The following is a 52,906-nucleotide window of genomic DNA, read 5'->3' as shown; positions in this document are numbered from 1 at the left end:
GATCCTGCAGCGATTGCCCCTTGGACATTGCTAACTCCTGATTATTGTTCTTATTGGGTTGCCGGCGGTTGCCACGGCCCCCGAGCCGCCCGCCGGCCCATGATGGTACACGGCCAGCGGCGGTTCAGCGTGCGACGAAGGTCGACACCGCGCTTGCCAGGCGCTCCTGGTCCATATGGGGATCGAACCAGCGGGCATCAAGCTCGCCACGCAGCCAGGTCAGCTGGCGCTTGGCCAGCTGCCGGGTGGCGAAGATGGCCTTGTCGCGGAAGCGGGCGGCGTCGCCCTGCCCGTCCAGGAATTCCCAGGCCTGGCGATAGCCGACCGCACGCACCGCCGGCAGGTCCAGCGGCGCGGCCACGGCCGCCATCTGCGGCAGGGCCCGCAGGGCACGCACCTCGTCAAGGAAGCCCTGGCCCAGCATCGCGTCGAAGCGGGCCTCGATGCGCTGGTGCAGCACCGCGCGCTCGCGCGGGGCCAGGATCAGCTTCAGGGTGCGCACCGGCAGGGGCGCCACGCCGGGGCGGCGCTGCCATTCACTGATCGGCGTGCCGGTCAGGCGGTAGACCTCCAGCGCACGCTGGATGCGCTGGGGATCGGTGGCGTGGATGCGCGCGGCGGCGGCCGGATCGACCTGCGCCAGTTCAGCATGCAGGGCGGCCCAGCCGCGCTCAGCAGCCTCGGCGCTCAGCACCTCGCGCATCGCCGGGTCGGCCTCGGGCATGGGCGACAGCCCCTGCAGCAGGGCGCGGAAATACAGGCCTGTGCCACCGGCCAGGATCGGGGTCTTGCCGCGGGCGACGATGTCGGCCACCACACGGCCGGCGTCAGCGGCGAACTCGGCCGCCGAATAGGTCTGCCACGGGTCGCGCAGGTCCAGCAGGTGGTGCGGTGCCTGCGCCCGCTCGGCGGCATCGGGCTTGGCCGAACCAATGTCCAGGCCGCGGTAGACCAGCGCCGAATCGACACTGACGATCTCACCGTCCAGCTGACGGGCCAGGGCGATCGCCGTGGCGGTCTTGCCACTGGCGGTCGGGCCCATCACCGCGATCGCCAGCGGACGCTGGTCGACGGCCATCACTCTTCGTCCGGCCAGCGGATCGACGGGGCGGCATCGGCGCGGGGCGTCGGAACCGCATCCACGGCCTCCCAGATCTTCAATGCATCGACTGTGGCGGCCACGTCGTGCACGCGCACGATGCGCGCGCCGCGCTGGACCGCGATCAGGTGTGCGGCCACGGATGACGCCACGCGCTCGGTCGCCACCGCACGGCCGGTCAGCTCGCCCAGGCTGCGCTTGCGCGACAGGCCGGCCAGCATCGGCACGCCCAGTTCCAGGAAACGCTCGGACCGGGCCAGCAGGGTCATGTTGTGGGCCGTGGTCTTGCCGAAACCAAAGCCCAGGTCGATCAGCAGATTCTTCCTGGCAATGCCGGCCATTTCGGCGGCGAACAGGCGCTGCACGAGGAAGCCATGGACCTCGGCCACCACGTCGTCGTAATGCGGGTCGGCCTGCATGTGGCCGGGTTCGCCCTGCATGTGCATCAGCACCACCGGCACGCCGGTGTCGGCAGCCGCGTCGAGCGCGCCGTCCTGGCGCAGGCCGAAGATGTCGTTGATCATGCCGGCACCGGCCGCCACGGCCGCGCGCATCACCTCCGGCTTGAAGGTGTCGATGCTGATCGGCACGGTGGTGCGGGCAGCGAGCTGTTCGATCACCGGCAGCACGCGCTGCAGCTCTTCCTCCACCGACACCGGCGCTGCGCCCGGGCGGGTGGACTCACCACCGATGTCGAGCAGGTCGGCGCCCTCCTCCACCAGCTTCAGGCCATGGGCCACGGCCGCGTCGGTGCTGTCATGGGCGCCACCATCGGAGAACGAATCCGGGGTGACATTGACGATGCCCATGACCCGGGCACGGTCCAGGCGCAGGATGCGGCCGGCGCAGTCGAGCTGGGGGGAGATATCGAACATGGGTGATCCTGCGGGCAACGGTGTCTAGTTTAAGTCCGCAGGGCCGCACGCTGCATCCTGGGGTGGTGCCGGCCGCGGGCCGGCACCGAAACCGGATACGGCAGTTCCGCCCCGATCAGAAGTCGCCCAGGCGCGCGTTGTCCGCCGGTGCAGCCAGCCAGGCCGCCAGATCTTCGCCGATCGCATTGACAGTGCGGTCGAGCACCGTGCAGGAGCCCTTGAAACCAGCAAAGGCACCCCCGCGGGAGATCCGCCTTGCGGTGACCGTCGCGACCTGGTGGCCATCCTCGAACAGGACACCACGCACCGCGGCAGACTTGAAATGCCCGACAAAGGCGTTGCCTGCGCTCTGCGCTTCGACCAGCTCCAGCCTCAACGAGCGCCCATTGCCACTGTCGGCACCCACCGGCCCGGACACCAGGGTGTTGCCGTGGCGGGTGGCATTGCTGGCGAGCGACTGCGCCAATGTGGCACCGATGGTGCACTCGCTCTTGATGGCGTCGGCGATGATCGCTGATTCAGCGAACGGCACCGGTTGCACGACGCGTATCTCAGCGGCCGCAGCGGGCAGGACAACAGTCGCCAGCCCTGCGAGGGCAAGCGGAAGCAGCAGTTTCATGGTGATCCCCTGTAAACCCGGCCTCCCCCTATGGCGGCCGTGGTGGCGCATCCTGACGCGCAGCAGAGGTACCGCGCAAGGCCTCATCCACGCATGGCGTGGATCTACCGTGCCGACCAACGGTCGGCACCCACCAACAGTCGTGCCGACCAACGGTCGGCACCCACCAGCAGTTGCAGGAATCTGTCAGAGGCAGGGCGCAGCCCTGCCGGGAAAACCCTCAACGCTGCCGGCGGCGCTTCCGGTCCACGTACAGGGTCTTGATGATGCTCAGCAGGATGCCGACGGCGATGCCGACGCCGCAGCCCAGCAGCAGGTTGTCCACGGTCAGGCCCACGGCAACGCCGACGATGGTGGCGATGACCATTTCGACGGTATGGGAAATCGGTTGCGGCGGGGGAACGGACATGCGGGCTCCAGCGAAAGGCGGTGAATTCAGTCGGGCGGCGGGCCCGGAAACAACGAGGCCGGGTTTCCCCGGCCTCGTCTGCAATCAGCAATGGCGGGCCGTCAGTGCGACTCGGCCGGGCCGGCGATCGGCGTCAGCGGACGGGCGTCGCCGCCCTTGTCGTTGCCACCACCGTCCTTGTTGGACTTGTTCCAGCCCGCCGGCGGCGGCGGATCGCGGCCTTCCATGATGGCGTCGATCTGCGGCGCGTCGATGGTCTCGTACTGCAGCAGCAGCTGCGACATCGCATGCAGCTTGTCGATGTTGGCCGTCATCAGCTCGGTGGTGCGTGCATAAGCCTCGTCGAGGATGTTGCGCACTTCCTCGTCGATGCGGCGCGCGGTGTCGTTGGACACGCTCTTGTGCTGGGTGACCGAACGGCCCAGGAACACCTCGTCGTCCTCTTCGCCATAGGCGATCGGGCCGAGCTGGTCGGACAGGCCCCATTTGGTGACCATGTTGCGGGCCATCTTGGTGGCACGCTCGATGTCGTTGGAGGCACCGGTGGTGACCTTGTCGGCACCGAAGATCAGCTCCTCGGCCACGCGGCCACCGTACAGCGAGCACAGCTGCGACTTGATCGCCACGCGGTTCATCGAGTACTTGTCGCCTTCCGGCAGGTACATGGTCACGCCCAGCGCACGGCCGCGCGGGATGATGGTGACCTTGTAGACCGGATCATGCTCGGGCACGAGGCGGCCGACGATGGCGTGGCCGGCTTCGTGGTAAGCGGTGAGGGTCTTCTCGTCCTCGCTCATGGCCATCGAGCGGCGCTCGGCACCCATCAGGATCTTGTCGCGGGCACGGTCGAAGTGGTCCATGCGGACCTCCTTCTCGTTGCCACGCGCGGCGAACAGGGCCGCCTCGTTGCAGAGGTTGGCCAGGTCGGCACCGGAGAAGCCCGGGGTACCACGCGCGATCACCATGGGCTCGACATCGTCGGCCAGCGGCAGCTTGCGCATGTGCACCTTCAGGATGTGCTCGCGGCCCTTCACGTCCGGCAGGCCGACCACGACCTGGCGGTCGAAGCGGCCCGGGCGCAGCAGCGCCGGGTCCAGCACGTCCGGACGGTTGGTCGCGGCGATGACGATCACGCCTTCGCCACCCTCGAAGCCGTCCATTTCGACCAGCAGCTGGTTCAGGGTCTGCTCGCGCTCGTCGTGACCGCCGCCCAGGCCGGCACCACGATGGCGGCCGACGGCGTCGATTTCGTCGATGAAGATGATGCACGGCGCGTGCTTCTTGGCCTGCTCGAACATGTCGCGCACGCGGCTGGCGCCGACGCCGACGAACATTTCGACGAAGTCGGAACCGGAGATCGAGAAGAACGGCACCTTGGCTTCGCCGGCGATGGCCTTGGCCAGCAGCGTCTTGCCGGTACCCGGCGGGCCCACCATCAGCACGCCGCGCGGAATCTTGCCGCCCAGCTTGGTGAACTTGGACGGGTCGCGCAGGAAGTCGACCAGTTCGCCCACTTCTTCCTTGGCCTCGTCGCAGCCGGCGACGTCGGCGAAGGTGACCTTGATCTGGTCTTCGCCCTGCAGCTTGGCGCGCGACTTGCCGAAGGACATCGCGCCCTTGGCACCGCCGCCACCGCCCTGCATCTGGCGCATGATGAACAGCCAGAAGCCGATGATCAGGATGACCGGCAGGAAGTTCATCAGGATGGCCGCGAAGGAAATGCCGCTGGACGGCTCTTCCTGCACGATGTCCACGTTCTTGGTGCGCAGCACGTTGATCAGGTCGCGATCAGCCGGCGCGGCGATGGTGGCCGTCTGGCCGCCACGGGTGGTGTAGGTGATCTGGTTGGTCAGGCCGCGCGAATCGCCACCGAAGGTGACCTTCTGCACGTTGCCGCTGTCCACCTGGTCCAGGAACTGCGAATACGTCGCGCCCTGCGCCCCGGCCCCGGAGGACTTGGGCGAGAAGCTCTGGAAGACCACCATCAGCACGACGGCGACGACCACCCATAGCAGGAGGTTCTTGGTCAAGTCGTTCATCCTCATTGGCTCCGGCGTTCCTCTTAGTGCGGGTCTTGCGTTGGGGTCGAGCGTACTCGGCGAGCTTACTTCATGTGGGCGCGTTTTCCCTGTCCCAAGGCATACACCTCGGGCGAGCGCTTGCGCGAGGCTTCCGGCTTGCGGATGGAGACCTTGTCGTACCGGCGGCGCATCTCGCGCACATAGTCGTCAAAGCCCTCGCCCTGGAACAGCTTGATAAGGAACGCCCCACCGGTCTTGAGATGGTTGTCGGCGAAGTCCAGCGCAAGCTCGGCCAGGTGCATCATCCGCGGCTGGTCGACCGCGCCCACACCACTCTTATTGGGGGCCATGTCCGACAGCACAAGGTCTACCGGCTGATCCCCGAGCATGGCTTCAAACTGCGATAGGACGGTTTCTTCCCTGAAGTCACCGTGAAGGAACTCCACACCGGCCAGCGGCGGCATGTCCAGGATGTCCAGCGCCAGCACGCGGCCGGTATCGCCGATCTGTCTCCGGACCTGCTGAGACCAGCCGCCCGGGGCCGCGCCGAGGTCGACCACCACCATGTGCGGCTTCAGCAACCGGTCACGTTCGAGCAGCTCCTCGAGCTTGTAGGCTGCGCGCGAGCGCATGCCTTCGGCCTGCGCCTTCTTCACGAAGGGGTCGGAGAAGTGTTCCTTGAGCCAGCGCTGGCTGCTTTTGCTACGGGTGGCCATTGGAAATAGGGGCTGATGGGGTCGTCATGATACCCTGATCGTCCCATTCAACCCCCTTTTCCTGCATGTCCATCGCACTGACCGCCTCCCAGACCCGTTTCCTGCGCGGCCACGCCCACGACCTCAAGGCCCTGCTGCAGACCGGCGGCAAAGGCATCACCCCGGCCTTCATCGCCGAGCTGAACGAAGTCCTGGAACGCCACGAACTGGTCAAGGTGAAGGTTGCCGCCGAGGACCGTGACGCCCGTGACGCGATGATCGCTGAGATCGTCGAAGCCACCGAGGCGGCGCTGGTGCAGCGCATCGGCCACGTCGCCGTGCTGTACCGCCCGAGCAAGGAACAGCGCCAGATCGTGCTGCCGCGCGGCTGATCGCCCTGCCCCCATGCAGCTGAACCACGAACCGCCCGATTACGCCTACAGCCTGCGCGCCGCCGACGGCCGCTCGGCCAGGGTCAACGACCTGGTGCTGGGGCAAAGCTTCTTCCTGACCCCCGACCAGCTGGTCGCGGAGTGGCCGGTGCGCCAGGCGTCCGACCTGCAGCTGGCCGATATCGAAGCGATTCTTGCGCTGAACCCTGCGCTGATCGTGCTGGGCACCGGCGACCGCCAGGTATTTCCGCCGGCGGCCGTGATGGCGGCCTGCCTGTCGCGCGGCATCGGTCTGGAAGTGATGAACAATCCGGCCGCCGCGCGCACGTTCAACATCCTTGCCGGCGAAGGCCGCAAGGTGGCCGCCGCCTTCATTCTCGAAGGCTGAAGTGGCGCCGCCGGGCTTGGCCCGGCCCTAGCCGTGCGTGGCGGTACAACGGAAGGCCGAGAAGTCCCGCAGCCGCCCGATCAGGGTGCCGCCCTGGCCCCAGCGGATATCCATGACTTTCCAGTCCTGGCCCTGCCTGTGCAGCAGGACCCGGTCGGTCCAGCGATAGTCGCTTATCGCCATCTCGACGGGCACCCAGCTGGCTTCACCGCTTGTCGCAGGCAGTCCCGCCTTTACCGTTTCCGGCCGATCCGGCGCCCACAGATAGAGACTCTGGTCGAGCATGTGTGGCTTTTCATCATGCGCAGCCAACGCAGAGCATGCCCTTTCGTAGGTCCGCTGGGCCTCCACAGCTGCACGGAGGGCGTCGCCGAGCAGTGGATCGATGCTCGCCTCACTCGGCGTTGACGCCTGGAGGGCGGCATACAGACGACTCACCACGCTGTGGGGATCGTCGGAAGCGGCGGCCATGGGTGCGATGGCGAACAGTGCAAGCAGGCAGGCAACGCGATTCATGTGGCACCTGACACGAGGGATTCCGGCACAGCATGCCGCACTCCCCCGCCTGCCAGGAAGATGAATACGCGACAGATGATGACGCAAACAGCCCAACCCGGGATTGCAGGCTGTCTGTAGCGCCCGAGCCGATGCTCGGACGGCGCCGCATCGCGGCGCAAAGCCCGCCGGGCACGGCCCGGCGCTACCCGTATCTGCCTGCGCTAGCGCGCCGGCATGGCCCGGCATCACGCTGGATTGCAGGCTGCCTGTAGCGCCCGAGCCGATGCTCGGGCGGCGCCGCATCGCGGCGCAAAGCCCGCCGGGCACGGCCCGGCGCTACCCGTATCTGCCTGCGCTAGCGCGCAGGCAGATACTGCTGCGGGTCGACCGGCTTGCCGTTGTAGCGGGTGAGCCGTCGGCGCTTGCGGCCCATGGGCCGCGCCGTCGGCGAACGCCCGGCGTGCTACGCCGGGCCGGGGATCCGCCCAGAAAGCGAATCGACGATCAACGTGCCGGAAGATATTGCTGCGGGTCGACCGGCTTGCCGTTGTAACGGATCTCGAAGTGCAGCATGTCGCGGTTGGCCCCGGTGCGGCCCATCTCGGCGATCTGTTCACCCGCCTTGACGCTCTGCCCTTCGTTGACCAGGCGCTTTCGGTTGTGGCCATAGGCCGACAGCCACTGGTCGCTGTGCTTGATGATGATCAGCTCGCCGTAGCCGACCAGACCGGCACCGGAATACACCACCACGCCATTGGCGGTGGCGCGGACGGCAGCGCCGCTGGAGCCGGCGATGTCCACGCCCTGCTTGGTCGCATCGCCCGCCACGTAACGACCGACGATCGCGCCGTCTGCCGGCCAGCGCCAGCCGATGTTGCTCTTCACCGGCCCCACCGGGGCCGTCGCGACCGGCGTCGGCGTCGTCGTGCCTGCGGTACCACGCGGCGGGGTCACCACCGTGGTCGGCGCACGGCCGCCGGTGGCGCCGGCCGGATACAGGCGGATGACCTGCCCCGGGTAGATCTGCGAGGGATTGTCCAGCCGGTTCCAGGCGATCAGGTCGGCCGGCGTGATGTCATGGATGCGGGCCAGCGCGTAGATCGTGTCGCCCTTGCGCACGACCACGGTCTGCCCCGGCTTGGCAACCGAAGTCTTCGGCGTGCTGACAGTGGTGCCACCGCTGCTGCCGCCGGGGCGGACGACGGTGGCGGTGCCACAGGCGGCCAGGGTGGATACCAGCAACGCCAGCGCGCCGATGCGCACTCCCTTGCTCAGACAATCTGCACTCATGCGAACTTCGACCTCCATACAAGCCAGGCAACCAGTCCCACCACCAGCGCGGTGGCGATCCAGCCCAGCGGTTCAATCCAGCGGCGCAGCGCCGCTTCGGCACGCGCACCACCGATGCGGATGACCGCGGCCAGCACGTACACGCGCTTGCCCCGGCCGATCAACATGCTCAGCAGGTACTGTGGCATGGGCACGCCGACGATACCCGAAGCCCATGTGAAGACCTTCATCGGGATGGGCATGAAGCCCCCCAGCACCAGGAAGGTGAACACCGCCCACGGCGACTCGGCCATCTTCGCCTGCACGGTGGCGATGCCCTGCTCGATGGCCGGCAGCATGCCCAGCGCCTCGAACACCGGCTTGATCGCCTCGAAGGCGAAATGCCCCAGCGCATAGCCGACCACCGCGCCGACCATGGAGCCGGCCAGGCTGAGCGTGGCGAACCACCAGCCGCGCTTGGGCTGGGCCACGCACATCGGCGCCAGCATCACTTCCGGCATGACCGGGAAAATGATGGCTTCAAAGAAGCTCAACACCGTCAGGTAGGTCGGCGCGCGTTCGTGCGCCGCCCACTTCATCGCCCGCTCGTACAGCGGCCCGAAAATCTTCATGCAACCCTGCTCCGTGGATTCAATCGAGCATGCCAGACAGCAGCGGCACGAACGTGACCGGTGCCAGCACGCGTTGTTCGATGCTGCCGTCTTCCCTGCGGTCCAGCTGCACCAGTGACTGGCCGCCCGGGCCACCCACCGGCGCCACCAGGCGCCCACCGACAGCCAGCTGCTCGACCAGGGCATCGACCAGGGCCGGCGCGGCCGCGGTGACCACCACCGCATCGTAGGGGCCGTGCTCGGCCCAGCCGACGCGGCCGTCATCATGCTTGGTACGGATGTTCATGCCCAATGCGCGGAAGCGCTTGCGGGCCTGCCGCAGCAGATCGCCGATGCGCTCGACGGTGTAGACCTCCAGGCCCACGGCGCCGAGCACGGCGGCCTGGTAGCCCGAGCCGGTGCCTACTTCCAGCACCGTCTTCGGCGCGACCTGCAGCACCGCCTCGGTCATGCGGGCCACGACCCACGGCTGCGAGATGGTCTGCCCATGGCCGATCGGCAGCGCGGTGTCTTCGTAGGCACGCGAGGCCAGGGCCTCGTCGATGAACAGATGGCGCGGCACCACCCGGATCGCGTTCAGCGTGGACTCGTCGACGATGCCGGCTTCGCGCAGGCGATCGACCAGGCGGTCGCGCACCCGCTGCGAGGTCATGCCGATGCCAACCGCTTCCGGCTGCAGGCGCAGGCGCGGGCTCATGCCGGCTGGTCCAGCGCGGCGCTGAGGCCGCCGACCCAGCTGGCCACTTTCTCAAGTGCCTGGTAGCGGGTCAGGTCGACCTGGATGGGCGTGATCGAGATGTGGCCGGTGCGCACGGCATTGAAATCGGTGCCGGGGCCGGAATCCTGTTCACGACCGGCCGGGCCGATCCAGTACACGTCGTTGCCGCGCGGGTCCTTCTGCGCGATGCAGCCTTCGGCGCGATGACGGTTGCCCAGCCGCGTCACTTCGAAACCCTTGACCTCGCTCCACGGCAGGTCGGGCACGTTGACGTTGAGGATGGTGTCGGCTGGCAGCGGATCGGCCTTCAGGCGGGCGACGATCTCCACTGCGGCACGCGCGGCGGTCTCGAAGTGCTTCGGATCGTGGTTGCGGGTGACCAGGGAAACAGCCACCGCCGGCAGGCCGAGGAAGCGACCTTCCATCGCCGCCGAGACGGTGCCCGAATAGATGACGTCGTCGCCGAGATTGGCGGCGTTGTTGATGCCGGAAACGACAATGTCGGGTTCGAATTCGAGCAGGCCGGTCAGCGCCAGGTGCACGCAGTCGGTCGGAGTTCCTGCCACCGAGACGGTGTAGTGGTCGATGCGCTTGAGCCGGATCGGCAGGTCCAGCGTCAGCGAATTGCTGGCACCGGAACGATCACGGTCGGGGGCGACCACCGTCACTTCATGGCCGGCCTCGCGCAGCACGGCGGCAAGCATCCGGATGCCTGCGGCGTCGACGCCATCATCGTTACTGACCAGGATGCGCATCTTCGATTTAACCGCTTGATTTTCCAAGAATTCGATTCCGTCACCTTGTCGCGTGGGCGGGAACGCCCGCGCCCCTGTCGGGGACCGGCGATCGCGCAAGTGCGTCGGGTATTGTGCCGCAAGCGGGCCGCCGGTCCTACCCTGCCGGTGGTGATGCGCGTCATCGAATCGACATAGGCAGACCCGCGCGGGCGGTTTACCCTGTGCGCATGTCGCACCCTGAAGATGAAGATCCGGCCGCCCTGTTCCGTGCGGCCATCGGCGAAGTGAAGCCGCTGCGCAAGGAGGTCGAGCCAGCGCCCGCGGCGCCGCGACCGAAGCCGCGCGCGCGCATGGCCGAACGCGACGAAGCCGAGGCAGCGGGTGAGTTCGCCCGCCTGCTGCGCGACAGCAGCCCGCTGGAAGCCGGCGACACCGCCAGCTACCGCCGCGACAACCTGCCGCCGCGCATGTTCCAGCGCCTGAAGCGCGGCCAGTATTCGGTGCAGGACGAACTGGACCTGCACGGCGCGACCGCCGCGCAGGCCGAGATGCTGCTGCGCCAGTTCCTGCTGGAAGCGCACGCTCACGAGTACGGCTGCGTGCGCATCATCCACGGCAAGGGCCTGCAGTCCGATGGCGGCGCACCGGTGCTGAAGAACCTGGTGGACCGACTACTGCGGCTGCGCAACGACGTGCTTGCGTTCCACTCGGCGCCGACCGGCCAGGGTGGCACCGGTGCGGTGCTGGTGTTGCTGGCGCGGCGTTGATCCCCGCATCCACGCAGGGCGTGGATCTACGACCTGCACGTCGGCCCGCATCCACGCATGGCGTGGATCTACGACCTGCACGGCGACCCTCATCCACGCAGGGCGTGGATCTACGACCTGCACGTCGGCCCCCGTCCACGCATGGCGTGGATCTACGACCTGCACGTCGGCCCGCATCCCCGCATGGCGTGGATCTACGACCCGGCGCGGCGTTGATCCCCTCATCCACGCATGGCGTGGATCTACGACCCGGCGCGGCGTTGATCCCCTCATCCACGCATGGCGTGGATCTACGAACCGGCGCGGCGACCCTCATCCACGCATGGCGTGGATCTACGACCTGCACGTCGGCCCGCATCCACACATGGCGTGGTTCCATGCGATGCCGGTAGATCCACGCCATGCCTGGATATCCCGAACCCGCCCGGCGATCAGCCCTGCGAGGCGTCTTCGACCGGGCCCAGTTCGTGCAGCACCGCGGTGGCATAGCAGCCCGGCGGCAACGCGAACGACAGCTCCAGCACGTCATCGGCCAGCCACTGATGCTGCAGCAGGGCAGGACGCAGGCGCAGCGCGCGACGCTCCTGCTTCAGGCGGGCGCCTTCCAGGCCGGCACGCAGGGCCTGCGACTCCTCATCGTCCAGCGCCGCCAGCTCCAGCGTGCGGGCAGCCTCGGTGCTGCGCAGCTCACCCTCGCCCCACAGCGGTGCGCTGGGATGGATGTCGAAGCGCGCCAGGCGCTCGGCCAGCACATCGGTATACGGCTCCGGGCCGAACACGCTGCGGCTGCCATCGAGCATCCACACCTCGCCGTCCAGCGGCTGGTCCCAGCTGCCCTGCTCCACGCGCGCGGCCAGCACGCGGTTGAACAGGGCCGAGCGGGCCGCCGACAGCAGCAGTGAACGCTGGTCCTGGCGCATGCGGCGGCCACCGAACATCGCCAGCGCGGCCGGAACATTGCCACCGTCGCGACCAAAACGCTGCTCGCCGAACCAGTTCGGCAGGCCACGCGCGGCAATCTGCTGCAGGCGCTCATCGATGGCCGCGGCGTCGCCCTGCACGTCGCGCAGCACCAGCTTGAAGCGGTTGCCGGCCAGCGCCCCGCGCTGCAGCTTGCGGTTGTGCCAGGTGGCCTCGAGCACTTCGATCTCGTCGCTGGCCAGGCTGGCCAGGTCCGGGGCGACGCGCTTGGGCAGGTGCACGCTGAAGCGCTGGGTGGTGACCGCGTTGCGGTCCTTCATGCCCGCGTAGCTGACCGCCATCTCCGGCAGGCCCGCCCACTTCGCCAGCACCTTGGCCACGTGCACCGTGTTGGCGCCGCGCTTGCGGATGTGCAGCAGCAGGTGCTCACCTTCGCCGGTGGCCTCGAAGGCCGGCAGTTCGTCCACCTGGAAGTCGTCCGGCGTGGTGCGGATGCGCGCGCTCAGCAGCGGCGCACCAAAGGCCAGCGGCAACGGAATCATGCCGCCACCAGCAGGACGACGGCCTGCGCGGCAATGCCTTCGCCACGGCCGGTGAAGCCGAGCTTCTCCGAGGTGGTGGCCTTGACGCTGACCGCGTCCAGCGGCAGCTGCAGCAGGCCGCCGATGCGCTCGCGCATGGCCAGTGCATGCGGGCCGACCTTGGGCCGCTCGCAGATGACCGTGATGTCGGTATTGCCGACGCGCCAGCCACGCTCGCGCAGCAGGCTGTCGCAATGGCGGACGAAATCACTGCTGTCCGCACCCTTCCAGCGATCGTCGCTGGGCGGGAAATGCTGGCCGATGTCGCCCAGCGCGATCGCGCCGAGCATGGCATCGCACAGTGCGTGCAGGATGACGTCGCCATCGCTGTGGGCCAGCACGCCGCAGCTGTGCGCCACGCGGATGCCGCCCAGCATGATGTGGTCGCCTTCGCCGAAGGCATGGACGTCGTAGCCCTGGCCGATACGGACGGGCGGGAACGGAGCTGTGCTCATGGATGCAACCCTTGCAGCAGGGCCGCGCGGGCGATCAGCCGGCGCGGCGGGAAAGTACGAATTCGAAACGGTCGAGGTCGGCCGGGGTGGTGACCTTGAAATTGTCCTCGCTGCCTTCCACCAGCAGCGGTCGCTGGCCCTGGCGCTCCATGGCCATGGCTTCGTCGGTCACCTCGACGCCGCTGGCGGCAGCACCGGCCAGCGCGCGGACCAGCTGGTGGCGGCGGAACAGCTGCGGGGTCAACGCACGCCAGAGGCGCTCGCGCGGCTCGGTGCCATCAATGCCACCATCGTCACCGGCTCGCTTGAGGGTGTCGCGCACGGGGGCGGCGAGAATCGCGCCGACCGGGTCGGCACGCCCCACTTCCAGCAGGCGGCCCAGATCGGCCAGCGACAGGTTGGGCCGCGCGGCATCGTGCACCAGCACGAACTCGTCGGCGCGCACACTGTCGGGCAGGGCCTGCAGGCCCGCCAGCACCGAAGCGGCCCGGGTGGCGCCGCCGATGCAGGTCAGCACCGGCTTGCCGGACCACTCGGTCCAGCCCGGCCAATCGGCATCGTCCTGGCCGACCACCACCATCGCCCCGGCCACGGCCGGGTGCGCCAGCAGTGCATCCAGGGTATGGGCGAGCAGGATCTGCCCGCCCGCCTGCAGGTACTGCTTGGGCAACGGCGCGCCGAAACGGGTACCCCGCCCGGCGGCCGGAACGACCGCCCAGATGGCCGCGCTCACGGCACGTCCGCCGGATGGTCGCCGACCTGCGCCGAGACCGGTGCAGCCTGCGCCGGGCGAACCGGCGCATCCTCCACCACGCGGTAGAACTTTTCGCCGGGCTTGATCATGCCCAGCTCGCTGCGCGCGCGTTCTTCGATGGCGGCCTGGCCTTCCTTGAGGTCCTTCACTTCGGCAGCCAGCGCATCGTTGCGCTGCTGCAGACCTTCATTGTCCCGCTCCTGGTTGGCGACCTGGGCTTCGAGCATCATCACTTCACCCGAATTGCCCGGGCCGAACCAGAAACGGTACTGCAGCCATGCCAGCAGCAGGGCCAGCAGCAACAGCAGCCAGCGCCAGTCGCGCATGGGCTCAGCGCTTCAGCGACACGAACGCGTCACGACCGGCGTAACGCGCGCTGGCGCCGAGGGCTTCCTCGATGCGCAGCAGCTGGTTGTACTTGGCCACGCGATCGCTGCGGCACAGCGAGCCGGTCTTGATCTGGGTGGCAGTGGTGGCCACCGAGATGTCGGCGATGGTGGTGTCTTCGGTTTCGCCCGAGCGGTGCGAGACCACGGCGGCGTAGCCGGCACGGTCGGCCATGGCGATCGCTTCCAGGGTTTCGCTGAGGGTACCGATCTGGTTGACCTTGATCAGGATCGCGTTGGCGGTGCCCGAGTCGATGCCTTCCTGGAAGATCTTCGGGTTGGTGACAAACAGGTCGTCGCCCACCAGCTGCACCTTCTTGCCGATGCGGTCGGTCAGCAGCTTCCAGCCAGCCCAGTCGTTCTCGGCCAGGCCGTCTTCGATCGTGATGATCGGGTACTGCGCGGCCCAGTCGGCCAGGAAGTCGACGAACTGCTCGGAGGTCAGGCGCTTGTTCTCGCCCACCAGGTTGTACTTGCCGTTCTCGAAGAATTCGCTGGAGGCCACGTCCAGGCCCAGCAGCACGTCTTCACCGGCGGTGTAGCCGGCCTTGCCGATGGCTTCCAGGATGGTGTCCAGCGCTTCGACGTTGCTGCGGAAGTCCGGCGCGAAGCCGCCTTCGTCGCCCACGGCGGTGCTCAGGCCGTGGCTCTTCAGCACGGACTTCAGCGAATGGAAGATTTCGGTGCCGGCACGCAGTGCTTCGGAGAACGAGGTGAAGCCCACCGGCAGCACCATGAATTCCTGGAAGTCGACGTTGTTGTCGGCGTGGGCGCCGCCGTTGATGATGTTCATCATCGGCACCGGCAGCGACGGGGTCGCACCGGTCTTGGTGGCCAGGTACTGCCACAGGGCCTGCTTGCTGGACGCAGCGGCGGCATGCGCGGCTGCCATCGACACGGCCAGCAGCGCGTTGGCGCCCAGGCGGCCCTTGTTCTCGGTGCCGTCCAGGTCGATCAGGCGACGGTCCAGGCCAGCCTGGTCGACGGCTTCGAAGCCCTTCAGTGCATTGGCGATGGCGCCGTTGACGTTCTCGACGGCCTTGCGCACGCCCTTGCCCAGGTAACGGGTCTTGTCGCCGTCACGCAGCTCGACCGCTTCCTTGGTACCGGTCGAGGCGCCGGAGGGAACCGCGGCGCGACCGAACGAACCGTCCTCCAGGATGACTTCGGCTTCCAGCGTGGGGTTGCCACGGCTGTCGAGGATTTCACGGGCGTGGATGCTGCGGATCGTACTCATGAGCGGACCGGTTACCTGTCTGGAGGAGGGAATGCGACAAATGTGAAATGCCGCGTGATTATCCCCGGCTGCCCGTCGCTTGCCAAATGGTGTCGTCGGCCACGACCGGATCCGCGCCCTGCACCAGCAGCGGCACCGCAATCAGCAGGCCCAGCAGCGCCAGCAGCAGTGCCGCCACCGCAGCCGTGCCACGGCCACGCTGGGTGCGCCAGGCCAGCACCGAGGCCACCCCACTGCCAAGCGCGGACAGCGCGAGCACAGCCACCGCCAGCATCAGGATCCACTGCTTGGAGGCCAGCGCATGGCTGCCATCCCCCGGCATGCCGATCGCAGACAGGAACACCACCACCCCGGCGGCGAGGGCGGCCCAGGCAAGCACGGCAAGGCCAAGCGCGCACGCGCCCCAGGGCCACGGTCGGCGCGGCACGCGCGCGGAAGAGGTCGGGTTCATCGTATGAATGGGTACCGCATGAAGGGGGCCAATGCCCGCAGGTGAACCATCACAGCTGGGCAAGGATGGCCCAGGCCAGCAGCGCCGACGGCACGGCCAGCAGCAGCGCGGCCAGCCCAGCGGCACCGCGTGCGCGCTGCAGGCGCCAGCCCAGCACCGTGCTTGCAAGGCTCGCCGCATACAGCACGGCGGCCGCGCCGAGGGAAACCTTGAACATCGTGGCCTGCCAGTGCGGGGCCGCACCATCGCCGGGCATGCGGGTACCGGCAGCACCCAGCAGCACCATGTAACCGAACGCGACCCACGCCAGCACGCACAGCGCCAGCGCCATCCAGCCCCACGGCCAGCTGCGCCAATGCCGCCGGCGACGCTGGGCTTCCAGCGCCGCCCACGGGTCAAGACTCACGCGAAGCGCGAGAAGCCGTGCTTCTTGGTCACCGCGTCGAGCTCCATCAGGGTCTCGAGCAGGGCTTCCATCTGGTCCAGCGGCCACGCATTGGGGCCATCGGACAGGGCCTTGGACGGATCCGGGTGGGTCTCGGCGAACAGGCCGGAGATGCCCACCGCCACCGCGGCACGCGCCAGCACCGGCACGTGTTCGCGCTGGCCGCCGGAACTGGTGCCCTGCCCGCCCGGCAGCTGCACCGAATGGGTGGCGTCGAACACCACCGGGCAGCCGGTGTCACGCATCACCGCCAGCGAACGCATGTCGCTGACCAGGTTGTTGTAGCCGAAGCTGGCGCCACGCTCGCAGACCATGATCTGCTCGTTGCCGGTGGACTTGGCCTTCTCGACGACCGGCTTCATGTCCCACGGCGCCAGGAACTGGCCCTTCTTGATGTTGACCGGCTTGCCGGCTGCACACACCTTGCGGATGAAGTCGGTCTGGCGGACCAGGAACGCCGGGGTCTGCAGCACGTCCACCACCGAGGCCACTTCGTCCATCGGGGTGTATTCATGCACGTCGGTCAGCACCGGCACGCCGATCTGCTTCTTCACTTCGGCCAGCACCTTCAGGCCTTCTTCCATGCCCGGGCCGCGGAAAGCGGTGCCCGAAGTACGGTTGGCCTTGTCGAAGCTCGACTTGAAGATGAAGTTGACGCCGAGGCGGTCGGTGATCTCCTTCAGCTTGCCGGCGGTATCGAGCTGCAGCTGCATCGACTCGATCACGCAGGGGCCGGCGATCAGGAACAGGGGCTGGTCCAGCCCGACCTCGAATCCACACAGTTTCATGGCGTTTCCTTGTTGTCCGCTACGCCGGCAGGGCCGGCGCGCTGGGGTTGAAGCATGCAGGATGGGGGCCGAAGCCCCCCTTCACAAGTCAGGCGCGGGCTTCGGCCAGCAGCGCGCCACCGGCCTTGCGCTCGCGCGCGGCACGGATGAAGCCGATGAACAGCGGATGGCCATCGCGCGGGGTGGACAGGAATTCCGGGTGCGCCTGGCAGGCCAGGAACCACGGGTGCGCGTCACGCGGCAGTTCGACCACTTCCACCAGGGTGTCGTCCATCGACTTGCCCGAGATCACCAGGCCGGCATCTTCCAGCTGGGTGCGGTAGCGGTTGTTGAACTCGTAGCGGTGGCGGTGACGCTCGGAGACCACGTCCTTGCCGTACAGCTCGCGGGCCAGCGTGCCCGGCTTCAGGCGCTGTTCCTGCAGGCCCAGGCGCATGGTGCCGCCGAGGTCGCTCTTGTCATCGCGCTTTTCGACATCGCCGGTGGCGGTACGCCATTCGGTGATCAGGCCGATCACCGGGTCCGGCGACTGGCGGTCGTTCTCGGTGCTGTTGGCGTTTTCCAGGCCCAGCACGTGGCGCGCGTAGTCCACCACCGCCGCCTGCATGCCGTAGCAGATGCCGAAGTACGGCACGCTGTTCTGGCGGGCGAACTGCGAGGTCAGCACCTTGCCTTCGAAACCGCGGTCACCGAAGCCGCCCGGCACCAGGATGCCGTCGACGTCGGCCAGCGCGGCCATGTCGGTGCCTTCCAGGTCCTGCGCTTCCAGCCACTTCAGGTTGACCTTGGTGCGCTGGCGCAGGCCGCCGTGCTTGAGGGCTTCGCCGACCGACTTGTACGCATCCTGGTGGTCGACGTACTTGCCGACCACGGCGATGGTCACTTCGTCCAGCGGGTGCAGGGTCGCGTCGACCGCGTCCTCCCACATCGACAGGTCGACCGGGCCGACCTTGTCGGCCAGCTTCAGCTGGTTGACCACGATCTCGTCCAGGCCCTGCGCATGCAGGCCCGACGGAATGCGGTACAGCACGTCCACGTCCGGCACGCTGATGACGGCGCGTTCGGAGACGTTGGTGAACTGGGCGATCTTGCGGCGCTCCGAATCCGGCACGGCCTGCTCGGAACGGCACAGCAGCACGTCCGGCTGGATGCCGATCGAACGCAGTTCCTTCACCGAATGCTGGGTCGGCTTGGTCTTCAGCTCACCGGCGGCGCCGATGTACGGCACCAGGGTGAGGTGCATGAACAGCGCCTTCTCCGGGCCGCGCTCGGTGCGCACCTGGCGGATCGCCTCCAGGAACGGCAGCGACTCGATGTCGCCCACGGTGCCGCCGATCTCGACCAGGGCCACGTCGTAGCCTTCGGTGGCTTCGTCGATGCAGCGGCGGATCTCGTCGGTGATGTGCGGGATGACCTGCACGGTCGCGCCCAGGTAGTCGCCGCGGCGCTCCTTGCGGATGACGTTCTCGTAGATGCGGCCGGTGGTGACCGAGTTCTTGCGGCTCAGGCGGGTACGCACGAAGCGCTCGTAGTGGCCCAGGTCGAGGTCGGTCTCGGCGCCGTCGTCGGTGACGTAGACCTCACCGTGCTGGAACGGGCTCATGGTGCCCGGATCGACGTTGATGTACGGGTCGAGCTTCATCATCGTGACCTTCAGGCCACGCGCTTCGAGGATGGCGGCCAGTGACGCAGCGGCAATACCTTTGCCGAGCGAGGACACCACGCCGCCGGTTACGAAAATCAAGGGAGTCATGGCTGCAAGCATCCTGTCTGGAAATGGAAAACGGCAGCGCCACGCCTGCCCGAGGGGCGGGCGTGGAGCAGAAAGGGGGTTTTCCGGTTCGCTGGGGCAGCGAGGGAGGCGCGGGACCGGTCGGCGGCAGGCGCCGGACGGGGACCATCGTGCGAGGTCGGGGCGGCTGTGCCGGTCAATTCGACCGTCACCTGCGACCCGCATTGCTGGAGGCCACGCATGGCCGGTCCAGCCCATTCGCAAATGGTGGACACGCACTACTCCCGGAAAGCCATAGTTTACAGATAGATGGCCGCCAACCCAAGTGGCAGATAGCGTCATCGGCAAAAGAAAACGCCCCGCAGTGCGGGGCGTTCAGGGGCCAGCGCCTTGCGGCAGCGGCCTTGGCGGCGGAAGCCTTACTTCTTCTTCCGCGCCTCTTCCTCTTCTTCCTGCTGCGGGACCGGCTGGCCCTTGGCCTTCATTTCGGCATTGGCCTGGGCGCGGCGCTTGGCCTTGGCATCCGCCTCGGACTGCGCGGCCTTGTCGGCCTGGTCGCCCTGCTGCGGGGCCGTCTGGCCTGCGTTCTGCGCCATCACCAGCGGCACTGCAACGGCGGCAGCGGCCAGGATCGCAATGGTCAGCAACTTCTTCATGGAGTCCTCCTCGCGGTATGGCTTGGACATGGGGGCGCCGGCGTTCAGATTCCAGCGGCTGTCATTTTACCCCCTCCCCGGCGCCGAGGCTGAACCGCAGGCGTGCAAATTCCCCGTCCACACCGCACACTTGCGCGTCGCTCCGCGCTTTGAAGATAGATGAACGCACGCTATAACGCCGCCGATATTGAAGTCCTGTCCGGCCTTGACCCGGTCAAGCGCCGTCCTGGCATGTACACCGACACCGCGCGCCCGAACCACCTGGCGCAGGAAGTGATCGACAACTCGGTGGACGAGGCCCTCGCCGGCCACGCCCGCTCGATCGAGATCACCCTGTACAAGGACGGCAGCGTGGAAGTCAGCGATGACGGCCGCGGCATGCCGGTCGACATCCATCCGGAAGAGAAGATTCCGGGCGTCGAGCTGATCCTGACCCGCCTGCACGCGGGCGGCAAGTTCAACAACAACAACTACACCTTCTCCGGCGGCCTGCACGGCGTCGGCGTCAGCGTGGTCAACGCACTGTCCACCCTGGTCGAGATCCACATCAAGCGCGACGGTGCCGAGCATCGCATCACCTTCCGCGATGGCGACCGCGCCTCGCCGCTGGAAGTGGTCGGCACGGTGGGCAAGAAGAACACCGGTACGCGGCTGCGCTTCTGGCCGGACCCGAAGTACTTCGATACGCCCAAGTTCGCCGTGCGCGCGCTCAAGCACCTGCTGCGCGCCAAGGCCGTGCTGTGCCCGGGCCTGACCGTGAAGCTGACCGACGAAGCCACCGGCGAAGTCGACACCTGGTACTACGAAGACGGCCTGCGCGACTACCTGAAGATGGAGCTGGGCGACCGCGAGTCGCTGCCGGCCGATCTGTTCGTCGGCAACCTGAAGAAGGATACCGAGATCGTTGACTGGGCCGTGGCCTGGCTGCCGGAAGGCGAGCTGGTACAGGAAAGCTACGTCAACCTGATCCCCACCGCCCAGCACGGCACCCACGCCAATGGCCTGCGTACCGGCCTGACCGAGGCGCTGCGCGAGTTCTGCGACTTCCGCAACCTGCTGCCGCGCGGCGTCAAGCTGGCCCCGGAAGACGTGTGGGACCGCGTGTCGTTCGTGCTGTCGCTGAAGATGACCGATCCGCAGTTCAGCGGCCAGACCAAGGAACGCCTGTCCTCGCGCCAGGCCGCCGGTTTCGTCGAAGGCGCCGCGCACGACGCCTTCAGCCTGCTGCTGAACCAGAACGTGGAGCTGGGCGAGAAGATCGCGCAGATCGCCATCGAGCGCGCCAGCGCGCGCCTGAAGACCGAAAAGCTGGTCGTCCGCAAGAAGGTCACCCAGGGCCCGGCCCTGCCCGGCAAGCTGGCCGACTGCATCAGCCAGGACCTGTCGCGCACCGAACTGTTCCTGGTGGAAGGTGACTCGGCAGGCGGCAGCGCCAAGCAGGCGCGCGACAAGGACTTCCAGGCGATCCTGCCGCTGCGCGGCAAGATCCTCAACACCTGGGAAGTGTCGTCCAACAGCGTGCTGGCCTCCGAAGAAGTGCACAACCTGGCCGTGGCCATCGGCTGCGACCCGGGCAAGGAAGACATCGCCGGCCTGCGTTACGGCAAGGTGGTCATCCTCGCCGACGCCGACTCGGACGGCCTGCACATCGCCACCCTGCTGACCGCGCTGTTCCTGAAGCACTTCCCGGCGCTGGTCGATGCCGGCCATGTGTTCGTGGCGATGCCGCCGCTGTTCCGCATCGACGTGGGCAAGCAGGTGTTCTACGCCCTGGACGAGGAAGAGAAGCGCTCGATCCTGGACAAGATCGAACGCGAGAAGATCAAGGGCGCCGTCAATGTCACCCGCTTCAAGGGCCTGGGCGAGATGAATCCGCCACAGCTGCGCGAGTCGACCATCCACCCCGATACGCGCCGCCTGGTGCAGCTGACGGTGGATGACGGCGAGCAGACCCGTTCGCTGATGGACATGCTGCTGGCCAAGAAGCGTGCGTCTGACCGCAAGGGCTGGCTGGAGAGCAAGGGCGACCTGGCCTCCCTGGAAGCCTGATCGACGCAGACCAACTGTAGAGCCGAGCCCACGCTCGGCTGCATTTCGCACCGTGCCGGGCAGCCGAGCATCGGTTCGGCTCTACAGACATCACGCCCCCATCGGCAAACCCAGCGGCGCCATAATGCGCATCTCTCTGCGTGGACCCTCGTATTGGCCAGCCATTCGCTGCTGTTCCCGGGACTGCCGCTGCACAGCGCGCGCCTGGTCCTGAGCCCGATCCGCCGTGACGATGCGGCCGCCCTGTTCGCCCTGCAGTCCGACCCGGACGTGATGCGCTTCTGGAATCATCCGGCGTGGACGCGACCGACCGAAGCCCGCGCGCAGATCGACGACGACCTCGCCGCGCACACCACCGGCACCCAGCTCAAGCTGGCCGTGCGCGAATCGCCGGAAGGCCCGTTGCTGGGCATCTGCGTGGTGTTCGCGCTGGACCGTGACGCCGCACGCGCCGAGATCGGCTACCTGCTGGCCCCCGGCAAGCAGGGCCAGGGCTACATGCACGAAGCGCTGCAGCACCTGCTTGCCTATCTGTTCGACACGCTTGGCCTGCATCGGGTGGAAGCAGAGATCGACCCGCGCAACCAGCCCTCCGCACACGTGCTTGATCGCCTGGGCTTCCACCTGGAAGGCGTGCTGCGCCAGCGCTGGCGCATCCAGGGCGAGTTGTCCGATTCGGCCGTGTACGGCCTGCTGGCCGACGACGAGGCACGGAGCGCCCTGCCCGCTTGACCGAATCTGGCCGCAACGGGCCAGCACCGGCGGCCATGCCTTTGGACACATACGGTGCGCCGGGCGGCGGCCTAGCATCGGGATCCTCTTCCGCTACCGTCCTGGTGCCATGAAGTCCCTGCTGCACATCGCCGCGCTCTGCGCCGGCCTGCTCGTTGCCCCTGCCTGCGCCTTCACCGCATCGGCCGCCGAATCCAAGCCCGACACCAAGGAGGAAAAGACCGAAGCGCCCGCGCTGCCGGCCGATGCCTCCGCCCGCCAGAGCATGCGCCTGGCCGGCCGCACCCTCGACTACACCGCCACCGTCGGCACCCTGCCGGTGCGCGACGAGAAGGGCAAGGTGATCGCCGATGTGGTGTTCACCGCCTACACGATGCCCGGCAAGGACCGCCCGGTGACCTTCGCTCTCAATGGCGGCCCCGGCGCATCTTCGGTCTACCTCAACATGGGCGCGATCGGGCCCAAGGTGGTCACCTTCGGCTCGGAAGGCGACAGTGCCTCGGCACCGGCCACCCTGCACGACAACCCCGGCACCTGGCTGGATTTCACCGACCTGGTGTTCATCGATCCGGTCGGCACGGGTTTCAGCCGCGCGCGCATCAGCGATGATGAAGCGAAGAAGCAGCTGTACAACCCCAGCGCCGACATCGAGTACCTGTCACGTTCGATCTACGACTGGCTGCTGCGCAACCAGCGCATGGGCGCGCGCAAGTACCTGACCGGCGAAAGCTACGGCGGCTACCGTGGCCCGCGCATCACCCATTACCTGCAGACGCGCCTGGGCGTGGCGATGAACGGCCTGGTGCTGGTATCGCCGTACCTGAGCCCGACCCTGGAAGACAACGCCGATGTTTCGCCGATGGCGTGGATGCAGACGTTGCCGTCCATCGCGGCGGCGCACCTGGAGCGCCAGGGCAAGCTGACCGACGCGGCAATGCGCGAGGTGGTGGAATACACGCGCGGTGACTACGCCACGGCGCTGATGAAGGGCCGCAGTGATCCGCAGGCGACCGAGGCGATGCTGCGCCAGGTGACCGAGCTGACCGGGCTGGACCCGCAGTTCGTGCGCCGCGCCGGTGGCCGCCTGGAAACCCAGGCTTACCTGCGCGAGGTGTTCCGCGACAAGGGCACGCTGGGCAGTCGCTACGATTCCAACGTGACCGCGTTCGACCCGTTCCCGAACGATCCGGAACAGCGCGCCAACGATCCCCTGCTGGACAGCATCATCGCGCCGACCACCACGGCGATGGTCGACTTCGTGACGCGCGTGGTCGGCTGGAAGGTCGATGCGCGCTACCAGGCGCTGAACTACGACGTGAACCGGCTGTGGGACCGCGGTGGCGAGCTGCGCCAGGGGGCGGTGACCCAGCTGCGCCAGGCCGTGGCGATCGATCCGCACCTGCAGGTGCTGATCGTGCATGGCTGGAACGACCTGTCGTGTCCGTTCATGGGGTCGATCCTGACGGTGGACCAGATGCCGGCGATGGGCAGCAACCCGGACCGGGTGCAGGTGCGCAGCTATCCGGGCGGGCACATGTTCTACAGCCGGGCGGACAGCCAGGCGGCGTTCCGGAAGGATGTGCAGGCGCTGTTCCAGCGCAACTGAGGGGGTGGTAGTGGTGGCCGGGCCTGCGGCCCGGCACCCGCGGTAGTGCCGGCCGCTGGCCGGCAACCTCAAAAGCAACAGCGGGATATCCGTGGGCTGGCGAGTTTCCGGGCGCTGTCTGTTGGTGGGTGCCGACCGTTGGTCGGCACGATGGGCACGGAAGAATCCCTTGCCCATGAAAAAAGCCCGCCGGAATCCGGCGGGCTTTTTCGTTTATCGGGCTGCTGGCCTCAGGTCCAGCCGAACAGCTCGAACAGCTTCAGGATCAGGTACGCGCAGCCGCCGGCGGCGGGGATCGTGAGGATCCAGGCCCAGACGATGCGCTCGATCACGCCGAACTTCAGCGAACGCGGGTTCTTGGCGAAGCCGACGCCCATGATGGCGGTGGAGATGCTGTGGGTGGTCGAGACCGGCATGCCGAAGTGGGCGGCCATGGTCAGGATGGTGGCCGAGCTGGTCTCCGCGGCGAAGCCGTGGATCGGGTGCAGCTTGACCATCTTGTGGCCCAGCGTCTTGATGATCTTCCAGCCGCCCGAGGCGGTACCGGCAGCCATCACCACCGCGCAGGTCAGCACGATCCACATCGCGATGCCGTCACCGGCGTGCGCGTCCGGGTGCATGAAGGCCAGCCACGACGGCAGGTCGTTCAACGCACCGGTGGCTTCGGCACCGATCAGCGTCATGGCGATGATGCCCATGGTCTTCTGCGCGTCATTGTGGCCGTGGGCAAAGCCCATGTAGGCCGCCGAGGCGATCTGGGCCTTGCCGAAGAACGCGTTGACGATGCGCGGGCGGGCCAGGCGGCCGATGGCACCACCGATCTTGGCCAGGCCAGCGATCAGGCCCCACAGCAGCACCATCACCACGATGCCGAGCAGGAAACCGGCGATCGGCGAGGTGATCATCGGCACGAACACCTTCCACAGCAGGCCCTTGTTCTGCGCCCAGCTGCCCAGGCGCTCGGACCAGATCAGCGCGTCCCAGTTGTTGTGGGCCGCGGCCAGGCCGGCGCCGCACAGGCCGCCGATCAGGGCGTGCGAGGAGGAGGACGGCAGGCCCTTCCACCACGTGATCAGGTTCCAGATGATGCCGCCCAGCAGCGCGCACAGGATCACCTGCGGGGTGACCTCCACGACGTTGGTGTTGAGCAGGCCGGAGGCGATGGTCAGCGCGACCGCGGTGCCGGTCAGCGCGCCGATCAGGTTCATGACCGCGGCCAGCATCACCGCCCAGCCGGGCGAGAGCACCTTGGTCGCCACCACGGTGGCAATGGAATTGGCGGTGTCGTGGAAGCCGTTGATGAACTCGAAGACGAGCGCGGCCAGGATCACCACCAGGACAAGGGTCAACATGCGGCGGCGTCCGTCAGCTGTTCTTCAACACGATCTGGTACGCCACCACGCCGGCCTCGCGGCAGCGGTCGATGGCCTTTTCCAGGATCTCGAAGAATTCCTTCAGCAGGAACATCTGCAGGTTGTCCAGGCGGCCCGAATAGATGTCGCGGTACAGCTCGAGCATCAGGCGGTCGGCCTCGTTTTCCAGCGAGCGCAGCTTCTCGTTGAGCGCGGTCATCCGGTCCAGGTTCATGTGGCGCAGGTCGGCCACCATCTCCACCACCACGCCGGCAGCCTGTTCCAGCATCGCCGCGCGCGGCGCGAAGTCGATGTGCTCCAAGTGGGTCGTGGCCAGCGAATAGCGATCGGCGAACTTCTCGATCTGCTTCGGGATCTTGTACAGCGCCGAACCCAGCGCCTCGATGTCCTCGCGCTCGATCGGGGTCATGAAGCTGTCCACCAGCGCCTGGCTGATCTTGTCCGAGGCCGCGCGCTCGCGCAGGCGGGCGAGCTTGAAGGCGTCCAGCGCGGGCTGGCGGTCGGCCTCGCGCAGCATCAGATGCAGCGCCTTGGCGGCGTCGTTGGCCGCGACGGCAGCCTCATCAAGCAGGGTGTAGAACTGTTTGCCGGAACCGAAAATGGTCTGCAGAGAGAACATTGAGAAACCTGTCAGCCGTCGCGGGAAGGACGGCACCAGGACGAATTATGACGGCTAGATGACCATTCCGGGTATCCCCGCCCCCGACGAGGGGGTGGAAACCCCCAACCTGAACAGGCAGTTGCCACCCAGCCATGGCCGTTTGCTAAGATGCCAGCGCGCCCCCGGGCGCACCTTATGGACGACGACCCTTACCCCCCTGCGCCGCGCCGGACCCTGTTCCTGAGCGCCTGCCGCCACTGCAAGCACCCGCCCTCCCTGCCACCAACCGGGGACGACGCCCGTGTTTGAAATGATCCTGATTGTTTTCGCGCTTGTTCTGCTGAACGGCTTCTTCGCCATGTCCGAGATGTCGGTCATGACCTCGCGCAAGAGCCGCCTGAAGCAGATGGCCGCCACCTCCAAACGCGCCGCCAAGGCGCTGGAGCTCTCCGAGAAGCCGGAAAGCTTCCTGTCCACCGTGCAGATCGGCATCACCGTCATCGGCGTCCTGACCGGCTATCTGGGCGGTGAAGCGCTGGGCGAAGCCTTCGGCGGATGGATCGAGGGGCTGATGCCCGGCTTCGCGTATGCCGGCAAGATCGGCACCGTGCTGGCCGTCAGCCTGATCACCTTCATCACCCTGATCTTCGGCGAGCTGGTCCCCAAGCGCCTGGCGCTGACCCGGTCGGAAGCCATCGCCGGCCTGGTGGCCATGCCGATGAGCTGGCTGGCCAAGCTGGCCCTGCCCTTCGTCTGGCTGCTGTCCAAGACCACCCAGCTGATGCTGAAGGTGATGGGCCTGGGCCAGGACGAAGCCGCCCAGGTGACCGAAGAAGAGATCCGCATGCTGGTGGCCGAGAGCCACGAGGCAGGCGTGATCGATACCCACGAGCGCGACATGATGAACCGCGTCATGCGCCTGGGCGACCGTACCGCCGACAGCCTGATGACCCCGCGCAACCGGATCGCCTGGCTCGACACCCAGGCCGGCCTGGAGCGCAACCTGGAAATCATGGCCGAGCACGAGTTCTCGCGGTACCCGGTACTGCGCGACAACGACATGGACGTGGTCGGCATCCTGGAACTGAAATCACTGGCCACGCGCATGGCGCGCGGTGACAACGCGCTGTTCCAGACCCTGCGCGAGCCGCTGTACGTTTCCGAATCCACCCACGCGATGAAGCTGCTGGAGATCTTCCGCGAGGAACAGCAGTCGATGGCGCTGGTGGTGGACGAGTACGGCGAGATCCAGGGCCTGGTGACCATCAGCGACCTGATGGGCGCGGTGGTCGGCCGCCTGCAGGCGGTGGAAAACGCCGACGAGGACGCGCTGGTGGTGACCCGCGAGGACGGCTCGCTGCTGGTGGACGGCTCGCTGCCGATCGAGGACCTGCGCGAGCTGATCGGCAGCAACGAACTGCCTGATGCCGAGGACGGCGACTACTACACGCTGGCCGGCATGTGCATCCACTACTTCGGCCGCATCCCGCATGCGGGCGAGTATTTCGACTGGGCCGGCTGGCGCTTCGAGGTGGTCGATCTGGACGGTGCGCGCGTGGACAAGCTGCTGCTGCGCACCCTGTCCGACGAGCAGGCCGATGAGCTCACCGCCTGATCCGAACCACGTGCCGGACGACGGATCGGGCGAGCAGCGCCCGATCTACCGCAACGAGGGCATCCGTACCCTGCTGGCGATGTTCGCTTCCGGTGACCCGGCCGAGCACATGCCCCTCGGGCAGATTCTCAAGGACCTGCAGCAGAGCGCCTTCGGCGTGTTCCTGTTCGTGGCCATCCTGCCCTCCTTCATCCCGATCCCGGGCATGGGCGGCGCGGTCAGCGGGCCGCTGGTGGTTTTGATCGGCCTGCAGATGCTGCTCTGCCGGCGCAAGCCCTGGCTGCCGGGCTTCATCGCCCGGCGCGGGCCGAAGCGCGGCACCATGCACACCTTCCTGGACCGCATCGACCGGCCGCTGCGGCGGCTGGACCGCATGCTCTCGCCGCGCATGCCGCAACTGCTGGTTCCGCTGCCGGCGCATGCATTCACCGGCCTGCTGCTGGTCCTGCTGGGCGCGCTGTTGTCGCTGCCGATCCCGTTCACCAACTTCCTGTTCGGCTTCCAGCTGCTGCTGTTCGCACTGGCGCTGCTGGAACGCGATGGCGCGCTGATGCTGTTCAACTGGATTGCCGGCGTGGTGGCCATCGCCTTCTTCGGCTTCAGTTCGGGGCAACTGGTGGGCTATACGGTGGAGCTGCTCCAGCGCTGGTTCTGAGTGCCGACCGCTGCGCTCGCCGGGCATGGCCCGGCGCTACCCCACACACCCCGCCCGGTAGCGCCGGGCCATGCCCGGCGGGATTACCTGCCGTCTGGTAGCGCCGGGCCACGCACGGCGTGGATGAGACCCTCAGCGCAGGTCGATGAACCCGTTGTCGCCCAGCTGCGCCGGTTCGTCCTGCACCGCCGACAGCACGAAGCTCAGCGCCTTGCCCAGCAGCGTGCCGGGGCCATCCCAGTATTCGGCCGAATCGGCGCGCACGTGGATCAGCCGCAGGTTCGGGTCATCCTTGCCGCCCGGGAAGAACAGCTTCATCGGCGGCGACCACAGCTCCTCGATCTTCGCCCGGTCATCGACGATGCGCGCACGCCCGGCCACCGACACATAGGTGTTTTTGGATGGCGAGGCGTAGGCCACGTTGACCCGCGGATTGAGCGCGATCTCGGCCACCTTCGGGCTGTCGGCGGCGGTGGCGAACCAGAGATCGCCATCGAAGGCGACCTGCTGGGTGCCCAGCGGGCGGCTGTACAGGCGGCCATCGACACCGACGGTGGTGAACATCGCCACCTCCACGTCCTTGATCAGTTCGGCCAGCTGGGCAATGTGTTCGGCGCGGGTATCGGCCATGGTGGGGGCTCCGGAATGAGGAGCCCCCATCAGACCCGGCGCGGGTGCAATGCGCCGTGATGCAGATGTTCAGCCTGCGTGGCGGGCATGCCAGGCATGCATGGCCAGCTCGAACGAGCGCAGGCGCGCGCGGTGGTCGTACAGGTTGGCGGTCAGCATCAGTTCGTCGGGCGTGTGGCGATCAACGAACGCGGCGATGCCCTCGGCCACCTGCTGCGGATCGCCCAGCACGGTGCAGGCCAGCGCGCGTTCCACGCCCAGCTTCTCGTGCGGTTCCCAGAAGGTTTCGATATCGTCGATCGGCGCCGGGATCCTGCCCGGGCGGCCGCGGCGCAGGTTGACGAAGCTCTGCTGCTGGCTGGTGAACAAGCGGCGCGATTCGGCTTCACTGTCACTGGCCACGACATTCAGCGCCAGCATCGCGTGCGGCTGCTTGAGCGTGGCCGAGGGGCGGAATTCGCGGCGATAGACCGCCAGCGCTTCGTCCATCGAGTCGGGCGCGAAATGCGAGGCAAAGGCATACGGCAGGCCCATCGAGGCGGCCATGCGCGCACCGAACAGACTGGAACCGAGGATCCAGGTCGGCACCCGCAGGCCACCACCGGGCACGGCCTGCACGGCCTGGCCGGGCTGCACCGGTTCGAAGTAGTGCAGCAGCTCGCGCACGTCCTGCGGGAACTGGTCGGCGCTGTCGAAGTAGCGGCGCAGGGCGCGCGCAGTGGGCTGGTCGGTACCGGGTGCACGGCCCAGGCCCAGGTCGATGCGGTCGGGGTACAGCGAGGCCAGCGTGCCGAACTGCTCGGCCACCTGCAGCGGCGCGTGGTTGGGCAGCATGATGCCGCCGGAGCCGACGCGGATGCGCTTCGTGCCGCCGGCTACGTGGCCGATCAGCACGGCGGTGGCCGCGCTGGCGATGCCGGGCATGTTGTGGTGTTCGGCCAGCCAGTAGCGGCGGTAGCCCAGCGCATCGGCGTGCTGGGCCAGTTCCAGCATGTTGGCGAAGGCGGCGGTGGTATCGCTGCCCTCGCAGACCGGGGCCAGGTCGAGGATCGACAACGGGATCATCAGGCGTATTTCCGTCACAGGATGTCCCCTTGCATGGGGTCGGGACGGGGCCACGGCCAGTGACGGTGGCAGGATGCTGATTCCTGCGGGATGGGTGTAGAGCCGAGCCGATGCTCGGCTGCTTTCAACCGCTCAACGGCAGCCGAGCATGGGCTCGGCTCTACAGAGACGCGCGGTCAGAACGCGCTCGGGCGCGGCTCGGCCAGCGGCTCGTCCACCATCGGCTGCAGCGCGGCATCCAGCGCCACGCGCTCATCGAACACGAAACAGCGGCCCTCGTAGCCCTCGCCGCCGACCTCCTCGAAGTAGCCAAGGATGCCGCCGTCAAGCTGCAGCACGTTGTCCATGCCGTCGTTGAGCATCCACAGGGCGGCCTTCTCGCAGCGGATGCCACCGGTGCAGAAGCTGACCACGGTGCTGTCCTTCAGCGCCTCGCGGTGTGGCGCCAGGGCCTCCGGCAGATCGGTGAACTTGTGGATGGGCAGCACCAGCGCGTCCTTGAACGTGCCGTACTCCACTTCCTGCAGGTTGCGGGTGTCGAGCATCACCACCGGCTTGCCTGCATCATCGTGACCCTGGCGCAGCCAGCGCTGCACGGTGGCCGGGTCCACGGCCGGCGCCCGCGGGTACTCCAGCGGCTGGCCGTCATCGCGGCGGAAGCTGATGATCTCGTCCTTCACCTTCGCCTTCAGGCGCGCGAACGGCTGGTGCTCGCTGAAGCTGGTCTTGACCCGCATGCCGGCAAAACGCGCATCGGCATGCAGGGCGGCGTAGAAACCCTCGATCGCCTCCGGCGCCCCGGCCAGGAACAGGTTCAGGCCCTCGCCCGCCACCAGGATGGTTCCGCGCAGCTCCGCCGCCTCGGCGCGCGCCAGCAGCTGGTCGCACAGGGCCTGGGGGGCGTCGATGACGGCGAAATGGTAGGCAGCGGTATTGGCGATCATCCCGCCATTTTAGCGCCTGCCGCCCGCATGGACAGATTCAGGGGTCAGAGCCCTCCGCGCGGCGGAGGGATCCGAGCCCTTGCCGGCCAGCGGCCGGCACTACCTCGGGGGGCTTAGCCCCGCAACAGCACGAACGGCAGCAGCACCAGCGCCGCCGCCACGATCATGCCCAGCAGCACCAGCACCACGAACACCGGCCGCCGCCGCAGCAGGCTGCCGAACGTCTCGGCCGTGCCCTCGCGCAGTGCCTGCTCGCGCTCGGCACGCACGCGCACCCCGCGCGCCGCCTGGTACTCGGCCATCAGCGCCTTCGCCCGCGGCTGGTCGCCATCCTCGCTCAGCCACAGGCCGCCGTTGGAAATGCCCCACGGGCTGGGTTCGGTGCGGTACCAGGCGATGCCATGCTGGTCCAGCAGCGTGCATACATCGGCGTATTCGTCGTCACCGACGTTGCGGAGATTGAGCAGGAGTTTGGCCATGCCCCCATGATACCCGGCGCTGATGCGCTACCCTTGCCGCCCCCGACACCGCCCATCCCGGAGACGCCGATGCGCCGCCTGCTGCTTCCCCTGCTGCTGTCCCTTGTCGCCGCCGGCTGTGCCCGCGAACCGTCCGGTCCGCCGCCGGGTGGCACCCTGGCCACCTTCGAGCGCATCGACACCCAGGTCGGTACCGGCGCCGAAGCCGTGCCCGGGCAGAAGGTGAGCGTGCACTACACCGGCTGGATCTACGACCAGCGCACCGAGAGCAAGCACGGCAAGACCTTCGACAGCTCGGTCGGCCGCGGCGAACCGTTCACCTTCACCCTCGGCGCCGGCCAGGTCATCCGTGGCTGGGATGAAGGCGTGGCCGGCATGAAGGTGGGCGGCAAGCGCACCCTGATGATCCCGCCGGCCTATGGCTATGGCGACCGCGGCGTCGGCCCGATCCCGGCCGGTTCCTCGCTGGTGTTCGATGTCGAGCTGCTCGATGTCAAACCGTAATGCCGCACCGCCGCGCCGGGTCGCCGTCATCGGTGGCGGACCGGCCGGCCTGTTCGCCGCCGAGCGCCTGCGCGCGGCGGGGCTGGACGTGGACCTGTACGAAGCCAAGGGCTCGCCCGGCCGCAAGTTCCTGATTGCCGGCAAGGGCGGCCTCAACCTGACCCATTCCGACCCGCGCCCGTTGTTCGACAGCCGCTACCGCGAGCAGTCCGCCGCGGTCGGCCGCTGGCTGGACGGCTTCGACGCGCAGGCGTTGCGTGACTGGGCGGCCGGCTTCGGCGTGGAGACCTATGTGGGCAGTTCGGGCCGCGTGTTCCCCGTCGACCGCAAGGCGGCGCCGCTGTTGCGCGGCTGGGTACGGCGGCTGAAGGAACAGGGCGTGCGCCTGCACGCCAACCACCGCTGGACGGGCTGGAGCGATGATGGCGCGTTGTGCTTCAGCACCGCCGACGGCCCGCTGGACGTGCACGCCGACGCCACCGTGCTGGCGCTGGGCGGCGGCAGCTGGCCGCAACTGGGCAGCAATGGCGCCTGGGTCGCGCCGTTGCAGGCGCGCGGCATGGACATCGCCCCGCTGCAATCAGCCAACTGCGGCTTCGACGTGGACTGGACCCCGTTCTTTGCCCAGCGCAATGCCGGTGCACCGCTGAAGGCGGTGGTCGCGCACTGGATCGACCTGCAGGGCCAACCGCAGTCGCTGCAGGGCGAGTGCGTGGCCAGCGAATACGGCATCGAAGGCAGCCTGGTCTACGCCCTGGCTGCGGACCTGCGCGAGACCATCAACCGTGAGGGCCACGCCACCCTGTGGCTGGATCTGGTGCCGGGCCGCGATGAGGCACGCCTGCTGGCTGACCTGTCGCGCCCGCGCAAGGGCCGCAGCTTCGGCGAGCACCTGCGCCGCCAGGCCGGGCTGGATGCGGTGAAAGCCGCACTGGTGTTCGAACTCCTGGGCAAGGAGGCCGGCAACGATCTGCCGGCCGTGGCAACCACGCTGAAGCGCTTGCCGTTGCGCCTGCTGCGCCCGCGGCCGATGGCCGAGGTGATCAGCACCGCCGGCGGCGTGCGCCTGCAGGCGCTGGATGATGGCCTGATGGTGCGCACCCTGCCCGGCGTGTTCTGCGCCGGCGAGATGCTGGACTGGGAAGCGCCGACCGGCGGTTACCTGCTGACGGCGTGCTATGCCAGTGGCCTGCGCGCGGCCGAAGGCGTAATCGCGTGGCTTGCCGGGCGCTGACCCGGGTTCTGTAGAGCCGAGCCCATGCTCGACTGCAATCAACAGCAGTCGAGCATAGCTCGACTCTACAAAAGCCGAGCGTGGGCTCGGCTCTACAGTTTCCGGTGCATGCGCACCGAGGCCAGGGCCACGCCGCTGGGGTGCGGGTAGGCCTCCTCGTTTCCGGCGATGAACCCCTGACGCTGGTAGAACGGCACCGCATTGAGCGATGCCGACAGCACCACGTCGCGCGCGGGGTCGGCCAGCGCCAGCAAGCGCTGCATCAGCGCCTGGCCGATGCCCTGCCCGCCCCTGTCCGGATCGACGAACAGCGCATCGACCTCGTTGCCTTCGGCATCGAACACGCCAAAACCCAGCAGGCCGCCCTGGCTGTCCTCGGCCACCACGCAACCGCCCTGCGCCAGCAGGCGCGCGTACTGCGCCGGCGGCGGCGAGGCCGACCAGGGTGCAATCACGTCGGGCGGGTAATGGCTGCTGCAGGTTTCGCGCACGCAGCGCGTGCGCAGTGCCCACAGCATCGCTACGTCATCGGCCGTGCCGGTCCTGAACTGCATGATGCATCTCCGTAGAGTCGAGCTTGCTCGACTGCTCTTGTTGATCGAGAAGCAGTCGAGCAAGCTCGACTCTACACAACCGTTACCGTGATTTGCTCGCGCGCAACGCCTGGATGCGTGGCGGCGGCTGGAACGAATCACTGCGCGCTTCGGCCCAGAACGAGTGGAACACCGCGTGGTCCGGCACTTTGTGCAGCAGCTCGCCCGGTTCCAGGTAGCGGTACAGCGAGGCCAGCGACCGGATCTCGACAGGCGAAACGCGACGCAGGATATGCTCCGGGCCAAGCTCGGCCGGGTCGTTGAGGCCGGCGGCACACAGCAGCTCCTTCAGCGCATGCAGCGTGTGCTCGTGGTAGCTGTGCACGCGCGTGGCCTTGTCCGGCGCATCCAGGTGCTTCCAGCGCGCCGGGTTCTGCGTAGCGATGCCGGTCGGGCACTTGTCGGTGTGGCAGCTCAACGACTGGATGCAGCCCAGGGCGAACATGAAGCCGCGGCCGGCGTTGCACCAGTCCGCACCGAGCGCGATGGTGCGGGCGATTTCAAACGCGCTGGTGATCTTGCCGGCCGCACCGATGCGGATGCGCTCACGCAGGTCCAGGCCCACCAGGGTGTTGTGCACCAGCAGCAACGCCTCGTGCATCGGCACGCCCACATGGTCGACGAACTCGGCCGGGGCCGCGCCAGTGCCACCTTCGGCGCCATCGACCACGATGAAATCAGGCAGCAGGCCGGTTTCCTGCATGGCCTTGGCGATGCCGAACCATTCCCACGGATGGCCGATGGCCAGCTTGAAGCCGACCGGCTTGCCACCGGACAGCTCGCGCAGGCGGGCCACGAACTGCAGCAGCTCCACCGGCGTGGAAAATGCCGAATGGCGCGAGGGCGACACGCAATCCACGCCCATCGGGACGCCGCGGGTGGCAGAGATCTCGGCGGTCACCTTCGGTGCCGGCAGCACGCCGCCGTGGCCGGGCTTGGCGCCCTGCGACAGCTTGATCTCGATCATCCTGACCTGATCCTGGGTGGCATTGGCGATGAAGCGTTCCTCGCTGAAACCGCCCTTCTCGTCGCGGCAGCCGAAGTAGCCCGAGCCGATTTCCCAGACCAGGTCGCCGCCCATCTCGCGGTGGTAGGGCGAAATCGAGCCCTCGCCGGTGTCATGGTAGAAGCCGCCGCGGCGCGCGCCTTCGTTCAGCGCGCGGATCGCGTTGGCCGACAGCGAACCAAAGCTCATCGCCGAGATGTTGAACACGCTGGCCGAATAGGGCTTGGCGCAGGTCGGACCGATCAGCACGCGGAAATCATGTGCGGCGATGGTGGTGGGTGCCAGCGAATGGTTGATCCACTCGTAATCCACCGCATAGGTGCTGCGCAGGGTGCCGAAGGGCACCGTGTCCATTTCGTTCTTGGAGCGCTGGTAGATCAGCGCACGCTGCTGCCGCGAGAACGGCACGTCCTCCAGGTCGCTCTGCACGAAGTACTGGCGGATTTCCGGGCCGATCGATTCCAGGCCGTAGCGGAAGTGCGCCATCACCGGATAGTTGCGGCGCAGCGTGCTGCGCTTCTGCAGCAGGTCCCAGGTGCCCAGCGCCACCATCGCGGCGGTCAGGCCGACGCCCCAGTACCAGGCCGGCCAGATCGTGGCCAGCCACAGGCACAGTGGAAACAGCAGGATGGCGAGCAGGTAGACGATATACCGGTGCATGGCGTTCCTCGGTTGCAACCGCCACAGTCTACCGCGCAGGTGTCTACAGGCGGTCGTCGACCACGCTGCGGGGCCAGGCCGACTTCACGTCGTAGACCAGCCCGCCCGGCGCCAGCAGGGCACGGATGCGCGCTTCATCCAGCGTCTTGAAGCTGGCATGGGCCACCGCCAGCACCACCGCGTCGTAAAGCCCGGCCTGCGGTTCGGCCACCCAGTGCACGTCCGCATCGGCCAGCGCGGCCGGCCCCACCCACGGATCGCTCACCTGCACCTGTGCACCGGCGGACTGCAGGCGCTGGGCCAGTTCCAGCGCACGGCTGTTGCGCAGGTCGGGGCAGTCTTCCTTGAAGGTCACGCCCAGCACCAGGATGCGCGACTGCGCCGCTTCGCGGCCACGCTCGGCCAGCATCGCCAGCACGCGCGTGGCCACGTGTTCGCCGACACGGTTGTTGACCTGCCGCGCGGTGTGGATCAGGTCCGGGTGGTAACCCACGCTCTCGGATTTATGCAGCAGGTAGTACGGGTCCACGCCGATGCAGTGGCCGCCGACCAGGCCGGGGCGGAACGGCAGGAAATTCCACTTGCTGCCAGCAGCGTCCAGCACGTCCTGGGTGTCGATGCCAAGGCGATCGAAGATCAGCGCCAGCTCGTTGACCAGAGCGATGTTGACGTCACGCTGGATGTTCTCGACCACCTTGGCCGCTTCGGCCACGCGCATCGACGGCGCCGGGAAGGTGCCGGCGGCGATGATGCGCTGGTACAGGCCATCAACCACCGCAGCCACGGCCGGGGTCGAGCCCGAGGTGATCTTGCGGATGTCGGCCAGGCGCCGCTGGCGATCACCGGGGCTGACCCGTTCCGGGCTGTAGCCGCAGTAGAAATCTTCGTTGAAGCGCAGCCCCGAGCCCTCTTCCAGCAGCGGCACGCACACTTCCTCGGTGGTGCCGGGGTAGACAGTGGATTCGTAGATGACCAGGTCACCGGCGCGCAGGTGGCCGGCCACCCGCCGCGTGGCCGAGCGCAGCGGCTCCAGGTCCGGCTGCTCGTAGGCATCGATCGGCGTCGGCACGGTGACGATGTAGACGTTGCAGGCATCCAGCTGGGCGGGGTCGCTGCTGTAACGCAGCTGCGTGGCCTCGGCCAGCTCCTCCGGCTCCATTTCCAGGGTGTGGTCCTGGCCACTGCCCAGTTCGGCGATGCGCGCCGCATCGATGTCGTAGCCAAGGGTGGGGATGTGCCGGCCGAAGGCTACTGCCAGCGGCAGGCCGACGTAGCCCAGCCCGATCACGGCCGGCAGCGGCCGCTGTGCAGCACCGATGGGTGCGCTCATGCGCGATGCCTCGCAGGCAGCGACAGGGTCTGGGTCATCCGGATTTCCGAAGGCAGGCAAGCAGGCCGCCAAGGTTAACCGCTCCGGCGGCGGCGGGCCACGCCCCGCTCAGGAGCCCAGGCTGACGGCAGCCGGCTCCAGTTCGCCATGGCCGCCGGTCCAGGCCTGCAGCAGCAGCGCGAAACCGTGGCTGCACGATGCCGGCGCGTTGTCGAAGCCCTGCCAGGGCGCGGTCACGATGCTGTCCAGGGTAGCCGCATCGATCATGCGGTTGGCCATGGTCCAGCGCGGGAACCAGCGCGACGGCAGGTCGCCCGAGGCCAGTTCGCTGATGCTGCCATGGCGGCGCGCGTTGAGGATGCGCGCATGCACCGATGCCACGCCATCACGCGGCCCCTCGATGTACTGCAGGAAGCGGCTGCCATCGAACATCAGGACACCGGTCACGCCGGCCATGCGGTTGAAGGGCGTGGCGTCGGCCAGCAGCGCATCGAGATCGGGCACTTCCAGCCCTTCCCTGGCCGTGCTGACATAGGCAAACGCATGCAACGCCATCTCCCGCTCCCCTTCCCCCGATACGGAGGAATATGACAGGAAGCACGGGGACTTCAAGCGTGGGCTATTCCGGCGGGGCCTCGATCACGTAGCCACGCTGCGTCAGCTCCTCCAGATAGCCCTCACCCAGCAGCTGGCTGACTGGCATCGTCGCAAACGTGGCGGCATGTTTTGCCAGCGCTGCGTCGGCTGCCTGCAGCCACCGCGCACGCACCTGCTGCGGCAGGTTGCTCCAGCCGCGGCGGCGCACGAACTCCGAGTCCTGCAGCATCTCGCGGCAGCTCTGCGCCATCGCCGAAGTGGACAGTCGTTTCAACGCGGCGACATCCCCAAGCGCCCAGGCATTGGCGCGCTCGCGCAGCACCGGCGCCTGGAATTCCACCGTGTCGAGCGTCCGTTCGAAGCACGCGCGATCATCTACTTCCGAAGCCTGCAGTTCCTTCAGCGCACCACGCAGGTCATCGATCTTCAGCTTGACCTGCACGTCCTCCGGCTCCAGGTCATGGGCCTTGTAGGCCCGCTTGAGTGCCTCCTTGACCTGCTTGCTGTCGCGCAGGCCATTGCGCTTGAGGAATGCCTGGTACAGCCGGCCGGAGGCCACCAGCGGGCGATCCTTCTCCACGCCGCGATCATTGCCCAGATAGGTCTGCTTCAGCCCCGACCAGCGTGCATAGGTCGGTGCAGGCAGCACCTGGTCCAGCGTGCGTCCCTGCGGGTCACGCGCGGTCTTCTTCGCCAGCGGCAGCAACGTCAGGCCCTTGAAGAAGCCGATCTTCGCGTCCAGGCCGAAGCCCGGATCACCCAGCACATGATCGACGCCGGCAATGGTGCGCTCGACCTCATCCGAGCGCCATTCCATGCGCGCCGGCAGCGGCGATACCGTGCCGAGGATCCACAGCACGTGGCCCTGCGGGCCGGTCACTTTCCACAGGCCCGGGCCGGGTTGTTCGCCGGTCACCTGCACCGTGTCGAGGTCGACCACCGCTTCGGCTGGTGGCGGCGCCGGCTGTGCCGACAGCGGGCCGGCCACCAGACACGCAGCCAACATCAGCGCGCACCGCATCCATCGCCTGCCACGTCCGTGCATGTCGCCATTCCTGGGAGAATTGGCGGACTGTACCCAGCGCTGCAGCCGGTTGCGTAAAGGCGGTGTTATCCGCCGGCATGGGCAGCGATTCCGTTACAATCGGCGCGCACTGCAAGGCCCGGATGGCGAAACTGGTAGACGCATCAGACTTAAAATCTGCCGGGGGCAACCCCATGCCGGTTCGATTCCGGCTCCGGGCACCATTCCAGTCAAGGACCGACAACGATGCGAGCACTCCGCCCCTGGCTGGCGCTGCTGGCGGCTACGGCTGCCTTGGGCGCAACGGCCACCCCACCCGCGCCGCTGCCGGTACTGAACGTCGCTCCTGCAAGCGCACGTGCGCTCCCGCCGCAGCTCAGCGCGTCCCGCATTGCCGGGGTGCGGCGGCTGCACACGGCCGCCCTGCTGCAGCGCCAGTGCGACCCTGACGACAGCCTGGTCCGCCAGCACGACCAGGCCTTCGCGCTCGATGCGCATCGCGAGCTGGTCTTCGTCGGCTGCCAGGCCGGTGCCTACAACGCCAACGTGGTGGTGTTCGTGGTGGACCATGGCAAGCTCGCCACCGCCCACGCCCTGCACTTCGCCGTGGCTGGCGCGCCAGCCATCGCCGACGATGCGCCAGCGTTCGAACTGCAGCGCCTCGGCTGGCCGCGCTTCGATCCGGTCCGCCAGCGATTGACCGAAACCACCTTCTACCGGGGCATCGGCGATTGCGGGCACGCGGCGAGCTGGCGATGGGACGGTGCCGTGTTCCAGCCCGAGACCGTGCAGCTGCAGGCCGACTGCAATGGCGGCCCGTCCGGTGACTGGCCAACCGTGTGGCGCACGGCCAGCAGCCCTGGGAACGTGGCGCGCGACTTCGGCCCGGCCCGTGGCGATTCCGGGCCGCGCTGACAACCGGCCTTCAGATCGCCCGCGAATACCGCGGTTGCTCCTGCGCTGCGCGCAGATACGGATCGAAGCACATCGCCAGCAGGCGCAGCAGCGGCCGCCCGGGCTCACTGGTGCGCACCACGCCCTCGCTGTATTCGGCCAGGCCGTCCTGCTGCAGGCGCTGCACGGCCTGCAGGTCCTGCGCGAAGTACTCCTCGAACTGCACGCCATGGCGCCGGCCCAGCGCGCGCCCATCCACCTCGCCCTGGCACATCAGCTGCTGGATCAGCTCGGCGCGCAGCTGGTCATCCTCGCTGAGCGCGACGCCGCGCCAGACCGGCAGCTGGCCCTGGTCCACCGCCGCTTCCCACGATGGCAGGTCACGCGGGTTCTGGCTGTAGGTCGCGCCCACGTGGCTGATGGCGCTGACGCCCAGGCCCAGCAGGTCGGTGTCGGCATGGGTGGTATATCCCATGAAATTGCGATGCAGCTGGCCGGCACGCTGCGCGCGCGACAGGTCTTCCTCGGGCAGCGCGAAGTGGTCCATGCCGATGTACTGGTAGCCGGCTGCCGAGAGGCGCTCCACCGCCAGCCCGAGCAGGGCCAGCTTGTCTTCCGGCGAAGGCAGCCGGCGTTCGTCGATCTGCCGCTGCGCGCGGAACAGGTGCGGCAGATGCGCGTAGCCATACACCGCCAGGCGGTCCGGGCGCAGCGCCAACACCAGTTCCAGGGTGCGGCCGAAGCCTTCCAGGTTCTGCCCGGGCAGGCCGTAGATCAGATCGACGTTGACCGAGCGCATGCCGCTGTCCCGGCAGGCACGCAGGATGTCCAGCGTCTGCCGCACGCCCTGCACGCGGTTGATCGATTCCTGCACCTGCGGGTCGAAATCCTGCACGCCCAGGCTGGCACGGTTGAAACCCAGCCGTGCCAGCATCGCCACGTCACCGGCATCGATGAAACGAGGGTCCAGTTCGATGGAGAAATCGCGCTGTGACGAGTCACTGAAATCGAAGCGCCTGCGCAGCCCTTCCACCAGCGTGGTCATTGCCTCGGCATCGAGGAAATTGGGCGTGCCGCCGCCCAGGTGCAGCTGGATCACTTCGCGCCCGTCATCGAACTGCGGCGCCAGCAGGTCAGCTTCGGCCAGCACCCGCGCCACATAGCTGTGGCCACGGCCGCGATCACGGGTGATCACCCGGTTGCAGCCGCAGTAGAAACATGGGCTGGAACAGAACGGCACATGCACGTACAGCGACAGCGCGCGCGCCTGCCGGTTGCTGTCGGCGATCGCCTGGCGCAGGGCCGGCGCATCGAACCCATCGTGGAAGTGCGGCGCGGTCGGGTAGGAGGTGTAGCGCGGTCCCGGCCGGTCATGCCGGCGCAGCAGATCGGGGTCGAAGGTCCAGGCCAGGCCACCAGCAGCGGGAGAGTACGTGTCCATGGCGCCAGCATCGCGCTGACGCGACGCGACCGCCTTGACCTGGATCAATCCTGGCCGCGAACGCCCAGCACCGGCAGGCCCACCTGCGGCCAGCGCAGCATCTGGTAGCGGCGCCAGAAGGTTTCAGCGATGCGCTTGGCCACGTCGTCGGCCAGCGCCTGCATCGGCGGGTTGCCGCACTCGGCGGTGGTGATGTGGAACAGCACCAGCCAGCGGTCGAACAGGTCCTTGTCCAGCGCGATGGCCATGTGCTTGGACATCGGCGAACCACTGAAACGGCGGGTGCCGCGCAGCATCGCCGACCAGAAATCGACCAGCTGGGCCAGGTGCGACGGCCAGTCGTGCACATGCCCCTCGAACACCGGCCCCAGCCGCTCCTCCTCGCGCACCCGCGCATAGAAGTCGTGGACCAGGCGGGTCACCTCCTCCTCGCTGCACAGCTCGAGGGAGGCAACGGGAAGTTCGGTCGGGGTTGCTGCGTTCATCGGGTTACCCAGTACGGATCGGCAGTGTGCCGAAGGCGGCGGCTGCCGCTGTTGATCCAGATCAATGTCGAGGCGGGCAGGCACGCCTAGGCTGGCGCGCTTGCAGGACGCACGCACTGCGGATGCTGCGCCGCCCAGCGCGAAGTATACGCGCCGCCCTCTTCCTCAGACCTGGGACCGCATGAACACACCGTCTTCCAGCCGCCGCCAACGGCTGATCCAGCACTGGGGCGCGATCCTCTGGCCCAGCTTCATCGCCGCCGGCGTGGCCAGCGTGGTGTTCTTCGCCTTCGTCGATCCCCTGCGCCTGCAGGCCATCAGCTTCCCCGCCAGCGTGATCAGCCGCGAGCTGGGCTACACCGCGGGCTTCTTCATGTTCTGGGCCGTCACGGCGCTGTCCAGCGCGGTGACCGGCTACCTGCTGCGCCCGATGGGCGACGGCGACGACGACGAGCTGCCACTGGGATGAGCTGCGCCGCGCCCTCCCTGCCCCGTCCCTGGCGCTGGCGTGGCGCCCTCAGCGCCGTCCTGCTGGCGCTGTTCTACCTGCTGCCCTGGCTGCGCTGGAACGGGCGCCAGGCGTTGCTGCTGGACCTTGCCGCGCGCCGCTTCGACCTGTTCGGCTGGACCCTGTGGCCCGATGACGTCGGCGTGCTGCTGGGCCTGCTGGCGGTACTTGCGGTGAGCCTGGCGCTGCTGACCCACCTCGCCGGGCGGGTCTGGTGTGGCCATGCCTGCCCGCAGACGCTGTGGATGCGGGCCTTCGATGGCATCGCCCGCGCGCTGTCGCGACGGCTGCCCCCGCGCGTGGCCACGGTCGCAACCCGGCTGTGCTGGGTCCTGCTCTCGCTGTGGACGGGTATCACCTTTGTCGGCCTGTTCAGCCCCATCCACGGCCTGCTTGGCCTGCCTGCTGCAAGCGGCTGGACTGGCTGGAAAGCCTTCTGGGTGCTGTTCTATGCCGCAGCCACCTACGGCAATGCGGGCTTCCTGCGCGAACAGGTGTGCCGTTCGCTGTGCCCGTTCGCGCGCCTGCAGCCACTGCTGACCGATCCGCATACGCCGCGCATGCTCTACGACGCCCGCCGTGGCGAACCCCGCGGCGCGCGGCCTGCCGCCCTGGGTGGCGTGCTCGGTCGCGGCCGTGGCCTGCTCGATCCGACAACGGCGCAGGACTACGTATTCCGTGCCGCCCACCCGCTGCTGGCCGGGCCGATGCCCACCTTCAGTGCGGACCGGCTGGGGGATTGCACCGATTGCGCGGCGTGCGTGACGGCGTGCCCGATGCAGCTGGATATCCGTCATGGGCCGCAGGCCGATTGCCTGGCCTGCGGTGCCTGCCTGGAGGCATGCGCGCAGCAGCAGCACCGTGCCGGCTTCGGCGAAGGGCTGGTGCGCTACTGCAGTCCGCAGTCCATGGCCGGGCAGGCGCGCCACCGGTGGCGCACACGCACCACCGCGCTGGCATCGCTGCTGTTTGCCCTGCTGGCGTGCGGCGCCTGGCGCCTGTGCTGACTCAGCGCGGGCGCCCGTCGTCCGGCGGCACCAGCTGCGCACGGCGGACGATGCCGAGCTGCTCGATGATCAGCGCCAGATCATTGGTGACTTCGGTACGCTCGGTTCCCTGCGGAACCAGGCGGTCAAGCACCTGCTGGTAGGTATCCCAGAACGCCGGACCGCATCCGTGTTTGTGGTAACTGGCTTCCAGTTCGCGGCGTACCCGTTCAGCCAAGCCATGCATGCCGTATTCCATACGACCTCCGTTGGACTTGTCCTGCATCGTTGACGGTCAACCGATCCACTTGCCTGCTACTGAAAGACTCCCGGCCTTCACGGCCGGCTGATGCCAATTAGTCATAATTTTCACGACAGGTCAATTACAGGGGGCGACTTTTGTGATTGAAATTATTAATCGTTCATGATGCGAGAGGCGTCACTGCCTCACCCCCGGGCCGCGCCAAAGCCGACACCGGCGCCCGCTCCGCACCTGCCGTCCACCCGTCGTCCCGTTTTCCATCGAATTCGCCTATGGCGATAAGCACGCTTAACAAAATGGGTGGACCGATCCGGATACGACATTTTTGGTCGTTAATCAGACCGATTCTGCCTGATTGCTCTTTTCCGCCGGGAACAGATCCGGATAACGCTGTTGCAGCATGTAGCGCCGCAGCGCGGGAATCGGAACGTCGCGAGGCCATTGCGAGACAGCGGATCTGCTGATTCCAAAGAGCCTGGCCAGCTCAGCGTCGGTAGCCAGGCCCAGCCGCATGCGCACGTGACGCTTGCACCACTTTTCGTCCATTTTCGATCTCTTTCGTCATCAGACTTATTTTGGTGGCAAGGATTCTTTTGAATCCACGCGTTAAGCTGGCTTGCATAGATGAATACTCTTGGACAACGACTCGCCGCCGCCATGAAGGACGCCGGGCATACCCGCCCGGCTCACCTGGCCCGCGCCGCGAAAAGCACCACGGCCACCGTCAGCAACTGGCTCAACGACAACGTCAAAGCCGACCACGTAAAAGCCGAACAACTCTTCCGCATCGCCGATGCGGTGAAGATGGATCCACGCGAGCTGCTGTTCGGTCCGGTCGATGGCGCAGTGGGCGAACGTGGCACCGCCTACATGTACCAGCCCAGCGAGGCGTATCTGGATGTCTGGGAAACGGCCTACGAAATGGTGGCCAACATCCTGGCCCGGCGCGGGCTCGACGTTGGTTTCCGGCGGCAGGCATCGCTGGGGTTGATGGCCAACGACCTGCTGCGCGAAGGCATCAGCCGCAGCAAGGTGGCCCGCGTGGTGGCGACCGCCCTGCCCTGACCCGTCCTGCGCAGGGCTGCCTGTCGCTGGTAGCATGGACGGTGATGGGGATGGGGCTCCCCCGATAACCGCCTTTGATGGCTGATGGCTCCTGTTGTTGACGAACCCGGCGTTCGTCGATGGCAGGCCGTGCCCGCCATTGCGTACGCCGTCGATCCTGCGAACCAGCACTCGAGGCAAACGATGCAAGCACTGAACAACTATGTCCTGGTCTTCCTGGGGGGCGGCGCGGGCGCGTGCCTGCGCCACGCCTGCAACCTGCTCGGCGCGCGGGTTGCGGTCGGCAGCCCGTGGCCTTGGTCCACCTTCCTCATCAACATCAGCGGCGCGCTGTTGATGGGCGTGGTGGTGGAGGCGTTCGCGCTGCGCAACGGTGCATCGCCGCAACTGCGGCTGCTGCTGACCACCGGCATCCTCGGTGGCTACACGACGTTCTCCACCTACTCGCTGGAAATCGGCCTGCTGCTGCAGCGCGGCCAGCATGGGCTGGCCGCCCTGTATGCCGGCGGTTCGGTCGCACTCGGCCTGGCCGGCCTCTTCGGCGGCATGAAGCTGGCCCGGCTGGTGATGGGCTGATCGCTCAGGCGGCGCTGGCGCGATCCTGATCGCGCCACTGCCGTGGCGACTGCCCGGTGTGCGCCTTGAATGCACGCGACAGCGCAGCCTCGCTGCCGTAGCCGACATCGTCGGCAATGCGCTTCAGCGGGCGGCCCTGGCGCAGCGCCTGCTGGGCCAGGCTGACGCGCCAGCCCTGCAGGTACTGGCCGGGCGTGGTCCCCATCGCCTCGCGGAAGCTGGCGGCGAACACACTGCGCGACATCCCTGCGGTTTCGGCCAGGTCCTCCAGCGTCCAGGCCTGCGACGGCGCCTCGTGCATGGCCACCAGGGCCAGCCGCAGGCGCGGGTGGCCAAGCCCGGCAAACAGGCCACCGCGCATCTGCCCGCCTTCCATCAACTGGCGCAGCACCTGGATCATCACCACCTCGAACAGGCGGTTGACCATCACCGTACGCCCGCAGCGCTGCTCGAAGGCTTCCTCGAACAACAGGTCCAGCGCGGCACTGCCGCCATACAGATCGGCCAGCGGCATGCAGATGAAATCCGGCAGGGCCGCGCTGATCGGATTGAGCCGGCCGCCTTCGAAATGCAGGTTGGCGCAGGCCATGTCGGCACCGTGCTGCGGATCGGTGCTGAAGCGGTGCGGCATCGGCCGTGGGTACAGCAGCAGGCTCGGCACATCCACCTGCACGGTCTGCTGGCCATGGCTGACCTGCACCGGCCCGCGCCGCACCAGGTGCAGCTGGCCAGCCTCGTCCTCGCCCTGCAGACTGTTGATGCCACACAGCGCGCCGGCATGGAACACCGAGGCATTGACCGCGAAACGTTCCAGCAGGATGGCAAGACGGTCGACCATGGCAGGACTCCAGATCAAGCAGATGATGGCTGATGCGACCCATCGTATCGAATCCGGCCCTGCGGTGGGCGACCGCGTTGTTCAACCGGCCAGCGTGGCCTGCAGCGCCCTCAGGCCGTCACGGTAGATGCCCTCGAACAATGCCGAGGCCGCTTCGTCGCTGACGCCCACCGGGGTGAACGCACCGGACCAGTCGATGCGCGCACCGTGGTCCAGTTCGACCACGCGCAGGGTGGAGCGGTAGCCGGTCACCGGGAACGGTGCCTGCAGGATCGAGTAGGTGTAGGTGCGCCCGGCCTGGTCGAACGCCTCCAGCCGCTCGACGATGGCATCACCGTCGGGGTTGGCCAGATGGCGCACGCGACCGCCTTCGCTGAGCGTGCTGGTGGGGATGTACGGCAGCCAGTCCGGCAGCGAATCGAAGCCGCCGATCAGATTCCAGACGCGATCGGCGCTGGCCGGTACGGTGAGTGATGCAGATGCGGTTGCCATGGCAGGTCTCCTCCGTGCTCAGCGCAGATCGATGGGCAGCGGCGCATCAGCGGACACCAGGCCCTGCGCGCGCAGTTCCTGCCAGAACGCGGGCGGAATCACTTCCTTCAGCGCGGCGTAGTCTTCGGCGATGCGCTCGGGGCGGCTGGCGCCCGGGATCACCGCCGCGACGGCGGGGTTGGCCAGCGCGAACTGCAGTGCGGCGGCCTTGATGCTGATGCCGTGCGCAGCGGCAATGGCCTTCATGCGTTCAACCTTGGCCAGGATCTGCGGCGAGGCCTGCTGGTATTCGAAGTGGCTGCCACCGGCCAGCACGCCGGAACTGTACGGCCCACCCACGACGATGCCGGTGTTGCGCTCGGCCGCCTTCGGCATCACCCGCTGCAGCGCGCGCTCATGGTCAAGCAGCGAGTAGCGGCCAGCCAGCAGGAAGCCATCGGGGCGCGCCTCGTCCAGGTCCAGGGTCAGTTCGATCGGCTCGACGCGGTTGACGCCCAGGCCCCAGGCCTTGATCACGCCCTCCTCGCGCAGCCGGGTCAGCACCCGGAAGGCGCCGCGGCGTGCGGTCTCGAAGTAGGACAGCCACTCATCACCGTAGAAGTCCTGGGCGATGTCGTGCACCCAGACAATGTCCAGGCGGTCGGTCTTCAGCCGCTTCAGGCTGTCGTCGATGGAGCGCAGGGTGGCGTCGGCCGAGTAATCATTGACCAGCTTGTTGGGCCGGCCGGCGACGAACAGGCCGCCCTTCTCGCCCAGGTCGCGGGCGCTGGTGTCTTCCACTTCATCCAGGATCAGGCGGCCGACCTTGGTGCTCAGCACGAAATCATCGCGGTTGCGCCTGGCCAGCGCGTCGCCCAGGCGGATCTCGGCCAGGCCGGCGCCGTAGAACGGGGCGGTATCGAAGTAGCGCGTGCCCTGCTCCCAGGCCGCGTCCACCGTGGCCTGGGCCTCGGCTTCCGGGATGTCGCGGAACATGTTGCCCAGCGGGGCGGTACCGAAGCCGAGGGTCTTGCCGGCCAGCAGTTCATTGATGCTCATGGGGGTCCTCCTGCGGAGGTTGTTGAGGTTGAGGCACAGGCTAGGCTTGCCCGATAAGACTGTCCAAGACATAATTTTCCAATCTTGAGTCCCGGACGGTCTTATGCTCGATCTCCGCCAACTTCGCTACTTCGTGGCTGTCGCCGAAGATGAACACGTCGGCCGCGCCGCCGAGCGCCTGCACATTTCCCAGTCCCCGCTCAGCCGCCAGATCGCCCAGCTGGAGGAACGGCTGGAGCTGCAGCTGTTCGAGCGCTCGCAGCAGCGCATCCGCCTGACGGCCGATGGCCGCACCTTCCTGGCGGAGGCGCGGGCCCTGCTGACCCACGCCAACCGGCTGGAGTCGCTGGCCCGGCGCCTGGGCCGGGGCGACGAGGGCGGCCTGTGCATCGGCTACCTGGAATACGCCATGCACTCGGGCGTACTGCCCACCGCCCTGCGCGCATTGCGCGGCGATCGCCCGGCCGTGCATATCGCCCTGTACAACCAGCAATCGGACGTGCAGCTGGAAGGCCTGCGCCAGCGCAGCCTGGACATCGCCCTGGTCTGTGAACCGCCCGCGTTCGACGATCCGGACCTGCAGGCCACCCAGGTGCTGAACGACCCGATGCTGCTGGCCCTGCCCGCGGGACATCCCCTGGCCAGCGCCGAGCAGATCACACCCGATGACCTGGCCAGCCAGCAGTGGATCGGGGTGATGCACAAGGAAAGCGCGCTGCGCCACGACACCTTCATCGCCGCCTGCGCGAAGGCCGGTTTCACCCCGAGCATCGCCATGGAAGCCAGCGAGCCATTGGCCGCGCTCGGCCTGGTGGCCGCCGGGCTGGGCCTGACCACCCTGCAGCGCAGGCTGGACCACCAGGCACCGGCCGGCGTGGTGCTGCGCGAGCTGCCGTGGTTCAGCTACCGCACGCCGCTGTGGGCCGCCTGGCACCGCATCAACCTGCGGCCGCTGGTGGAAGCCTTCCGCCGTACGCTCATCGAAACCGCGACCGGCCAGCCGCCGGCCTGAGCCCAGCATGCGCGCGCTGTCGCAGTGCAGCGCGCGCACCGCAGGGGCTGCGCCTATGCTCGGCACATTCCTGCAAGGACGAACGCGATGCGCCTGCTGCTTCCACTGGCCTTGGCCATCGGCCTGTTGCTGCCTACGACCGCACTGCACGCCGCCGCCCCGCCTGCGCCACGCTCGCTCAACGGCGAACTGCAGGGCGCGCCATGGCGGCTGGACGTACCCACGCGGTGGAACGGCGAACTGGTGATGCTGGCCCATGGCTATGAGCCGGTCGGCGTGCCGCGCGCGACGCCGATGGCCGCTGCCGACAGCACCCAGGCCCTGCTGGATGCGGGTTACGCGGTCGCCCAGAGCGCCTATTCCAGCCAGGGCTGGGCGGTGGCCGACGCGGTGGCCGACATGGAACGCCTGCGCCAGCACACGCTGGCCGAACTGAAGCAGGTGCGCAGGACGTGGATGCTCGGCTTCTCGATGGGCGGCGCGGTCACGGTGGCCAGCCTGGAACAGCATCCGCAGGCCTATGACGGCGGCATTTCGCTGTGCGGGGCCAATCTGCCGGGCGAAGCGCTGGCCGAGGATCTGCTGACCACTCTGGTGGCCTTTGATTACTTCTTTCCCAAGGCCGACGGCCTGCCTGCAGGCGGCCTGGTCTCACGCGAGGCCGCTGCGCTGCCACAGATGGCGCTGTACCAGGGCATCGCCGCTGCGCTGGCAACCCGGCCGGCAGCTGCCGCACAGCTGGCCACCCGCCTGCAGGTCGCACCCGATGCACTGGCTGGTGTGATCAGCCTGCACGCACTGGTGCTGCACGAACTGGCGCAGCGCGCCGCCGGCATGCCGGCCGGCAACCTCGGCACGGTCTACAGCGGCTTCGGTGACGATGCCGCCTTCAACGCGGGCGTGCAGCGGCTGCAGGCCAGCGCGGCGGGGCAAGCCTACGTGCGCGAGCGGCTGGCCTTGAGCGGCACCCTGCTGAAACCGCTGGTGATCCAGTTCAACCACGACGATCCAACCATCGTGCCGCGCATGCAGGCGGTGTATCCGCAACAGGCGGCGCGTGCGGGCAGTGCCGCGAAACTGCGCGTGCTGCCCCTCGCCGGCGAAGGGCATTGCGGCTTTTCCGGTGCACAGGTGCTGGATGCATTGAAGGCAGCCGCGGCGCGTTGAGGGGTTCGCGCGCAGGCGAGGCTGCGGGCGCGGCGCTACGATGGCGGTACGGCGCACAGCGCGCCACGCACCCCATTCCACTGCCCCGTGAACCGATGGCCTTCTTTGAACGACTGAGCGACACCCGCTACCTGCCCACCGCACACGTGGGTGGCGCCTGGAACACCCACGAGCAGCACATCGCACCGGCGATGGGCCTGCTCGCCCACCATCTTGAGCGTGATGCCGCCGCGCGTGGCCACGGCTTCCTGATCGGCCGCCTGTCCTACGACATCCTCGGCACCATTCCGATCGAAGCAATGGACGCACACGTGCAGGTGCTGCGCGGTGGCCGCACCATCGAGCTGGTCGAAGCCACCCTCAGCCACCAGGGCCGTGCGGCCCTGCGCGTGCGTGCGTGGCTGATGCGCCCGAACGATACCGCCGCCATTGCCGGCACGCCGCTGGCGCGGATCGCCGCCGCAGACACCATGCCCGAATGGGACCCGGCGACGGTGTGGCCGGGCGGCTTCATCCAGAACGTGCAGATCCGCCGCGATGACCAGGGCCCCGGCCGTGCGACCTACTGGCCACGCGCGAAGCAGCCGCTGCTCGATGGCGAGACGGTGAGCCCGCTGGCACGTGCCGCCACCTTGTTCGACCTGTCCAACGGCATGGCCGTGCGCGCCGATCCAAAGGAGATCGCCTTCCCCAACCTCGACCTGACCGTGCACCTGTTCGGCACGCCGCAGGGCGACTGGCTGGGCTTCGACACCTCGGTCTCGTTCGGCAGCGAAGGCATCGGCCTGACCAGTACGGTGCTGCACGACGAACGCGGCCCGATCGGCAGCATCGGCCAGGTGCTGACCGTGCGGCCCTGAGGCAGTGGAGTGACCGCCACGGGCGGCGTCAGCCGCCCAGCGTGCCCATGGTGAAGGTGTAACCCGAGCGCATCAGGAAATCGCGCATGCGCAGTTCAGCGCGGCGCGGTGATGCGAGGTCGGAGGGGCCATACAGGGCGTAGACCACGCCCGAGCCCTCGATGCGCTCGCGGCGCACGCCGCAATGGCGCGTTTCGGCGGCGATTACCCAGCCGTCCTTCAGTTGATCCGGCCCGATCGACTGACCGTTCTTGAGCCGGAATGTCAGCCAGCGCACATCCGCGGAGGATCTGCTCATCGCTGGCCTGCCGCGTGCTGCATGCGGTGTTGCATGTCCCTGCGTGCCATTGCTGCTCCCGAAGACCGAACCTCGACCATACCCCCTTCTCATGTCGTCCCGGTTTGAGATTGGTGACGCGGCCAGCTCACCCGCCTGCTGGCCCCCACTTAGATGCGGCGCTGGGGCTGGATTCCAGCGCCGACCAGCTTCGCAATGCCGGCCCTCCCCCCCCGGCGTCAGCTACCCGTTGGAGCAGCGGGTACCGAACGCAGGACGCCCCGGCGCTGGCTCAGTACGCGTTGGAGGCTGGCGCGGCGTATTGCTGCTGCACACGGTCTTCCTGGTCACGGCGCACGGACGCACAGCGATCGCGCGCCGTGGACATCTGCGCATCGGCGGCGACCCGCTCCGAGCTCAATGACTGCTGCAGGCTGGAAATCTGCGCACGGATGCCCGACTCGAGGGTCGCATTGGGCAGCGTGCCGCCCGCATCCGGCGGTGTGCTGCGGGCGGCTGCCAACTGCCGGTCCAGCTCGGCCACCTGACGGCTGACCGCCTGCGTGCGCGACTCAAGCGGACCATAGATGCGCGACTGCTCGCCCTGCAGGCAGTTGCGCTCGGCGATGCCCGCATCGCTCATGCCGGTGGTGCGATACACCGCCGCTCGGTTGGATGCTTCGCCCGCGCTCTCGGAGGCAGCGCGGTTGGAGCGCAGTTTCATCGGCTCGCTGCCCGCACCGCAGGGATCCTGCGAATAGACCGTCTCGCCCGACGACCCCTTGCACTTGTAGACCTGCGCCGAAGCCAGCGGTGCCAGCAACAGCAGCGCCAGGCCAATACCCGTTTTCACGTTCATCCAGACCTCCTGTCCGTGGCCATGCCGGCCCGCTGGCGATTACGCTACGACGGATTCCCGGCAGCGGCAAAGCCTTGGCCGGCCCGTGCAACGCGGTTCCGTTCATACAACGCGTCCGCCAGCACCTGGATTTCCGCGCGCATGGCCAGCACCTGCAGCCAGTGCGCAGGGATGCCCGCAGCGCCATGGAAGGCGCCGGCCAACTGGCCGAGCACCGCGGCGGTCGTATCGGCATCGTCACCGAGGTTGGCCGCTTCCAGCACTGCAGCCGCGAAACTGTCGTGCTGGTGGAAGCACCAGAGCGCCGCCTCCAGGCTGTCCACGACATAGCCACTGCCGCGGATCTGCTCACGGCTTGCATGCTGGTAGTGTCCAGCGGCGATCTGCTGCAGGCGCTCGCCCTGCACCGGGATGTCACGCAGGTCCAGTACCGCCTGCTTCGATTGCCCGTCCAGCGCGCGCTCGATCGCAGCAGCCAGCAAGCGGCAGGCATCCAGGCATTCGCGCGCGGCATGGGTCGTGCGCGAACCCAGCTCGGCCATCGCCGGCAGCTCCGGCATTCCTGCATAGCGCAGCACCACCGGTGCCAGGCGCATGATCGAACCGTTACCGGCACTGCGCGGGTCTTCATTGCCCGACAGTGGCTCGCCACTGAGCAGGAACTGGTCGATGGCCGCGCGCGTGGCCATGCCGATATCAAAGCACTCGCCGGTCGCGCTCCAGTAGCCGTTGCGGTACCAGTTGGCATAGCGGGTCATCTGGTCGTGCGCATCGAATTCGTCACGACGCACCAGGCTTTCGGCCAGGCACATCGCCATCGACGTATCGTCGGTCCACTGCCCCAGCGCCAGGTTGAACGGGCCACCGCCAACCATGTCGGTGAGCGGGCTGAAACTGCCTCGCGGCTTGAACTCCACCGTGGTGCCGACGGCATCGCCGCAGGCCAGTCCGAGCAGTGCGCCGCGGAAGTTGTCGATCTGGTTCATGCCCCGAGTGTAACCAGACACGGCATCAGGTGTTCCCGAACACCCGTCTCAGTTCCAGCGCTGCAAAGGAGTACCAGCCAAATGCAGGCAGCAACGCGATGCGCTGGGTCAGCCCATGCCAGGGCTGCGGATCGAAGCCGGACAGCATCAACCACAGATAGAGCATCCCCAGCAGCGAGGTCGCGCGCGCAACCCAGGCGATGCGCCGGGAGGCATCAGCCCCGAGTTCGACCAGGAACAACAGCGGCGTCAGGATGGAAAAAATGCCGATGGAATACATGCCATGCAGCGGGCTGCCCGTGGTGAACACCCCGTTGCTGAGCATGGCCACGCCGAACAGGAGGGACGTGAGCGCGGTGAGTGCGAAACGGCGGCCCCAACCCAGCAGCGCAAGACTGAAGACGATGATGGCCGCGCCATTGACCGCGATGCAGGCCGTCAACGTGTTTGCCGGCAGGCCTGGCATCAGCCCCATTTCGCTGAGGTGCTGCGAGAGCGAGCTGTAACCGGGCACGGTGAGGCCGAACGCGATTGCGGCGAACATCGCGCCGAGGGGAAGGTAGATCGCCTGCCGGATTGCCATTGCGCGCACTGCCTGCCCCTCTTGCTGAGTGTGAAGGCGGACGTTAGCAGGGGCGACTGCGGGTCAGCAGTGTGGTTTGGCAGGGGGTCGCGCAAAGAAAAAGCCCTGACCGGAGTCAGGGCTTTTCAATTGGAGGCCTCAAGCGGAATCGAACCGCTGTAAACGGATTTGCAATCCGGTGCATAGCCACTCTGCCATGAGGCCAACGTACCGCGGCCAGGAACGATGCCCCTGACATGACAAAACCCCGCGATGGGGCCTGTCGAAACATGGAGCGGGAAACGAGACTCGAACTCGCGACCTCAACCTTGGCAAGGTTGCGCTCTACCAACTGAGCTATTCCCGCAGATTCCGT

The 52,906-nt window shown here is 67.7% G+C and carries 63 protein-coding genes, 3 tRNA genes and 1 riboswitch (1 of these 67 cut by a window edge); of the genes, 20 read left to right on the top strand and 46 right to left on the bottom strand.

The features are described 5' to 3' along the window. From hfq to rlmE, 7 genes are all read right to left on the bottom strand, one after another. A protein-coding gene (hfq, locus tag QMZ26_RS14445; protein ID WP_079221450.1) for an RNA chaperone Hfq crosses the window boundary here: on the bottom strand, positions 1-28 show its beginning. The gene continues 248 nt to the left of window position 1, outside the view; only the first 28 of its 276 coding nucleotides appear in the window; it begins with the start codon at positions 26-28; its stop codon lies off the left edge, out of view. Positions 29-124: 96 nt separating this feature from the next. Beyond that, positions 125-1,078, bottom strand: coding sequence for a tRNA (adenosine(37)-N6)-dimethylallyltransferase MiaA (gene miaA, locus QMZ26_RS14440; protein WP_283221863.1), 954 nt, complete (start codon positions 1,076-1,078; stop codon positions 125-127). Further along, positions 1,078-1,974 (bottom strand): dihydropteroate synthase, encoded by an 897-nt coding sequence (gene folP, locus QMZ26_RS14435; protein WP_283221862.1) that lies wholly within the window; start codon positions 1,972-1,974, stop codon positions 1,078-1,080. Before folP ends, miaA begins: the two co-directional genes overlap by 1 nt. A 115-nt stretch (positions 1,975-2,089) precedes the next feature. Then, on the bottom strand, positions 2,090-2,593 hold the full coding sequence (locus QMZ26_RS14430; RefSeq protein ID WP_283221861.1) for a hypothetical protein: 504 nt from the start codon (positions 2,591-2,593) through the stop codon (positions 2,090-2,092). A 220-nt stretch (positions 2,594-2,813) separates the two neighbouring features. After that, entirely contained in the window at positions 2,814-3,002 is a 189-nt protein-coding gene (locus QMZ26_RS14425; protein WP_200733024.1) for a hypothetical protein, read from the bottom strand. A 101-nt stretch (positions 3,003-3,103) separates the two neighbouring features. Further along, positions 3,104-5,041 (bottom strand): ATP-dependent zinc metalloprotease FtsH, encoded by a 1,938-nt coding sequence (gene ftsH / locus QMZ26_RS14420; RefSeq protein ID WP_283221860.1) that lies wholly within the window; start codon positions 5,039-5,041, stop codon positions 3,104-3,106. Positions 5,042-5,106: 65 nt separating this feature from the next. Next, positions 5,107-5,739, bottom strand: a complete 633-nt coding sequence (rlmE, locus tag QMZ26_RS14415) for a 23S rRNA (uridine(2552)-2'-O)-methyltransferase RlmE (protein ID WP_008265654.1) — start codon at positions 5,737-5,739, stop codon at positions 5,107-5,109. A gap of 65 nt (positions 5,740-5,804) precedes the next feature. Between rlmE and yhbY the strand changes: the two genes are divergently transcribed. After that, positions 5,805-6,110: a ribosome assembly RNA-binding protein YhbY gene (gene yhbY, locus QMZ26_RS14410; protein ID WP_079221444.1), complete on the top strand. Its 306-nt coding sequence runs from the start codon at positions 5,805-5,807 to the stop codon at positions 6,108-6,110. A 13-nt stretch (positions 6,111-6,123) separates the two neighbouring features. Then, a complete protein-coding gene (locus QMZ26_RS14405; protein ID WP_108759519.1) occupies positions 6,124-6,498 on the top strand; it encodes an Mth938-like domain-containing protein in 375 nt (124 codons plus the stop codon). Positions 6,499-6,525: 27 nt separating this feature from the next. Here the strand turns inward: QMZ26_RS14405 and QMZ26_RS14400 are convergent, their stop codons facing one another. The 5 genes from QMZ26_RS14400 to surE form a co-directional block, all read right to left on the bottom strand. Further along, positions 6,526-7,014: a hypothetical protein gene (locus tag QMZ26_RS14400; RefSeq protein ID WP_283221859.1), complete on the bottom strand. Its 489-nt coding sequence runs from the start codon at positions 7,012-7,014 to the stop codon at positions 6,526-6,528. A 486-nt stretch (positions 7,015-7,500) separates the two neighbouring features. Then, complete coding sequence (locus QMZ26_RS14395; protein WP_200733026.1) at positions 7,501-8,286, bottom strand: peptidoglycan DD-metalloendopeptidase family protein; 786 nt, start codon at positions 8,284-8,286, stop codon at positions 7,501-7,503. Further along, positions 8,283-8,897, bottom strand: coding sequence for a YqaA family protein (locus QMZ26_RS14390; RefSeq protein ID WP_079221441.1), 615 nt, complete (start codon positions 8,895-8,897; stop codon positions 8,283-8,285). The genes QMZ26_RS14395 and QMZ26_RS14390 overlap by 4 nt, the downstream gene beginning before the upstream one ends. A gap of 19 nt (positions 8,898-8,916) precedes the next feature. Then, on the bottom strand, positions 8,917-9,594 hold the full coding sequence (locus QMZ26_RS14385) for a protein-L-isoaspartate(D-aspartate) O-methyltransferase (RefSeq protein WP_079221440.1): 678 nt from the start codon (positions 9,592-9,594) through the stop codon (positions 8,917-8,919). Then, entirely contained in the window at positions 9,591-10,370 is a 780-nt protein-coding gene (surE, locus tag QMZ26_RS14380) for a 5'/3'-nucleotidase SurE (RefSeq protein WP_079221439.1), read from the bottom strand. The genes QMZ26_RS14385 and surE overlap by 4 nt, the downstream gene beginning before the upstream one ends. Positions 10,371-10,579: 209 nt before the next feature. On the opposite strand from surE, the gene QMZ26_RS14375 reads away from it, so the two are divergent. After that, positions 10,580-11,119 carry a Smr/MutS family protein gene (locus QMZ26_RS14375; protein ID WP_200733027.1) on the top strand — a complete coding sequence of 180 codons (540 nt, stop codon included), beginning with the start codon at positions 10,580-10,582 and terminating at the stop codon, positions 11,117-11,119. Positions 11,120-11,176: 57 nt separating this feature from the next. Beyond that, the gene (locus QMZ26_RS14370; protein WP_283221858.1) at positions 11,177-11,335 is read left to right on the top strand and encodes a hypothetical protein; all 159 of its coding nucleotides are present in this window, start codon (positions 11,177-11,179) and stop codon (positions 11,333-11,335) included. Positions 11,336-11,550: 215 nt separating this feature from the next. Here the strand turns inward: QMZ26_RS14370 and truD are convergent, their stop codons facing one another. From truD to QMZ26_RS14320, 10 genes are all read right to left on the bottom strand, one after another. Continuing rightward, complete coding sequence (gene truD / locus QMZ26_RS14365) at positions 11,551-12,582, bottom strand: tRNA pseudouridine(13) synthase TruD (protein WP_283221857.1); 1,032 nt, start codon at positions 12,580-12,582, stop codon at positions 11,551-11,553. Continuing rightward, on the bottom strand, positions 12,579-13,076 hold the full coding sequence (gene ispF, locus QMZ26_RS14360) for a 2-C-methyl-D-erythritol 2,4-cyclodiphosphate synthase (RefSeq protein ID WP_079221436.1): 498 nt from the start codon (positions 13,074-13,076) through the stop codon (positions 12,579-12,581). Before ispF ends, truD begins: the two co-directional genes overlap by 4 nt. Before the next feature lie 34 nt (positions 13,077-13,110). Further along, positions 13,111-13,809, bottom strand: coding sequence for a 2-C-methyl-D-erythritol 4-phosphate cytidylyltransferase (gene ispD, locus QMZ26_RS14355; RefSeq protein ID WP_283221856.1), 699 nt, complete (start codon positions 13,807-13,809; stop codon positions 13,111-13,113). Continuing rightward, positions 13,806-14,156, bottom strand: a complete 351-nt coding sequence (ftsB, locus tag QMZ26_RS14350; RefSeq protein WP_108746432.1) for a cell division protein FtsB — start codon at positions 14,154-14,156, stop codon at positions 13,806-13,808. Before ftsB ends, ispD begins: the two co-directional genes overlap by 4 nt. A gap of 4 nt (positions 14,157-14,160) precedes the next feature. Next, entirely contained in the window at positions 14,161-15,453 is a 1,293-nt protein-coding gene (gene eno / locus QMZ26_RS14345; protein WP_079221433.1) for a phosphopyruvate hydratase, read from the bottom strand. Positions 15,454-15,511: 58 nt separating this feature from the next. Next, positions 15,512-15,904, bottom strand: a complete 393-nt coding sequence (locus tag QMZ26_RS14340) for a hypothetical protein (protein WP_283221855.1) — start codon at positions 15,902-15,904, stop codon at positions 15,512-15,514. Positions 15,905-15,953: 49 nt separating this feature from the next. Next, positions 15,954-16,310 (bottom strand): hypothetical protein, encoded by a 357-nt coding sequence (locus tag QMZ26_RS14335; protein WP_283221854.1) that lies wholly within the window; start codon positions 16,308-16,310, stop codon positions 15,954-15,956. Beyond that, positions 16,307-17,137: a 3-deoxy-8-phosphooctulonate synthase gene (gene kdsA, locus QMZ26_RS14330; RefSeq protein ID WP_079221430.1), complete on the bottom strand. Its 831-nt coding sequence runs from the start codon at positions 17,135-17,137 to the stop codon at positions 16,307-16,309. The genes QMZ26_RS14335 and kdsA overlap by 4 nt, the downstream gene beginning before the upstream one ends. 88 nt (positions 17,138-17,225) lie before the next feature. Further along, positions 17,226-18,890 carry a CTP synthase gene (locus QMZ26_RS14325; RefSeq protein WP_079221429.1) on the bottom strand — a complete coding sequence of 555 codons (1,665 nt, stop codon included), beginning with the start codon at positions 18,888-18,890 and terminating at the stop codon, positions 17,226-17,228. Between the two features lie 398 nt (positions 18,891-19,288). Next, on the bottom strand, positions 19,289-19,525 hold the full coding sequence (locus QMZ26_RS14320) for a hypothetical protein (protein WP_079221428.1): 237 nt from the start codon (positions 19,523-19,525) through the stop codon (positions 19,289-19,291). A 159-nt stretch (positions 19,526-19,684) separates the two neighbouring features. Between QMZ26_RS14320 and parE the strand changes: the two genes are divergently transcribed. The 3 genes from parE (at position 19,685) to QMZ26_RS14305 (ending at position 23,912) form a co-directional block, all read left to right on the top strand. Next, positions 19,685-21,574 carry a DNA topoisomerase IV subunit B gene (gene parE / locus QMZ26_RS14315; protein WP_108759523.1) on the top strand — a complete coding sequence of 630 codons (1,890 nt, stop codon included), beginning with the start codon at positions 19,685-19,687 and terminating at the stop codon, positions 21,572-21,574. A gap of 153 nt (positions 21,575-21,727) precedes the next feature. Beyond that, positions 21,728-22,306: a GNAT family protein gene (locus QMZ26_RS14310; RefSeq protein ID WP_283221853.1), complete on the top strand. Its 579-nt coding sequence runs from the start codon at positions 21,728-21,730 to the stop codon at positions 22,304-22,306. A 109-nt stretch (positions 22,307-22,415) separates the two neighbouring features. Next, positions 22,416-23,912: a S10 family peptidase gene (locus QMZ26_RS14305; RefSeq protein ID WP_283221852.1), complete on the top strand. Its 1,497-nt coding sequence runs from the start codon at positions 22,416-22,418 to the stop codon at positions 23,910-23,912. Between the two features lie 230 nt (positions 23,913-24,142). Here QMZ26_RS14305 and QMZ26_RS14300 read toward each other — a convergent pair whose 3' ends face one another. Further along, entirely contained in the window at positions 24,143-25,264 is a 1,122-nt protein-coding gene (locus QMZ26_RS14300; RefSeq protein ID WP_079221424.1) for an inorganic phosphate transporter, read from the bottom strand. A 13-nt stretch (positions 25,265-25,277) separates the two neighbouring features. Then, positions 25,278-25,904 carry a DUF47 family protein gene (locus QMZ26_RS14295; RefSeq protein WP_200734494.1) on the bottom strand — a complete coding sequence of 209 codons (627 nt, stop codon included), beginning with the start codon at positions 25,902-25,904 and terminating at the stop codon, positions 25,278-25,280. A 292-nt stretch (positions 25,905-26,196) separates the two neighbouring features. Here QMZ26_RS14295 and QMZ26_RS14290 point away from each other — a divergent pair, with 292 nt between their 5' ends. Together QMZ26_RS14290 and QMZ26_RS14285 are read left to right on the top strand one after the other, a co-directional pair. After that, positions 26,197-27,501 carry a hemolysin family protein gene (locus QMZ26_RS14290; RefSeq protein ID WP_079221422.1) on the top strand — a complete coding sequence of 435 codons (1,305 nt, stop codon included), beginning with the start codon at positions 26,197-26,199 and terminating at the stop codon, positions 27,499-27,501. Then, positions 27,485-28,156, top strand: coding sequence for an exopolysaccharide biosynthesis protein (locus tag QMZ26_RS14285; protein WP_283221851.1), 672 nt, complete (start codon positions 27,485-27,487; stop codon positions 28,154-28,156). Before QMZ26_RS14290 ends, QMZ26_RS14285 begins: the two co-directional genes overlap by 17 nt. Positions 28,157-28,288: 132 nt before the next feature. Here QMZ26_RS14285 and QMZ26_RS14280 read toward each other — a convergent pair whose 3' ends face one another. The 4 genes from QMZ26_RS14280 to QMZ26_RS14265 form a co-directional block, all read right to left on the bottom strand. Continuing rightward, positions 28,289-28,786, bottom strand: coding sequence for a pyridoxamine 5'-phosphate oxidase family protein (locus QMZ26_RS14280; RefSeq protein WP_200733349.1), 498 nt, complete (start codon positions 28,784-28,786; stop codon positions 28,289-28,291). Between the two features lie 69 nt (positions 28,787-28,855). Continuing rightward, entirely contained in the window at positions 28,856-29,851 is a 996-nt protein-coding gene (locus QMZ26_RS14275; RefSeq protein ID WP_283221850.1) for an LLM class flavin-dependent oxidoreductase, read from the bottom strand. Between the two features lie 176 nt (positions 29,852-30,027). Next, positions 30,028-30,795, bottom strand: a complete 768-nt coding sequence (locus QMZ26_RS14270; protein WP_200733347.1) for a sulfurtransferase — start codon at positions 30,793-30,795, stop codon at positions 30,028-30,030. Between the two features lie 113 nt (positions 30,796-30,908). Beyond that, entirely contained in the window at positions 30,909-31,274 is a 366-nt protein-coding gene (locus tag QMZ26_RS14265) for a DUF6164 family protein (RefSeq protein WP_079221417.1), read from the bottom strand. A gap of 69 nt (positions 31,275-31,343) precedes the next feature. On the opposite strand from QMZ26_RS14265, the gene QMZ26_RS14260 reads away from it, so the two are divergent. Beyond that, positions 31,344-31,778, top strand: coding sequence for an FKBP-type peptidyl-prolyl cis-trans isomerase (locus tag QMZ26_RS14260; protein WP_079221416.1), 435 nt, complete (start codon positions 31,344-31,346; stop codon positions 31,776-31,778). Then, entirely contained in the window at positions 31,765-33,012 is a 1,248-nt protein-coding gene (locus QMZ26_RS14255; RefSeq protein ID WP_283221849.1) for a TIGR03862 family flavoprotein, read from the top strand. The genes QMZ26_RS14260 and QMZ26_RS14255 overlap by 14 nt, the downstream gene beginning before the upstream one ends. Positions 33,013-33,104: 92 nt before the next feature. Here QMZ26_RS14255 and QMZ26_RS14250 read toward each other — a convergent pair whose 3' ends face one another. The 5 genes from QMZ26_RS14250 to QMZ26_RS14230 form a co-directional block, all read right to left on the bottom strand. Then, a complete protein-coding gene (locus QMZ26_RS14250; RefSeq protein ID WP_283221848.1) occupies positions 33,105-33,566 on the bottom strand; it encodes a GNAT family N-acetyltransferase in 462 nt (153 codons plus the stop codon). 82 nt (positions 33,567-33,648) lie between these two features. Further along, positions 33,649-35,271: an FMN-binding glutamate synthase family protein gene (locus QMZ26_RS14245; protein WP_079221413.1), complete on the bottom strand. Its 1,623-nt coding sequence runs from the start codon at positions 35,269-35,271 to the stop codon at positions 33,649-33,651. A 43-nt stretch (positions 35,272-35,314) separates the two neighbouring features. Beyond that, a complete protein-coding gene (locus tag QMZ26_RS14240) occupies positions 35,315-36,601 on the bottom strand; it encodes a nucleotide sugar dehydrogenase (RefSeq protein WP_283221847.1) in 1,287 nt (428 codons plus the stop codon). Positions 36,602-36,709: 108 nt separating this feature from the next. Further along, positions 36,710-37,156, bottom strand: a complete 447-nt coding sequence (locus QMZ26_RS14235) for a BLUF domain-containing protein (RefSeq protein WP_200733342.1) — start codon at positions 37,154-37,156, stop codon at positions 36,710-36,712. Between the two features lie 64 nt (positions 37,157-37,220). Further along, positions 37,221-38,204, bottom strand: a complete 984-nt coding sequence (locus QMZ26_RS14230) for a TraB/GumN family protein (RefSeq protein WP_283221846.1) — start codon at positions 38,202-38,204, stop codon at positions 37,221-37,223. A 155-nt stretch (positions 38,205-38,359) separates the two neighbouring features. Here QMZ26_RS14230 and QMZ26_RS14225 point away from each other — a divergent pair. Together QMZ26_RS14225 and QMZ26_RS14220 are read left to right on the top strand one after the other, a co-directional pair. Then, positions 38,360-38,446: transfer RNA gene (locus QMZ26_RS14225), tRNA-Leu, on the top strand. Between the two features lie 22 nt (positions 38,447-38,468). Then, a complete protein-coding gene (locus tag QMZ26_RS14220; protein WP_283221845.1) occupies positions 38,469-39,137 on the top strand; it encodes a DUF1176 domain-containing protein in 669 nt (222 codons plus the stop codon). Positions 39,138-39,147: 10 nt separating this feature from the next. On the opposite strand, the gene hemN is transcribed toward QMZ26_RS14220, so the two are convergent. After that, positions 39,148-40,557, bottom strand: coding sequence for an oxygen-independent coproporphyrinogen III oxidase (hemN, locus tag QMZ26_RS14215; RefSeq protein WP_283221844.1), 1,410 nt, complete (start codon positions 40,555-40,557; stop codon positions 39,148-39,150). 44 nt (positions 40,558-40,601) lie between these two features. After that, a complete protein-coding gene (locus QMZ26_RS14210; protein ID WP_108746423.1) occupies positions 40,602-41,042 on the bottom strand; it encodes a group III truncated hemoglobin in 441 nt (146 codons plus the stop codon). A 181-nt stretch (positions 41,043-41,223) separates the two neighbouring features. Here QMZ26_RS14210 and QMZ26_RS14205 point away from each other — a divergent pair, with 181 nt between their 5' ends. Beyond that, on the top strand, positions 41,224-41,511 hold the full coding sequence (locus QMZ26_RS14205) for a hypothetical protein (protein WP_079221407.1): 288 nt from the start codon (positions 41,224-41,226) through the stop codon (positions 41,509-41,511). Beyond that, positions 41,508-42,557, top strand: a complete 1,050-nt coding sequence (locus QMZ26_RS14200; protein WP_283221843.1) for a 4Fe-4S dicluster domain-containing protein — start codon at positions 41,508-41,510, stop codon at positions 42,555-42,557. Before QMZ26_RS14205 ends, QMZ26_RS14200 begins: the two co-directional genes overlap by 4 nt. 1 nt (position 42,558) lies before the next feature. Here QMZ26_RS14200 and QMZ26_RS14195 read toward each other — a convergent pair whose 3' ends face one another. After that, positions 42,559-42,795 carry a hypothetical protein gene (locus tag QMZ26_RS14195; protein ID WP_200733339.1) on the bottom strand — a complete coding sequence of 79 codons (237 nt, stop codon included), beginning with the start codon at positions 42,793-42,795 and terminating at the stop codon, positions 42,559-42,561. A 339-nt stretch (positions 42,796-43,134) separates the two neighbouring features. Next, positions 43,135-43,344: a hypothetical protein gene (locus tag QMZ26_RS14190; RefSeq protein ID WP_283221842.1), complete on the bottom strand. Its 210-nt coding sequence runs from the start codon at positions 43,342-43,344 to the stop codon at positions 43,135-43,137. A 78-nt stretch (positions 43,345-43,422) separates the two neighbouring features. Here QMZ26_RS14190 and QMZ26_RS14185 point away from each other — a divergent pair, with 78 nt between their 5' ends. Next, on the top strand, positions 43,423-43,863 hold the full coding sequence (locus QMZ26_RS14185; RefSeq protein ID WP_283221841.1) for a helix-turn-helix domain-containing protein: 441 nt from the start codon (positions 43,423-43,425) through the stop codon (positions 43,861-43,863). Positions 43,864-43,900: 37 nt separating this feature from the next. Then, positions 43,901-43,964, top strand: a riboswitch (Fluoride riboswitch). A gap of 82 nt (positions 43,965-44,046) precedes the next feature. Then, on the top strand, positions 44,047-44,439 hold the full coding sequence (gene crcB, locus QMZ26_RS14180; RefSeq protein ID WP_079221402.1) for a fluoride efflux transporter CrcB: 393 nt from the start codon (positions 44,047-44,049) through the stop codon (positions 44,437-44,439). A 4-nt stretch (positions 44,440-44,443) separates the two neighbouring features. On the opposite strand, the gene QMZ26_RS14175 is transcribed toward crcB, so the two are convergent. The 3 genes from QMZ26_RS14175 to QMZ26_RS14165 all read right to left on the bottom strand — a co-directional run bounded on the left by QMZ26_RS14175 (position 44,444) and on the right by QMZ26_RS14165 (position 46,807). After that, entirely contained in the window at positions 44,444-45,277 is an 834-nt protein-coding gene (locus tag QMZ26_RS14175) for an AraC family transcriptional regulator (RefSeq protein WP_200733337.1), read from the bottom strand. Between the two features lie 81 nt (positions 45,278-45,358). Continuing rightward, on the bottom strand, positions 45,359-45,769 hold the full coding sequence (locus QMZ26_RS14170) for an SRPBCC family protein (protein ID WP_283221840.1): 411 nt from the start codon (positions 45,767-45,769) through the stop codon (positions 45,359-45,361). 18 nt (positions 45,770-45,787) lie between these two features. Continuing rightward, positions 45,788-46,807 (bottom strand): aldo/keto reductase, encoded by a 1,020-nt coding sequence (locus tag QMZ26_RS14165; RefSeq protein WP_283221839.1) that lies wholly within the window; start codon positions 46,805-46,807, stop codon positions 45,788-45,790. 103 nt (positions 46,808-46,910) lie between these two features. On the opposite strand from QMZ26_RS14165, the gene QMZ26_RS14160 reads away from it, so the two are divergent. The 3 genes from QMZ26_RS14160 (at position 46,911) to QMZ26_RS14150 (ending at position 49,846) form a co-directional block, all read left to right on the top strand. Continuing rightward, positions 46,911-47,819 (top strand): LysR substrate-binding domain-containing protein, encoded by a 909-nt coding sequence (locus QMZ26_RS14160; RefSeq protein ID WP_283221838.1) that lies wholly within the window; start codon positions 46,911-46,913, stop codon positions 47,817-47,819. Between the two features lie 87 nt (positions 47,820-47,906). Further along, positions 47,907-48,986, top strand: coding sequence for an alpha/beta fold hydrolase (locus tag QMZ26_RS14155; RefSeq protein WP_283221837.1), 1,080 nt, complete (start codon positions 47,907-47,909; stop codon positions 48,984-48,986). Between the two features lie 95 nt (positions 48,987-49,081). Next, positions 49,082-49,846, top strand: coding sequence for a thioesterase family protein (locus tag QMZ26_RS14150; protein WP_283221836.1), 765 nt, complete (start codon positions 49,082-49,084; stop codon positions 49,844-49,846). A gap of 28 nt (positions 49,847-49,874) precedes the next feature. On the opposite strand, the gene QMZ26_RS14145 is transcribed toward QMZ26_RS14150, so the two are convergent. The 6 genes from QMZ26_RS14145 to QMZ26_RS14120 all read right to left on the bottom strand — a co-directional run bounded on the left by QMZ26_RS14145 (position 49,875) and on the right by QMZ26_RS14120 (position 52,897). Beyond that, complete coding sequence (locus QMZ26_RS14145) at positions 49,875-50,144, bottom strand: hypothetical protein (RefSeq protein ID WP_108747800.1); 270 nt, start codon at positions 50,142-50,144, stop codon at positions 49,875-49,877. Positions 50,145-50,415: 271 nt separating this feature from the next. Next, positions 50,416-50,982: a DUF4124 domain-containing protein gene (locus QMZ26_RS14140; protein ID WP_283221835.1), complete on the bottom strand. Its 567-nt coding sequence runs from the start codon at positions 50,980-50,982 to the stop codon at positions 50,416-50,418. A 44-nt stretch (positions 50,983-51,026) separates the two neighbouring features. Next, a complete protein-coding gene (locus QMZ26_RS14135; RefSeq protein WP_108746417.1) occupies positions 51,027-51,968 on the bottom strand; it encodes an ADP-ribosylglycohydrolase family protein in 942 nt (313 codons plus the stop codon). Positions 51,969-51,993: 25 nt separating this feature from the next. Then, complete coding sequence (locus QMZ26_RS14130; protein ID WP_283221834.1) at positions 51,994-52,551, bottom strand: DUF998 domain-containing protein; 558 nt, start codon at positions 52,549-52,551, stop codon at positions 51,994-51,996. Positions 52,552-52,681: 130 nt separating this feature from the next. Next, positions 52,682-52,755: transfer RNA gene (locus QMZ26_RS14125), tRNA-Cys, on the bottom strand. A 66-nt stretch (positions 52,756-52,821) separates the two neighbouring features. Continuing rightward, positions 52,822-52,897, bottom strand: a tRNA-Gly gene (locus QMZ26_RS14120). Positions 52,898-52,906: the final 9 nt, after the last annotated feature.

The sequence above is a fragment of the Stenotrophomonas sp. PFBMAA-4 genome, from assembly GCF_030053215.1.
In the GTDB taxonomy this organism is placed as follows: domain Bacteria; phylum Pseudomonadota; class Gammaproteobacteria; order Xanthomonadales; family Xanthomonadaceae; genus Stenotrophomonas.
This window is presented reverse-complemented; position numbering and strand designations above follow the sequence as displayed.

Bases quoted from the DNA above. Each gene is read 5' to 3' on its own strand.
- QMZ26_RS14140 (WP_283221835.1), bottom strand. From the start codon at position 50,982: ATGAACGTGAAAACGGGTATTGGCCTGGCGCTGCTGTTGCTGGCACCG.
- QMZ26_RS14185 (WP_283221841.1), top strand. From the start codon at position 43,423: ATGAATACTCTTGGACAACGACTCGCCGCCGCCATGAAGGACGCCGGG.
- hemN (WP_283221844.1), bottom strand. From the start codon at position 40,557: ATGGACACGTACTCTCCCGCTGCTGGTGGCCTGGCCTGGACCTTCGAC.
- QMZ26_RS14325 (WP_079221429.1), bottom strand. From the start codon at position 18,890: ATGACTCCCTTGATTTTCGTAACCGGCGGCGTGGTGTCCTCGCTCGGC.
- ftsH (WP_283221860.1), bottom strand. From the start codon at position 5,041: ATGAACGACTTGACCAAGAACCTCCTGCTATGGGTGGTCGTCGCCGTC.
- QMZ26_RS14230 (WP_283221846.1), bottom strand. From the start codon at position 38,204: ATGTTGGCTGCGTGTCTGGTGGCCGGCCCGCTGTCGGCACAGCCGGCG.
- miaA (WP_283221863.1), bottom strand. From the start codon at position 1,078: ATGGCCGTCGACCAGCGTCCGCTGGCGATCGCGGTGATGGGCCCGACC.
- QMZ26_RS14170 (WP_283221840.1), bottom strand. From the start codon at position 45,769: ATGGCAACCGCATCTGCATCACTCACCGTACCGGCCAGCGCCGATCGC.
- truD (WP_283221857.1), bottom strand. From the start codon at position 12,582: ATGATTCCGTTGCCGCTGGCCTTTGGTGCGCCGCTGCTGAGCGCGCGC.
- QMZ26_RS14150 (WP_283221836.1), top strand. From the start codon at position 49,082: ATGGCCTTCTTTGAACGACTGAGCGACACCCGCTACCTGCCCACCGCA.
- QMZ26_RS14290 (WP_079221422.1), top strand. From the start codon at position 26,197: ATGATCCTGATTGTTTTCGCGCTTGTTCTGCTGAACGGCTTCTTCGCC.
- crcB (WP_079221402.1), top strand. From the start codon at position 44,047: ATGCAAGCACTGAACAACTATGTCCTGGTCTTCCTGGGGGGCGGCGCG.
- rlmE (WP_008265654.1), bottom strand. From the start codon at position 5,739: ATGGCCACCCGTAGCAAAAGCAGCCAGCGCTGGCTCAAGGAACACTTC.
- QMZ26_RS14265 (WP_079221417.1), bottom strand. From the start codon at position 31,274: ATGGCCAAACTCCTGCTCAATCTCCGCAACGTCGGTGACGACGAATAC.
- QMZ26_RS14260 (WP_079221416.1), top strand. From the start codon at position 31,344: ATGCGCCGCCTGCTGCTTCCCCTGCTGCTGTCCCTTGTCGCCGCCGGC.
- QMZ26_RS14195 (WP_200733339.1), bottom strand. From the start codon at position 42,795: ATGGAATACGGCATGCATGGCTTGGCTGAACGGGTACGCCGCGAACTG.
- QMZ26_RS14400 (WP_283221859.1), bottom strand. From the start codon at position 7,014: ATGAATCGCGTTGCCTGCCTGCTTGCACTGTTCGCCATCGCACCCATG.
- kdsA (WP_079221430.1), bottom strand. From the start codon at position 17,137: ATGAAACTGTGTGGATTCGAGGTCGGGCTGGACCAGCCCCTGTTCCTG.
- yhbY (WP_079221444.1), top strand. From the start codon at position 5,805: ATGTCCATCGCACTGACCGCCTCCCAGACCCGTTTCCTGCGCGGCCAC.
- QMZ26_RS14340 (WP_283221855.1), bottom strand. From the start codon at position 15,904: ATGAACCCGACCTCTTCCGCGCGCGTGCCGCGCCGACCGTGGCCCTGG.
- QMZ26_RS14375 (WP_200733027.1), top strand. From the start codon at position 10,580: ATGTCGCACCCTGAAGATGAAGATCCGGCCGCCCTGTTCCGTGCGGCC.
- QMZ26_RS14235 (WP_200733342.1), bottom strand. From the start codon at position 37,156: ATGGCGTTGCATGCGTTTGCCTATGTCAGCACGGCCAGGGAAGGGCTG.
- QMZ26_RS14385 (WP_079221440.1), bottom strand. From the start codon at position 9,594: ATGAGCCCGCGCCTGCGCCTGCAGCCGGAAGCGGTTGGCATCGGCATG.
- QMZ26_RS14280 (WP_200733349.1), bottom strand. From the start codon at position 28,786: ATGGCCGATACCCGCGCCGAACACATTGCCCAGCTGGCCGAACTGATC.
- QMZ26_RS14190 (WP_283221842.1), bottom strand. From the start codon at position 43,344: ATGGACGAAAAGTGGTGCAAGCGTCACGTGCGCATGCGGCTGGGCCTG.
- QMZ26_RS14205 (WP_079221407.1), top strand. From the start codon at position 41,224: ATGAACACACCGTCTTCCAGCCGCCGCCAACGGCTGATCCAGCACTGG.
- eno (WP_079221433.1), bottom strand. From the start codon at position 15,453: ATGAGTACGATCCGCAGCATCCACGCCCGTGAAATCCTCGACAGCCGT.
- QMZ26_RS14155 (WP_283221837.1), top strand. From the start codon at position 47,907: ATGCGCCTGCTGCTTCCACTGGCCTTGGCCATCGGCCTGTTGCTGCCT.
- QMZ26_RS14370 (WP_283221858.1), top strand. From the start codon at position 11,177: ATGGCGTGGATCTACGACCTGCACGGCGACCCTCATCCACGCAGGGCG.
- QMZ26_RS14210 (WP_108746423.1), bottom strand. From the start codon at position 41,042: ATGAACGCAGCAACCCCGACCGAACTTCCCGTTGCCTCCCTCGAGCTG.
- QMZ26_RS14160 (WP_283221838.1), top strand. From the start codon at position 46,911: ATGCTCGATCTCCGCCAACTTCGCTACTTCGTGGCTGTCGCCGAAGAT.
- surE (WP_079221439.1), bottom strand. From the start codon at position 10,370: ATGCGCATCCTGGTCAGTAACGATGATGGCGTCGACGCCGCAGGCATC.
- parE (WP_108759523.1), top strand. From the start codon at position 19,685: ATGAACGCACGCTATAACGCCGCCGATATTGAAGTCCTGTCCGGCCTT.
- QMZ26_RS14165 (WP_283221839.1), bottom strand. From the start codon at position 46,807: ATGAGCATCAATGAACTGCTGGCCGGCAAGACCCTCGGCTTCGGTACC.
- QMZ26_RS14200 (WP_283221843.1), top strand. From the start codon at position 41,508: ATGAGCTGCGCCGCGCCCTCCCTGCCCCGTCCCTGGCGCTGGCGTGGC.
- QMZ26_RS14220 (WP_283221845.1), top strand. From the start codon at position 38,469: ATGCGAGCACTCCGCCCCTGGCTGGCGCTGCTGGCGGCTACGGCTGCC.
- QMZ26_RS14425 (WP_200733024.1), bottom strand. From the start codon at position 3,002: ATGTCCGTTCCCCCGCCGCAACCGATTTCCCATACCGTCGAAATGGTC.
- QMZ26_RS14390 (WP_079221441.1), bottom strand. From the start codon at position 8,897: ATGAAGATTTTCGGGCCGCTGTACGAGCGGGCGATGAAGTGGGCGGCG.
- QMZ26_RS14135 (WP_108746417.1), bottom strand. From the start codon at position 51,968: ATGAACCAGATCGACAACTTCCGCGGCGCACTGCTCGGACTGGCCTGC.
- QMZ26_RS14395 (WP_200733026.1), bottom strand. From the start codon at position 8,286: ATGAGTGCAGATTGTCTGAGCAAGGGAGTGCGCATCGGCGCGCTGGCG.
- ftsB (WP_108746432.1), bottom strand. From the start codon at position 14,156: ATGCGCGACTGGCGCTGGCTGCTGTTGCTGCTGGCCCTGCTGCTGGCA.
- QMZ26_RS14255 (WP_283221849.1), top strand. From the start codon at position 31,765: ATGTCAAACCGTAATGCCGCACCGCCGCGCCGGGTCGCCGTCATCGGT.
- QMZ26_RS14245 (WP_079221413.1), bottom strand. From the start codon at position 35,271: ATGCACCGGTATATCGTCTACCTGCTCGCCATCCTGCTGTTTCCACTG.
- QMZ26_RS14285 (WP_283221851.1), top strand. From the start codon at position 27,485: ATGAGCTCACCGCCTGATCCGAACCACGTGCCGGACGACGGATCGGGC.
- folP (WP_283221862.1), bottom strand. From the start codon at position 1,974: ATGTTCGATATCTCCCCCCAGCTCGACTGCGCCGGCCGCATCCTGCGC.
- QMZ26_RS14270 (WP_200733347.1), bottom strand. From the start codon at position 30,795: ATGATCGCCAATACCGCTGCCTACCATTTCGCCGTCATCGACGCCCCC.
- QMZ26_RS14405 (WP_108759519.1), top strand. From the start codon at position 6,124: ATGCAGCTGAACCACGAACCGCCCGATTACGCCTACAGCCTGCGCGCC.
- QMZ26_RS14305 (WP_283221852.1), top strand. From the start codon at position 22,416: ATGAAGTCCCTGCTGCACATCGCCGCGCTCTGCGCCGGCCTGCTCGTT.
- QMZ26_RS14300 (WP_079221424.1), bottom strand. From the start codon at position 25,264: ATGTTGACCCTTGTCCTGGTGGTGATCCTGGCCGCGCTCGTCTTCGAG.
- QMZ26_RS14275 (WP_283221850.1), bottom strand. From the start codon at position 29,851: ATGATCCCGTTGTCGATCCTCGACCTGGCCCCGGTCTGCGAGGGCAGC.
- QMZ26_RS14250 (WP_283221848.1), bottom strand. From the start codon at position 33,566: ATGCAGTTCAGGACCGGCACGGCCGATGACGTAGCGATGCTGTGGGCA.
- QMZ26_RS14175 (WP_200733337.1), bottom strand. From the start codon at position 45,277: ATGGTCGACCGTCTTGCCATCCTGCTGGAACGTTTCGCGGTCAATGCC.
- QMZ26_RS14320 (WP_079221428.1), bottom strand. From the start codon at position 19,525: ATGAAGAAGTTGCTGACCATTGCGATCCTGGCCGCTGCCGCCGTTGCA.
- QMZ26_RS14240 (WP_283221847.1), bottom strand. From the start codon at position 36,601: ATGAGCGCACCCATCGGTGCTGCACAGCGGCCGCTGCCGGCCGTGATC.
- QMZ26_RS14130 (WP_283221834.1), bottom strand. From the start codon at position 52,551: ATGGCAATCCGGCAGGCGATCTACCTTCCCCTCGGCGCGATGTTCGCC.
- ispF (WP_079221436.1), bottom strand. From the start codon at position 13,076: ATGAGCACAGCTCCGTTCCCGCCCGTCCGTATCGGCCAGGGCTACGAC.
- QMZ26_RS14145 (WP_108747800.1), bottom strand. From the start codon at position 50,144: ATGAGCAGATCCTCCGCGGATGTGCGCTGGCTGACATTCCGGCTCAAG.
- QMZ26_RS14295 (WP_200734494.1), bottom strand. From the start codon at position 25,904: ATGTTCTCTCTGCAGACCATTTTCGGTTCCGGCAAACAGTTCTACACC.
- QMZ26_RS14430 (WP_283221861.1), bottom strand. From the start codon at position 2,593: ATGAAACTGCTGCTTCCGCTTGCCCTCGCAGGGCTGGCGACTGTTGTC.